This is a genomic window from Desulfobacula sp. (assembly GCF_021107415.1).
The window spans coordinates 1-54,854 of sequence record NZ_JAIOSW010000344.1; the positions used below are offsets into that span (position 1 = coordinate 1).

General features: G+C 41.7%; 43 protein-coding genes. 9 read left to right on the forward strand and 34 right to left on the reverse strand.

All coding sequences use genetic code 11. From position 1 onward, the window contains the following. On the reverse strand, window positions 1-1,063 hold a 1,063-nt coding region (locus tag K8S13_RS17260), incomplete at its 3' end, for an AI-2E family transporter (protein ID WP_291464433.1). Window positions 1,064-1,456: 393 nt separating this feature from the next. Next, window positions 1,457-2,743, reverse strand: a complete 1,287-nt coding sequence (locus tag K8S13_RS17265) for an acetyl-CoA C-acetyltransferase (RefSeq protein WP_291464434.1) — start codon at window positions 2,741-2,743, stop codon at window positions 1,457-1,459. Window positions 2,744-2,847: 104 nt separating this feature from the next. Here K8S13_RS17265 and K8S13_RS17270 point away from each other — a divergent pair, with 104 nt between their 5' ends. Next, entirely contained in the window at window positions 2,848-3,630 is a 783-nt protein-coding gene (locus K8S13_RS17270; RefSeq protein WP_291464436.1) for an NRDE family protein, read from the forward strand. 632 nt (window positions 3,631-4,262) lie between these two features. Here K8S13_RS17270 and K8S13_RS17275 read toward each other — a convergent pair. Further along, window positions 4,263-5,009 (reverse strand): hypothetical protein, encoded by a 747-nt coding sequence (locus tag K8S13_RS17275; protein WP_291464437.1) that lies wholly within the window; start codon window positions 5,007-5,009, stop codon window positions 4,263-4,265. 305 nt (window positions 5,010-5,314) lie between these two features. Here K8S13_RS17275 and raiA point away from each other — a divergent pair, with 305 nt between their 5' ends. The 3 genes from raiA (at window position 5,315) to K8S13_RS17290 (ending at window position 13,376) form a co-directional block, all read left to right on the forward strand. Continuing rightward, window positions 5,315-5,674 (forward strand): ribosome-associated translation inhibitor RaiA, encoded by a 360-nt coding sequence (gene raiA / locus K8S13_RS17280; protein ID WP_291464439.1) that lies wholly within the window; start codon window positions 5,315-5,317, stop codon window positions 5,672-5,674. Window positions 5,675-6,748: 1,074 nt separating this feature from the next. Next, window positions 6,749-11,347, forward strand: a complete 4,599-nt coding sequence (locus K8S13_RS17285; protein WP_291464441.1) for a tetratricopeptide repeat protein — start codon at window positions 6,749-6,751, stop codon at window positions 11,345-11,347. Then, window positions 11,328-13,376: a hypothetical protein gene (locus K8S13_RS17290; protein ID WP_291464442.1), complete on the forward strand. Its 2,049-nt coding sequence runs from the start codon at window positions 11,328-11,330 to the stop codon at window positions 13,374-13,376. The genes K8S13_RS17285 and K8S13_RS17290 overlap by 20 nt, the downstream gene beginning before the upstream one ends. A gap of 353 nt (window positions 13,377-13,729) precedes the next feature. On the opposite strand, the gene K8S13_RS17295 is transcribed toward K8S13_RS17290, so the two are convergent. Continuing rightward, window positions 13,730-14,464: an enoyl-CoA hydratase gene (locus tag K8S13_RS17295; RefSeq protein WP_291464444.1), complete on the reverse strand. Its 735-nt coding sequence runs from the start codon at window positions 14,462-14,464 to the stop codon at window positions 13,730-13,732. A gap of 191 nt (window positions 14,465-14,655) precedes the next feature. On the opposite strand from K8S13_RS17295, the gene K8S13_RS17300 reads away from it, so the two are divergent. The 3 genes from K8S13_RS17300 to K8S13_RS17310 are packed head-to-tail and all read left to right on the forward strand — an operon-like array spanning window position 14,656 to window position 16,846. Beyond that, entirely contained in the window at window positions 14,656-14,898 is a 243-nt protein-coding gene (locus tag K8S13_RS17300) for a DUF6364 family protein (RefSeq protein WP_291464446.1), read from the forward strand. Next, window positions 14,895-15,314 carry a PIN domain-containing protein gene (locus tag K8S13_RS17305; RefSeq protein WP_291464448.1) on the forward strand — a complete coding sequence of 140 codons (420 nt, stop codon included), beginning with the start codon at window positions 14,895-14,897 and terminating at the stop codon, window positions 15,312-15,314. The genes K8S13_RS17300 and K8S13_RS17305 overlap by 4 nt, the downstream gene beginning before the upstream one ends. 35 nt (window positions 15,315-15,349) lie before the next feature. Then, window positions 15,350-16,846, forward strand: coding sequence for a hypothetical protein (locus K8S13_RS17310; RefSeq protein WP_291464450.1), 1,497 nt, complete (start codon window positions 15,350-15,352; stop codon window positions 16,844-16,846). Between the two features lie 34 nt (window positions 16,847-16,880). Here K8S13_RS17310 and K8S13_RS17315 read toward each other — a convergent pair whose 3' ends face one another. From K8S13_RS17315 to K8S13_RS17325, 3 genes are read right to left on the reverse strand one after another with little or no spacing between them, the layout of a single operon-like run. After that, window positions 16,881-17,618 carry a Stp1/IreP family PP2C-type Ser/Thr phosphatase gene (locus K8S13_RS17315; RefSeq protein ID WP_291464452.1) on the reverse strand — a complete coding sequence of 246 codons (738 nt, stop codon included), beginning with the start codon at window positions 17,616-17,618 and terminating at the stop codon, window positions 16,881-16,883. A gap of 1 nt (window position 17,619) precedes the next feature. Further along, on the reverse strand, window positions 17,620-19,230 hold the full coding sequence (locus tag K8S13_RS17320) for a serine/threonine-protein kinase (protein WP_291464454.1): 1,611 nt from the start codon (window positions 19,228-19,230) through the stop codon (window positions 17,620-17,622). Window positions 19,231-19,264: 34 nt separating this feature from the next. Beyond that, entirely contained in the window at window positions 19,265-20,122 is an 858-nt protein-coding gene (locus K8S13_RS17325; RefSeq protein ID WP_291464456.1) for a hypothetical protein, read from the reverse strand. 276 nt (window positions 20,123-20,398) lie between these two features. Here K8S13_RS17325 and K8S13_RS17330 point away from each other — a divergent pair, with 276 nt between their 5' ends. Next, the gene (locus tag K8S13_RS17330; RefSeq protein WP_291464458.1) at window positions 20,399-21,400 is read left to right on the forward strand and encodes a polysaccharide deacetylase family protein; all 1,002 of its coding nucleotides are present in this window, start codon (window positions 20,399-20,401) and stop codon (window positions 21,398-21,400) included. A gap of 616 nt (window positions 21,401-22,016) precedes the next feature. On the opposite strand, the gene K8S13_RS25775 is transcribed toward K8S13_RS17330, so the two are convergent. Next, window positions 22,017-22,388 (reverse strand): hypothetical protein, encoded by a 372-nt coding sequence (locus tag K8S13_RS25775; protein ID WP_367172712.1) that lies wholly within the window; start codon window positions 22,386-22,388, stop codon window positions 22,017-22,019. Between the two features lie 468 nt (window positions 22,389-22,856). Between K8S13_RS25775 and K8S13_RS17340 the strand changes: the two genes are divergently transcribed. Next, window positions 22,857-23,741, forward strand: coding sequence for an FHA domain-containing protein (locus K8S13_RS17340; RefSeq protein WP_291464461.1), 885 nt, complete (start codon window positions 22,857-22,859; stop codon window positions 23,739-23,741). Between the two features lie 8 nt (window positions 23,742-23,749). Here K8S13_RS17340 and K8S13_RS17345 read toward each other — a convergent pair whose 3' ends face one another. From K8S13_RS17345 to K8S13_RS17470, 26 genes are all read right to left on the reverse strand, one after another. Then, the gene (locus tag K8S13_RS17345) at window positions 23,750-25,003 is read right to left on the reverse strand and encodes a TIGR02270 family protein (RefSeq protein ID WP_291464462.1); all 1,254 of its coding nucleotides are present in this window, start codon (window positions 25,001-25,003) and stop codon (window positions 23,750-23,752) included. Window positions 25,004-25,040: 37 nt separating this feature from the next. Next, window positions 25,041-25,676 carry a DUF4150 domain-containing protein gene (locus K8S13_RS17350; RefSeq protein ID WP_291464463.1) on the reverse strand — a complete coding sequence of 212 codons (636 nt, stop codon included), beginning with the start codon at window positions 25,674-25,676 and terminating at the stop codon, window positions 25,041-25,043. After that, a complete protein-coding gene (locus K8S13_RS17355) occupies window positions 25,676-26,710 on the reverse strand; it encodes a hypothetical protein (protein WP_291464464.1) in 1,035 nt (344 codons plus the stop codon). The genes K8S13_RS17350 and K8S13_RS17355 overlap by 1 nt, the downstream gene beginning before the upstream one ends. A 96-nt stretch (window positions 26,711-26,806) precedes the next feature. Next, complete coding sequence (locus K8S13_RS17360) at window positions 26,807-27,832, reverse strand: DUF2169 domain-containing protein (protein WP_291464465.1); 1,026 nt, start codon at window positions 27,830-27,832, stop codon at window positions 26,807-26,809. Window positions 27,833-27,878: 46 nt separating this feature from the next. After that, window positions 27,879-28,403 (reverse strand): DUF6484 domain-containing protein, encoded by a 525-nt coding sequence (locus tag K8S13_RS17365; RefSeq protein ID WP_291464466.1) that lies wholly within the window; start codon window positions 28,401-28,403, stop codon window positions 27,879-27,881. Between the two features lies 1 nt (window position 28,404). After that, window positions 28,405-30,570, reverse strand: coding sequence for a type VI secretion system Vgr family protein (locus K8S13_RS17370; RefSeq protein WP_291464468.1), 2,166 nt, complete (start codon window positions 30,568-30,570; stop codon window positions 28,405-28,407). Between the two features lie 89 nt (window positions 30,571-30,659). Beyond that, entirely contained in the window at window positions 30,660-31,445 is a 786-nt protein-coding gene (locus K8S13_RS17375; RefSeq protein ID WP_291464470.1) for a hypothetical protein, read from the reverse strand. A 73-nt stretch (window positions 31,446-31,518) separates the two neighbouring features. Beyond that, window positions 31,519-31,764 (reverse strand): putative adhesin, encoded by a 246-nt coding sequence (locus tag K8S13_RS17380; protein WP_291464472.1) that lies wholly within the window; start codon window positions 31,762-31,764, stop codon window positions 31,519-31,521. A 45-nt stretch (window positions 31,765-31,809) separates the two neighbouring features. After that, window positions 31,810-34,458, reverse strand: coding sequence for a type VI secretion system ATPase TssH (gene tssH, locus K8S13_RS17385; protein ID WP_291464473.1), 2,649 nt, complete (start codon window positions 34,456-34,458; stop codon window positions 31,810-31,812). Window positions 34,459-34,488: 30 nt separating this feature from the next. Continuing rightward, window positions 34,489-35,541: a type VI secretion system baseplate subunit TssG gene (gene tssG, locus K8S13_RS17390; protein WP_291464476.1), complete on the reverse strand. Its 1,053-nt coding sequence runs from the start codon at window positions 35,539-35,541 to the stop codon at window positions 34,489-34,491. Beyond that, on the reverse strand, window positions 35,505-37,307 hold the full coding sequence (gene tssF, locus K8S13_RS17395; protein WP_291464478.1) for a type VI secretion system baseplate subunit TssF: 1,803 nt from the start codon (window positions 37,305-37,307) through the stop codon (window positions 35,505-35,507). Before tssF ends, tssG begins: the two co-directional genes overlap by 37 nt. Window positions 37,308-37,330: 23 nt before the next feature. After that, window positions 37,331-37,804 (reverse strand): type VI secretion system baseplate subunit TssE, encoded by a 474-nt coding sequence (gene tssE, locus K8S13_RS17400; RefSeq protein ID WP_291464480.1) that lies wholly within the window; start codon window positions 37,802-37,804, stop codon window positions 37,331-37,333. Between the two features lie 33 nt (window positions 37,805-37,837). Beyond that, entirely contained in the window at window positions 37,838-38,326 is a 489-nt protein-coding gene (locus K8S13_RS17405; RefSeq protein ID WP_291464482.1) for a type VI secretion system tube protein Hcp, read from the reverse strand. Between the two features lie 50 nt (window positions 38,327-38,376). Next, window positions 38,377-39,873: a type VI secretion system contractile sheath large subunit gene (gene tssC / locus K8S13_RS17410; RefSeq protein ID WP_291464483.1), complete on the reverse strand. Its 1,497-nt coding sequence runs from the start codon at window positions 39,871-39,873 to the stop codon at window positions 38,377-38,379. Window positions 39,874-39,904: 31 nt separating this feature from the next. Continuing rightward, complete coding sequence (gene tssB / locus K8S13_RS17415; RefSeq protein WP_291464484.1) at window positions 39,905-40,411, reverse strand: type VI secretion system contractile sheath small subunit; 507 nt, start codon at window positions 40,409-40,411, stop codon at window positions 39,905-39,907. A 45-nt stretch (window positions 40,412-40,456) separates the two neighbouring features. Continuing rightward, complete coding sequence (tssA, locus tag K8S13_RS17420) at window positions 40,457-41,821, reverse strand: type VI secretion system protein TssA (protein WP_291464486.1); 1,365 nt, start codon at window positions 41,819-41,821, stop codon at window positions 40,457-40,459. Next, on the reverse strand, window positions 41,811-42,617 hold the full coding sequence (locus K8S13_RS17425; protein WP_291464488.1) for a TagF domain-containing protein: 807 nt from the start codon (window positions 42,615-42,617) through the stop codon (window positions 41,811-41,813). The genes tssA and K8S13_RS17425 overlap by 11 nt, the downstream gene beginning before the upstream one ends. Continuing rightward, entirely contained in the window at window positions 42,605-46,099 is a 3,495-nt protein-coding gene (locus tag K8S13_RS17430) for a type VI secretion protein IcmF/TssM N-terminal domain-containing protein (RefSeq protein ID WP_291464489.1), read from the reverse strand. Before K8S13_RS17430 ends, K8S13_RS17425 begins: the two co-directional genes overlap by 13 nt. Then, window positions 46,100-46,774 (reverse strand): DotU family type IV/VI secretion system protein, encoded by a 675-nt coding sequence (locus K8S13_RS17435; RefSeq protein WP_291464491.1) that lies wholly within the window; start codon window positions 46,772-46,774, stop codon window positions 46,100-46,102. 3 nt (window positions 46,775-46,777) lie between these two features. Then, complete coding sequence (gene tssK / locus K8S13_RS17440; RefSeq protein WP_291464493.1) at window positions 46,778-48,163, reverse strand: type VI secretion system baseplate subunit TssK; 1,386 nt, start codon at window positions 48,161-48,163, stop codon at window positions 46,778-46,780. Then, on the reverse strand, window positions 48,163-48,702 hold the full coding sequence (tssJ, locus tag K8S13_RS17445) for a type VI secretion system lipoprotein TssJ (RefSeq protein ID WP_291464495.1): 540 nt from the start codon (window positions 48,700-48,702) through the stop codon (window positions 48,163-48,165). Before tssJ ends, tssK begins: the two co-directional genes overlap by 1 nt. Before the next feature lie 12 nt (window positions 48,703-48,714). Then, the gene (locus K8S13_RS17450; RefSeq protein WP_291464497.1) at window positions 48,715-49,446 is read right to left on the reverse strand and encodes a type VI secretion system-associated FHA domain protein; all 732 of its coding nucleotides are present in this window, start codon (window positions 49,444-49,446) and stop codon (window positions 48,715-48,717) included. Between the two features lie 19 nt (window positions 49,447-49,465). Next, the gene (locus K8S13_RS17455) at window positions 49,466-51,421 is read right to left on the reverse strand and encodes a hypothetical protein (RefSeq protein ID WP_291464498.1); all 1,956 of its coding nucleotides are present in this window, start codon (window positions 51,419-51,421) and stop codon (window positions 49,466-49,468) included. A gap of 234 nt (window positions 51,422-51,655) precedes the next feature. Further along, the gene (locus K8S13_RS17460; protein ID WP_291464500.1) at window positions 51,656-52,372 is read right to left on the reverse strand and encodes an ABC transporter ATP-binding protein; all 717 of its coding nucleotides are present in this window, start codon (window positions 52,370-52,372) and stop codon (window positions 51,656-51,658) included. Further along, window positions 52,372-54,042, reverse strand: a complete 1,671-nt coding sequence (locus K8S13_RS17465; RefSeq protein WP_291464502.1) for an iron ABC transporter permease — start codon at window positions 54,040-54,042, stop codon at window positions 52,372-52,374. Before K8S13_RS17465 ends, K8S13_RS17460 begins: the two co-directional genes overlap by 1 nt. Then, window positions 54,018-54,854: thiamine ABC transporter substrate-binding protein (locus K8S13_RS17470; protein ID WP_291464504.1), on the reverse strand; the 837-nt coding region annotated here is incomplete at its 5' end. The genes K8S13_RS17470 and K8S13_RS17465, both read right to left, overlap by 25 nt.

A 54,854-nucleotide genomic window follows, 5' to 3' on the forward strand; every position in this document is an offset into this window, starting at 1 on the left:
CCATAAACTGAAAACTTGAAAAATATATATCTGCAAGGGTTAAAAACAAGGTGGCAATCAACGGCCCATAAATAATACCCAGCAAACCATAGGTTTTAAGGCCGCCGATGATTGCAAAAAATACGATTAACGGATGCATTCTTACCCTGTTGCCAACCACTTTGGGTTTAAAAATATACTCGATTCCCCAGGAAAGCACGGCATAAAAGACAAGGACAAAAACACCGGCTGCAAGCCTGGATTTCAGCATTAAAATTGCAGCAGTCGGAACCATGACAATCCCGATTCCCACGATGGGTAAAAAGGCCAGAAAGCCCATGATAACACCCCATAGAAATGGAGAATTCCATCCTAAAAATAAAAAAAGTGTTCCACCTGCAATCCCCTGAATCAGACCGCCAAGGCCATTTCCAATAAGAACCGCACCTGCCATATCCATAAATTTTTCAAAAAGCTTTTCATCGTGCTCATCTGGTAAAGGTGACAGATCATTCATATATTTTATAAATTTATCCCCATCAATGAGCATATAAAACACCACGATCAGCATTAAACAAAAATACAGTACAATATTAAACACATTGGATGTGATAAACCTGGCCTGTTCAAACAATGAAAATCCCACAAACTTTCCAAACTCTGAGATGGGGCTTATCAACTCATCCCAGGTCACCACCATTTCAACGCCTGCCTTTACCAGCAACTCATTGAACCGTTCGAGAACCTGTGTGGTTTCAAGCAGATTCTTTAACTGGTTTGAAAAAACAGCATCCCTGGCCATGGCATAAAGATTAAACGCCTCCTTGGAAAGCACCCCGACAAAAAAGACAACCGGGATGAATACGACAAAAAAAATCAAAATACAGGTAAGAACAGAGGCAGCTTTCGGTCTCATCTTTTTTGAAAAAAGCTTAAAAACAGGATTAAAAACCCCTGTGGATACGATCCCTAAGATGATAACGGCAAAAAAAGGGGCCAGCAGATTGCCGGCAAGCAAAATTGCAATGCAGAACAGAGCAATAAAAAAGACAAACACTGCTCTTTGAGAAATATTTTGCTCCAAAGTTTCACCAAATTTGTTAGATTTTAAAAAAAAGAAACGCGTAAAAAACCATATAAAGCCGCAACATGCAAAATGATTTGCACAACTGCGGCTTTACATAAATCAAAGAATCATCTTGTTCTATTTTCTTTTGGTTTTAACTGCTGATAATACCAAGAGCCGCCAAAACTAGAAGTATCTCAAATATAATGACGTGAACATAACTTCCAAAAAAATGGTATACAATACCGCCACCTATAATTGCCGGCACTACCGTATAAATTAATATACTCAATTTCCTAGGAATATCCATAATAAAAACACCCCTTTATGTCTTTCATTTCAAACAGTTAATACCCCATTAAAAACCTAACGTTTTTTACCATTTTAATGAGTCCAAGTAAAGGGAAAAACTTATCTTTCTATTATCATTGCCATACCCATACCTCCACCGATACACATGGAGACCAGACCCGTGGAATAGGATTTTCGTTTCATCTGGTTAATGGCGGTAACCATCTGTCTTGCCCCTGTACATCCAATGGGATGACCGAGTGAAACTCCTGATCCCAGCTCATTGGGTCTCTCCACATCAAGATTAAGTTCTCTCATGCATCCGATGGCCTGGGCTGCAAATGCTTCGTTCAGCTCAATCAAGTCAATGTCATCCATGCTCATACCGGTTTGTTTCAACACTTTTCTAATCGCCGGTACAGGGCCCAGACCCATGTATGCAGGATCAAGTCCGCCAGCGGAAAAACCTTTAATTTTTGCCAGTTTTTCAAGGCCAAGTTCATCTGCCTTTTCTTCGGTCATCAAAAGAACCGCAGCTGCTGCATCATTAATTCCAGATGCATTCCCTGCGGTCACACTTCCATCCTTTTTAAATGCCGGACGAAGTTTTGCCATTTTTTCCATACTGGTTTCCATGGGGCGCTCATCTTTATCAACAATGGTATCACCCCGGCGGGATTTGATTACCACAGGCACGATTTCCTGGGCAAATGTGCCGTCATTCACAGCGCCCAACGCCCTGTTATGGCTCAATAGGGCCAGTTGATCCTGTTCTTCCCTTGTAATGCCGTATTTTTCTACAATATTTTCAGCAGTGAGCCCCATATGGTATCCATAAAAAATCTCATATAATCCGTCAAATACCATCAAATCATGGACAGGTCCGATACCGGTCAATTCCATTCGATGTCCCCATCTGGCCTTGTTCAGTGCCATGGGAGCATTACTCATGCTTTCCTGACCACCGGCCAGGATCACTTCTGCCTGGCCGGTCATAATGGCCTGGGCACCAAGGGCAATAGCTTTGAGGCCTGAACCGCAAATTTTATTGATTGTAACGGCAGGACTCTGCCTTGGGATGCCTGCTGCGATCATGGCCTGGCGGGCTGTATTCTGGCCTTGCCCTGCCTGGAGCACATTGCCCATGATAACTTCATCAATAAATACAGGAGTTGAGGAATCATCATAATCATATCCCTTTTTTTCAAGATCGATCATACCCTGATCTTTTAAGGTATCCGGAGAAAATTCATCCTGGGATGCATCCACAACAGGTTTTAACCCGACTCTTTTGAGAACATCTTTCATTACATATGTACCTAGATCAACAACGGGTACGCTTTTCAAAGAACCACCAAAGGAGCCTACCGGCGTTCTGACACCACTGACAATAACAACATCTTTCATTATAAAACCTCCATCAATATTGATTTTTTAATCATTAACTATTACATTCTAGCTACATTATAAGATCAATAACAAAGAGACAACTAAAAAACAAGGAATTATACATGTGTTTAATTCTCTTTGGATATAAAATTTCAAGTAAATATCCTTTAATTCTTGCTGCCAACAGGGATGAATTCTATCAGAGGCCCACTGCCCACATGCATTTCTGGGAAGACAAACCTTCCATTCTTGCCGGAAAAGACCTTCAACAGGGAGGAACATGGTTTGGGGTGAATCAAAAAGGAATATTTGCAGGTTTAACAAATTACCGGAACCCTGCCGCCATCAAACAAAATGCTCCCTCACGGGGTGAAATCATTATTGATTTTCTTGAATCCGGAAAATCCATTGAAACCCATTTTAAACCGTTCAAAAAAAAGGCAGCTTCATACAATGGGTTTAATCTGATTTTCGGAAATAAAGATAATCTCTTCTGGTTCTCTAACCTGAAAAACACGATCAAGAAAATTACCCCGGGCATCCACGGGCTTTCCAACCGCTTTCTGAACACACCCTGGCCCAAGGTGGAATCCGGCAAAAAAGCATTACAAAAAATTATCAGTGAAACCATCACATCTGAATCCCTTTTCTCCATTCTGACGGATCAATCTGTCCCTGATGACAGCCTGCTTCCTCACACCGGCATGGGACTTGAATGGGAAAGAATCCTGTCGCCTTTATTTATTCAAAGCGACATTTACGGCACAAGGTCCTCCATTGTGATGCTGATGAATCAAAATGGAAACATCAAAATTACTGAACGAAGCTATCATCCTGAAAATAAGCTGCTATACAAAGATCAAAAATTTTTCTTTACCCCCCCCCTAAAATTTAAAAATCGGTGAGAAACAGGGCGATTGCGAATATACCGACGGGGGCAAAGGCAATACTTTGAGCGTTTATTATCTGAAAATGGAGCCTATATTTTCAGATAATTTTTTAATGCGCAGAGACCAGACAAAGAAACTCAACTTGAAAAAAAGCTGATTTACTTTTTTAATGGGCCTTTTTAGATATTCATCATTCCCACAGAACGTAACAATACAGACTTGACCTTTTACACTTGGCGGAAATAAGCAAGGTCCATGCTTATTTCTCAGAAACGGACAGTCCGCCGAGTATAAAAACAGGTGAGATTCAAGCCTTTTTTTTATTTCGTCGTGCATCTGAGGTAAAATATTTAAGATGAAAATAAAGTCCCACAAGCTGAAAATAGAATCAATATAAATGTTCTTACAGCACATCCCTTTGCAGATGCCCATGCATTTGGACATGCTTTTTTCTGCAGCCAGGAGTAGTTCCTTCTGGGCATTTTGAATATTTTTGCAGGCATTACCTATTATAATTTTATCATCCTGGTTGAACTTTTGTGAAATCTTTACAGCTTTTTTAAAAGAATATAGGGTGCCCATTTTAAAAATACTTATTCTAAATTACTGCCGATAAAAGACGTTGAATACGGTTAAATATTTTAGACCTAAACCATGTCTTCTATTTTCTTTAATCGTTTTTCTAAATCCTTGGATTTTTCCATATTATTTTGTTCTTCAAATTGTTCCATTATCGAATCAAACATCTTTCTGAGCGATGGTAAAACCTCATTTTTAAAGGTTTCTTTTTGCTCTGCTGAAAATTGTGAAATTTGATTAACGAGTTCATCTATTTTTTTATGGAATGCTTCAGTGTTAAAAGTATCTATATATTTTTCAAGTTGACTCACAAGCTCATTATTTTGTTTTTTAATACTATCCATTACCTTTTTTAACTCTTCCCCGGCGGTGGCAATTTTGTATTCTAAAAAAGTAATTCCTTCCACTGAAGATCCTGATTTCAAAGGTGTTTTATCTGATGCTTCTAAAGAAGAAATAGCAACAATGTATGCATCTGAATGCTTTGAAAATATATTGCTCATCAAAACAAATGGTGTGGTCTCATATATCTTTTCTTTATATTTTTTATCAATAATGATTTCAACTTTTGACATTTGAGACTCAACCAAAGATACTTTCCTTACCTCCCCTGCTAAGATTTTTTGGCCTTTCAGGTCATCTGCTAAATATACTTCACTGCCTTGAATAAGATTTTTATGATTCTTATAGAGTACATCAATCACCAAATCTCTTTGAAACAATGACATGATGTTTGACAACGGATTTGCTAAACAAAGGTTATTAAAACCTAAAACGATAATAACGAATAATATCACTGTTGAATAATTTTTCATTATAAACTCCTTAGATTTGATTGACTGTTTCAAAACTAAAATATGATCAGTGATATTTCACATCAGTTGGATTCTGATACCTGGACTTTCCCAAAAAAACTGCAAAAGAAATTTAGTCATATTTTTCATATTATGCCATTCCTGCTCACATTGAGCAAGTATTTTCAGCTATTGGATTTAGTGCTTCGGCACCCAAATTCGATACTCAATAACACTTGCATAACTTAAATGAACTGCCATCATTGATATGAATTTCAGGATATGCTACATTAAAATCCAGATATTCACCTTATTCAGGAGGTTTCATGCACATATCCATCACATTCAAAAATATCAACTCGTCAGATGCTCTAAAATCCCACATTCATGAAAAATTTAATAGGTTAGACAAGCTGCTTGATAGCCCGGCCGATGCACGTATTGTCCTGTCGGTTGAAAAAATTCGAAATATCATTGATATAAACCTGACCTGCGACAAAATAAAAATTCATGCGAAAGAAGAAGCTGAAAATAACATGTATTCAGCCATTGATGCCCTTTCAGATAATGTTAAACTGCAAATTAGAAAATACAAAGATAAACAGAGACGGCATCTTTCCGGTGATAAACAGACCATTAAAACCAATGGAATGGAGATAGAATCTTCTGAGGATGTTGATGCCTGAATCTGATGCTTGAAATAAGTTTTGTGAAAAACATCGTCCATACATCCCTGATGTAAGGCGTTTCAGCTTTGATTAAGACAAATGCCTGACTCAAAAATCCATGGCGTATAAACGCAAGATTTTTCCCTGTATCAGGCTTATTTCCGACCAAGTACCAAAGCCGCTGGTATCAATCTGTAAAAGGGTCAAAGTGCTGCCGTGTTTTTTATATATCGTTGATTATCTATGTGATCAATAAAGTTTCCATCAACCACAAAATATGGTGGCGGGCTATAATTCAAAAACCCCGGGACTGTTAATAATAGTGTTCTCCCTTAAATCCAATATTGGGAAGAACTTATCTTTTACATAGTCCACAGTGAAAGGATGAAAGATACCAGTACAAATCGAAACGGTTTAGCGCAAAAAATTTTAATCCAAAGTATTCAAGAGTTTTAACCCTACATTGACTAAATGTACCTTTTAAAATTATCCTTTATAGATTTGTTAAAAGTTTATCTTATCTTTTTTTTATAGAAAATTACAAAAGGAAAATGTCTTTTTTTATTTATGTTTGTTTTGCAGAGTATTTGATCTGGATGACGGAGTTTTAAAGAATTGCTCTGTAAATTCATCTATAAAGATAGATATTCTCTTTAATTCCTTTACACTATTTTTGAATACTGTTATGAAATTCATCAGATATCAATAAGATAGGCTCAATTTATCCCCTTCATTTCCATATGGGATACTGAGCAACTATCATAACAGGAGTCGTTCAAAGCTATGGCAGGCATTTTACGTATATAAAGTACTTGAAATGTCAGTGTTAATAATACAATTTCGGGAGGAATATAAGCCCTGAGCAGACTGCATCAAATATCTGGATGTGATAACGTTGAACGCAAAGCTGATATAGTTTTTATTCACGGATTAGGTGGTGATGCCTTTAGTACATGGCGCCATGGCAAAGATAGTTTAACATCATGGCCGCATTGGCTCGGTGATGAATTTCCCGATATAGGAGTGTGGTCACTCAACTACCCCGCCAGCCCGACAAAATGGACCCGAGCCCTTGGGTGGCTAATAAAAGGAATGCGCGACAGCGGTTACAGCGCTGCTCTTCCTCAGCGGGCGTTGCAAGTGCTTGACCTGATGGTACAAAACGGGATCGGTCAACGTCCTCTTTTTTTTATTAGCCACAGCCTTGGTGGTTTAGTTATGAAACACATACTGCGCAAGGCCAGCGATTCGATCAATGAGGTAAAAAAGAATCAAGTGGCTAAGAATACAAAGGCAGTCTTATTTCTTGCTACACCTCACTGGGGCGCTGAATTAGCGTCGTTAGCTAACAAATTTAAGGCCATTTTCAACACAACAATTAGCGTAAGTGAACTTAGTGCCCATGATGCATACCTTGAGGATATAGGCCTCTGGTATAAGAACCATAGTGATGATTTAGGCATACAGACAGTCACTTACTACGAATTAAAACCCTTTAAGGGTTTGCTTATTGTCAACTCTACTTCTGCAAATCCAGGGGTTGGAAAGGACCCGGTAGGGCTTGATGAAGACCATATATCCATTGCAAAGCCTAACAGCAAAAAAGATCAGGTTTGCAATGCGGCACGTGACTTGCTCTGTGACCATGTTTTATGTGTTACACCTGCAGTTGAAACAACATCAACAAGTAGTCAAGGCGAAGACACTATTCATCAAGAAACAAAAGCTTTCGGTAGATCTGTCGCGGTTCAGAATAGCCCCGGTACTCAGGTTAGAATTTCAGTATCTAACAATGAGACCTCCAATCATTCAGAACAGATCGACAAACTTATTGATATCACCCAAAAGCAAACAAATGTGATTACCAAAATCGTCTCGCAACAAAATGGACCGCAAAATGTGACATACCAATCTCCAAAACCGTATGAAGGTGACATAGTATACGAACAGGTCGACGAACAGACTTTGGTAGATAAATATCCAGTAACACAGATACCTCGGCAAGAGATCGGAAGTGTTTCCAGTGATATCCTTACTATGTCACGGAAACGAGTAACTGTCACGGATATTGCAGAGGTGATCCAAAAATTGGAGACTGTGGAAGACACAGTAGCAGAAATTCGGAACCAGATCTCTGTATGGAATAATGATACTGCACTTCTACTATCAGAACGACTCGATGATCAATTGAAGGGCATTGAAGATGATGCCTGTCCACGCTTACTGGAGTACCTTTTCTTGATTGCCCGCGTTCATATAATTTATGCTGAAAATAAAGATACAGAGTCTACTGAACACATTGATAAGGCAAAAGATATTCTCACCCGAATCGACTCACACTTTGCCAGTTCTCCGCGACCCACGATAGCGGCCGATGTAAGAGCTTTGAAGGGCTCGATAAAGAACCTCGAGAATGGAACAAATTCAGCCCTCAAATTCCTTTTAGGTCACGATGATCCATACTCGATTCGGATACGTCTTGCGATGTATATAAGAAAACAGGACCTGGATAAAGCAATCACACTAATTGAAGGCAGGCCTCCACATCTTCGATGGTGCGACATAGCAATCACAGTCTATGTAATCGCAGGTCGTCGAGGTGATGCTTTGGAACTGGTAAAATGGGTCGATAAGCAGAAAGACCGGATTAAGTACCCTCAATGCGTGGTAAGGCTCGCGGACGCATCTCTTGTTAAGGCTATATCCGAATTGGAACCGGGAAAAAACATCCTCCCACAAGACCTTTCCGAGACCGAAAGATTATCAGTGCAAGAGGTCCTAAACGATCTGAGCCCAATTCTGGAACCAATAATAAAGAGTGGCTCCGTCGATTCAGAGCTGGCAACTGCAGCAGTCAAAATCGCCTGGCAGGCTCATCATCTGCTGGGCCATCGTGATGACGTAGGATCCCTTGCTCGGATTATGTCTACTCACAATCCAGTGCCAACCGATGTGGCTCGAAGCGTTATGAGCGGCTATATGGCTCCTCCGCCAGATCTTCCCAGCCGCATGAGAGAGGATCATCCCGATGATCTTGATGCTAATATACTTGCTACTGTTGTCGAATCCCACATGGGGCAACATATAACTGCGTTCAATGAAGCGAAGAAATTGCTATCCCTTGCTGACACTAATGAGAAGAAGGAAGAACTCTTCAAGCTGTTTCAAGAAATATGGCAGAACTTAGATGATGATACTGCAATGGAATGCGAAAGCATAGCCCGTCCTCTGGTTGGCCATAACCCCGAGCTACAGGCTACGTTTGATGCTATGCGAGCCCTTCGTTCCGGAAATGGAGATAAGGCACTTGAAGCCCTAGACAAATATAAAGCAGAAGATGATGTATTCTGGCTACAACTCCGAGGTAATGCTTTGATGCAAATGGGAAGTCTTGCCGACGCGGTCGACATGTTTCAGATAGCTGCCAAAAGAACGGGTGCGCCCATGCTGCTTCACAAAACTGCGGATTTAGCCTTTCAAGCTGAGAAGGTGGCTATAGCCGTGGATTGTTATGAGCAACTTATCACTGCGCAACCAGACAACCTAATTGCCCGTAACAATTTGGCTTCGCTATATACATTTCATCTGAAGGATTTGAACAAAGCTGAGATACAGTTCCGAGAGCTACATGAAGCCGAACCCGGCAACCCAGATCACACAGTTAATTTAGCTTTTTGCCTCATCCAACTTTATCGTCCGGAAGAGAGCTTGGCTTTATATAATAAAGCTTGTAAAACTAAGAACCCAGATTTGCGCGCGGTGCTGGGTCGTGCTGAACTCCAAGTTAGTATAGGTAACCCTGATGAGGCGTATACTTGCCTTCAACAGTTTCGGAATACATTCTGGGATTCACCAGATTTTCTTCTTGCATGTATGAATACTTCATATGCAGCCGGAGAAGACGACTTCGCACATGAAGCTTTTTGCAAACTTAATAAACTTCGTTCAGAAGGATTAGTGAATGATAACGTCTTTCAAATGGTTCATAACGATGAGGCCCTTACAATAATTAAAGAGCATTTCAAGGCGGCTGAAGAAAGAAAACGGAATGTCCATGAGGAGATAATTAGAGGTAGGATGCCATGGACTTGGGCAGCACAGTTCTCTTCAGATGCTTTTTATTGGGCTTGGCGTCTAAGAACCCAAGGGCTGGACTGGATTGGTGACGACCCCGTAAACCGTGCTATGCATACAGTTTACTCGACGAACGGATTTCACGCTGGAAAAATGGATAGTGCCAGATCTATGTTGCTAAGGCTGGAGTGCCCCCCACCAGGTACAAAGGTGGTAGCCGATATTTCAACACTTATTACATTACACAGATTAGACCTTCTGGACAAAGCTGTGGACTACTTCAGTGAGATCCTAATTCCTCAAGAGTACTTGGCAACTGTATTGGAAGATGGAAGGAAAATGGTCATACATCAGCGATCCCGTAAAAGGACAGCTGAAGAGATCAATAACAATGTAGCTATCGGTTCTATAACATTGGTTTCTCAGCAAGATTGTATGGAAAAGTCATTGCCTGTCGCGGATGAGTACCATGACTCAAATGCCAATCGGTACCATTTGATCGACGTGATCAAACCCGTACATGAGGCTGGGCTAATGGATGATGCGACGTTTGAAAGAGTACGTAAGGCATGCGTAAAAGCTTCCAGCATAAACAGCGAGCATCCCCCGCTCATGCAATTGCAGAACCTCAATATAGAACTTTCGACTTTGGAAACGTTGTCTGTCTTTGGGTTTTTGGATACGATTATAAAATTCTATCATGTACATATTATAGATCAAGCTCCCATCGAACTGGCCCAAAGGCTTGAAGTTCTAAAATTTCAAGAGGAAACGAGAGAATGGCATTTCGATCTATGGGACCGGATTTGTGCCGATACCAGATTTAAATTTATTCGAGCCTTCATCCCGCAAGAGATGAAAGGTAAGGATAGCGAAGAAAAGGATTACCTTGCATTTCTGGCAAGCTTTGTGGCTCAGCATGAAGGAATCCCTTTGCTGGCTGATGATCGAGTTTGTCAGGTGATGACGCTAAATATAAGACATGGGAGCTCTCATGTAGCCTTAGCCTTTGGTTCTGATGCCGTTGTGTTAGCCCTATTATCATCTGACAGGTTGGAGGCCTCTGGTGCTGCAAAAGCGATGCAGGCTCTGATTCGGTGGCGCTACCGATTCGTTCTTCCATCTGCCGAGATTCTTAAAACTTATGCCAAGCAATATTGTACAAATCCACCAGGGCTACCTTTACAGGAGATAGCTGAATATGTCCATGATTGCATGCGTGACACAGGCTTGTTTGGTGGCCCCGAGGCCACAGATGCCAAAGAATCAATGGCAATGCGACTTTATACGTCCTGGATAAACCTTCTTGCAGAATGGCTGGTGGAACTTTGGAATGATAGAGATTTTTCAAATGATATTGCTATGCAGTTGACCGAATGGTGTGTTAAAGAGCTCCTCCCTTCACAGCCGCGCGTTTGGCATGGTAGCATCAAGGTGAGATTCAGCTCACTAACCCCAAGACTCCTTATTACACACATGTTGCTGAGTGCAAATTCTGTAGCCAATGATGAACGCGGATCTGCTGCAATGAAGGCTATCCAAAAGGTTTTAGAAATGTCTGATGATGACTATTTAAGAATAATAATGGAAATCCTAAATGACACCCGAAAATTATAAACCAAACCCTGAAGAGATGCAAAAGGCAATGCGGACAATGCAAATCCGTATCCGAAATATTGCCTTACGCCATATTGATAGTATAGATCTCCGGAGCCTTCGAATCCTTCAGGATCTTGATCTTTTCAAAGACGAAACCCCATCTATTGGGGATGATTTAGATCTGGCTGTTCTACGAGATCCTCACCATCCTAAACGATATAATCTATCGAGCGGTCCTTTGGTGCTTTATGAGACAGAAGGAGAGAAGCCAAAGCGAATGCTCATAGAACTCCCTGTATTGATCTTTTCCGAAATTAAAAATGTGCGGCAAGCAGCTCTGGAATGCATCGAGAGAATGGCCGTAAAAGATCCTCTTGCTCTTACTCCAAAAACAACATCCATATTAAAAGATTGCCGAGATGATTTGGTGTCGGAAGCGCCAGAAAAATGGAGACAGGCTGCTATCGCAGTATCCGACGCACTCTATGATGATATTTTCATCGCATTAAACGGAACACGCCAAAGCCTCGAAAGTAAGCCTGTGAATGAGGAGACTCTCAATTTCTACACAAAGAAGATTATCCATCCACCAGTGACTTCTCTCGATTCTATTAGCCTTCCTATAGGACATCCCGAACAGGATCATAAAGCACTAAACTTACTACTATCAGACAAAATTGGCCAGGCCTCCAATCTCGCAGAACTATGCGATTCTTATCTTAAATATCTCGGATTTCTTCCCCTCGGGCCACCCTATTGTCTGGCTACTGCTATAAGTAAGTGGCTTGACTCAAATCCCGATATTGATGCCTGGAAAGAAGTCTGGGGATGGGCCCATGCAAATCCATCCCCGCTATCTAATTATCACGCCTGCTCAGTCTTTGCTCTTTTTCCAGAACTGATTCCAGAAGGTAAGTTGCCTTATTTTTGGAACGAAGTCGTCGCGATTGTAAAGGGCGCAGAAAATAGCGGAACCGATCACTCTGAATATGAAATTTGGGAACTTCGTCGGGATCTTGCACGACATTACACATTTCACTTAGAGGCACATTTACCTGAAAATGATGGAGGGAGTATTGGGTATTTTGCATGGTGGTTTGCAGAACAAGTCGCAAATCTATTTCCGTCTGATGCAAGAGCGGCCAAATTCTACTGGGAAAACTGGGTTAAGCCTGCCTTAGATATATCTGGGCCAATCTGGATAGCAGCAAGCGCTCCTATTAAGTATTCCTTCTTGCGTTACATTACATTTCAGCAACAATCGCCATGGACAACATCACTTTTGATACTTATGGGTGAACAACTTGAGAATCTTGCACCCAATGAGCAAGACGAGGAAATCCAGGCAGAGTTTAATGATGCCATAGTTAGAAGCGCAATTTTTTCAATACCATTTCCAATCGAATCCCAAAGCGATCCTACATTTGTTCTGGAGTGCTCATTGGCTGATACTCTATCCAAATGGGCAAAATACCAAACTGAAAAGCATCAAAAGGATTTGCTGGAACTCATTTCAACGAGTCGAAAGCTCGGAAGCAATGATATACTATGCAATGCACTTAGAAAACTCGGAGAATCTACTTTTCCCGATCAAATTACTGTGTGTCTTGCTCTGAAAGCAAAGGTAGCTATTGACCCAACAGTTGCAGAAGACGTATGGGAGATTGTTTCTGATGCCAAATGGCGTAAAGAAGTACTTGGAAGGGCGGAAAAGAGGATTCTGGATCTACTTATAGAGTCTCTAAGTTGGCTCCTTGTTGACAATAAAGATAAATGGTTCTCCTACCTCCCACATTACATCGCGGAACTATGTGAAAAGGAAGAGGATGAAGAACGAAGACAGGCTTTATTCCTATATGTGATACATACAAGCCTTGCATCCGATACAGTGAGTGCAGTACGCCGACTTATCCGGGGAAACCAGAGAGCAAAATTTGTTGATTATGTTAAAGATTACCGGATGCGGATCGAGCATCTATTCTCAAACTACCCTCTTTGGGTGGCGGCTAAACTGCGTGGTCTACTATCGAGTATGCATGTTCATTGATACCCAAATTCTTTATTGCCACCCAAATATCTTGAATCAATCTTCTGACCTAAAAAAATGATACCAGATCAAATCTTGATGAACTTTATGGGCGAGGACTATTATCTATTTAGGCTTGATTTTTTAATTTGAAATTCTTCATAGACTATCCTCTGTTAGTCCACATTTTCATTCAAAAACAAGCAACCACAATATAGCGTCCTGTATTTTTTCGTCATCAGGTGCAACAGTCAATTTTATTGACTGTATTTTTCAAAACCCACATCAGATGATTTGAAAAAAATGATCTTATATTCAGCTTAATGCGGAAGAATGGCTCAGGATGCTATTTGGGGTGCAATATATGGCAACTTTCACACTGTATTTGCTTTGCTATGCTTTAAGAACTTTCCCACAAATTTCCTGAATCCTTTACGTTCGTGAGCCAAAGATTCTTGCCGTGTGACATGGTTTTTATACTTGATCAAATCTTTTACAACTCCCAGCATCTCCTGATTTACAGCGCAGATTTCTGTTGATATCTGTTTAGCGCGGGATATAAGTTCCCCATGAGGAACCACTTCGTTGACAAGACCGCATTGCATGGCCTTTTGGGCAGAAACAAATTGACAGGTAAAAGAGATCTGTTTGGCCATTCGCTGGCCCACTGCCTGCTGTAGAAGCTGGGTCATTCCCCATCCGGGATGAATCCCCACTTTTGCATGGGTATCAGCAAAACAAGCATGTTCCGAAGCAATAAGAAAATCACAGTTCAAGGCTATCTCAAAACCGCCTGTGATGGCATGGCCGTTGATAGCTCCGATTATGGGCTTTTTACAATCTTCAAAGACATCCGGCAAGTCTTTTCCATCTCCGCGAGGATCAAAAAGATTCTCTGTTTTAATCACAGACAGATCAAGCCCGGCACAAAATGATTTACCGTTTCCTGTGATGATAGCTACCCGAATCTTATCATTGCTTGAAACCTCATCAAGGCAATTATAAAAATGGATTAGAAATTCCCGGTTAATGGCATTACGCTTCTCCGGTCGATTCAAAGTAATCATCGCTATTCCTTCTTTGGTTTCGAACAATACCGGTTTTCCCATATTCCCTGTTTCCTTCTGTGTTTTAAATTTATATTTTCCGTATGACGATTATTATTCGACAGAATTGGTCAATATTACTTATATCAGGACAAATATCAAACTATAATGTTAAACTATAATTGACAGCCCCACCCTATTGCCGTATATTATTATTAAAAAAGCCCGGCGCTATAAAAATAGAAGAGGGAGACGTGAATACAAAACTCACATTAAGGCTTGATGAGCATCTTATTGCATCCGCTAAAGAATATTCTGCCAAAACGGGTAAATCTGTTTCAAAAATTGTCTCTGATTTTTTCGTAGTTATTAGAAATGAAAAATTAAAAAAGACCCGTTCACTTACCCCAACGGTTCAGTCCCTAAAAGGTATCATAAAAAATTCAAATTTTTCAAAAGATAACTACAAAAGCTATTTAGAAAATAAACATTTATGAAAGTGCTCTTTGACACAAATATCATATTAGATGTTCTTCTTGACCGAAGGCCTTTCTGTGAACATGCCTCCTATTTAATGTCAAAAGTCGAGCGTTCAGAACTCAATGGTTTTCTTTGCGCCACCACGGTAACGACAATTCATTACCTGTTATCAAAGTCTCTGCATAAAGAAAAAGCCGTTGAAAGCATTCATTCGATAATGGCGCTGTTTGAAATAGCCTCGGTTAACAGGGTGGTAATAGAGAATGCATTAAAATCAAAATTTACTGATTTTGAAAATTCGGTTCTTCATGAATCGGCACGGCACGCAGGAGCAGAGTACATTATAACCAGAAATATTAAAGATTTTAAAAAATCAAAAATACCAGCCTTTGCCCCGATTGAATTCTTAAGCATGCTGGAATCACTGGAATAGTACATATCAATAGTTGAAATGAGGATGCGGACGCTATGGAACGAAGAGTTGTTGTTGCGGGATGGGGCCAGATCACTCAGCCAAAAGAATTGAATGGTATACCACAAGATCCCATGGGTTTGATGGAACAGGCATCCAATAGAGCCGCAAAAATAATGGTTTCCAAAAAGGGTTTGACAACTCTTGACGGAATCATGGTTGTCAGGACCTTAAGCCATCATTACACTGCGCCGGCCCAACAGCTTGCCCAAAAATTAGGCGCCGCACCAAAATTTACCCATGTGTCAGGAATTGGGGGAAACTCTCCACAGACGATAATCAATATTGCTGCCGGTATGATTGCCCGAAATGAACTGGATTCTGTTCTCATTGTGGGTGCCGAAGCCTACGTCCAAAGAGGAAAAAAGCAAAAAAAGTTTGAAAGTGCTCTGTTCAGAGGCATACCAGAAGATTATTCCAAGGATGATCTTATCGGTTCCACTCCTTTGGAAAATTTATATGGGATTGAACATCCCCTGCAGGGGTTCCCGCTTTTTGAGACTGCACTATGGTCTGCATCCGGCCTGGATCTGCAAGCTTACCTGATGAAAATCGGGAAAATGTGGTCTGACTTCAGCAAGATCGCTGTGGATCATCCCTATGCCTGGACAAAATCCATGAAAACCCCGGAAGAAATCATCACACCCGGCCCGACCAACAGGCCCGTTGCCTTTCCCTATACCAAGTACATGAATTCATTTGTTACTGTGGATCAAGGGGCAGCTATCATATTAATGTCAGAAGAAACAGCAAAAAAATATTCACAAAAAGACCGGCAGACCGTCTATTTCCTTGGGGGCGGGTATGCTGAAGACCGGCAGCGCTTTATGATTGAAAAATCTGATTTCACCTCAAGCCCGCCACTTAAGGCCGCTGTTGAAAAAGCATTGAAAAGATCCTGTATGCCTTTGGAAAGCCTGGAGTGTTTTGATCTTTATTCATGTTTCCCCTGTGCGGTTTCCATTGCAAAAAAAATGATCGGGATAGCAGATGATGACACAAGGCCGCTTACTCTGACCGGAGGCCTTGGTTTTTTTGGGGGCCCTGGTAATAATTACAGTCTCCACGGGGCAGCCACTCTTGCTGAAAAAATTTCCATTGGTGAGAAATCAAATGGCCTTGTCACGGCCCTTGGCTGGTTTATGCATAAACATGCGGCCGGTGTCTATGGTTCAAAGCCTTTAAAGGGAGAATTCAAAGATCATGATATAGCAGATCAAAAGAATCGTTTTTCAGGAAATGATCCCGTAAAAATCAAAGATCAGGTCAACGGATCCGGAACCATTGAGACCTATACTATTATCTATGCAAATAATCATGAACCTTCCTATGCAGTGCTTTATGGAAAAACCCGGGACAATTTCCGATTTATCGCCAGAACACAAAACCATCCGGACATCTTTAAACAACTCACATCAAAAAATATGGTTGGACAAAAAATAAATATTGGGTTTAATCGTTCCCGAAGTATGAATATTGCCGATTTAACATAGCCGGAATATAAACAGAAATTTGATCAGGCACTAACTAAATGGATGGGGACAAAATTTCAGCCATTACAACAGAAATATTATCTTTCCCCCCATTGGCATTGGCTTCATGGATAAGGTTCTCAACTTTTTCTTCAATACCTGTCCTTGAATCCATGTGCTTTTTAATCAAAGAATCCTCTATCATATCTGTCAGACCGTCTGAACAGAGGAGAAAGAGATCTCCGGAAATAATATTTCCCCTTAAAATATCCAGGGATGGGTTTTTCTTAATTCCCACTGCCCTTAAAATTACATTCTTAAAAGAATGGTGGGTTGCTTCCGCCTTAGTGATCATGCCCTGATCCAGCTGCTCTTGCACTAGAGAATGATCAGTGGTCAGCTGTTTTAACTTCCCCCTGCGAAGGCGGTAGGCCCGGCTGTCACCCATGTGACCAAGAACAAAACGATTGGAACTAAATGCCAGCAATTCCGCTGTGCATCCCATGCCTTTGCGTGCTGAATTGTTTTCTGCATACCTTAATATACTGTCATTGGCAATTTGAAAGGTTTTTTGGACCAATTCAGATTCCATATTATCAGTGTCTTGTTTCCTGGAAAAAACTTCCTGGGCTGTCCTGGCAAATATTTGACTTGCTATATCTCCTTCTGCCGCCCCCCCGATTCCGTCTGCAACAAGGCAAAATCCTTTCTCTTCATTTACTAAAAAGGTATCTTCATTTTTCTTTCTGCGAAGACCTTTATCTGTTTTTCCAAACAAAAAAAATCCGGCCATCTTATTTAAACCTTTGAACCATGAATTCTACCAGGTTAGATTCATCATAGGCGATATTCAACCGTTTTCTGAGTTGTGCCAGGTCATCATTTATTTCTTTCCCTGACTTGTATCTTATGCCTTTATCTTTTTCCAGGCACTTCATAACAATATCATTAAGCTCGTCCGGGACATCAGGCCTTAATTGGATGATAGGCGTGATATTAATTTTGGGAATGGTGCTCAAGGCTTCCAATTCATTGCTGAAATGATACAGCCTTTTCCCGGAAAGTATTTCATGGAAGATTATACCAAGGGCGTATAAATCTGACTGGTGATCCGTCTCTTTTCCCAGAGCCTGCTCCGGGGAAAGGTATGACAATTTACCCTTGATCACACCCGCCTGGGTAAAACTTGGTTCGGATCTGGCCTTGGAAATTCCAAAATCACTTATTTTAACTTCACCTTTAAAGGATATCAGCATATTCTGGGGGCTGACATCCCTATGAATTATATTCAGAGGTTCGTTGGTTTCAGCACTTTTTTTCGTATGGGAAAAATAAAGCCCTGAACTGATCTTTTGAATCAAAAATATGGAAAGATCCACTGGCAGGCCTTTTTTTTCATGGGCCATGATCTCTGCAAGATTTTTTCCATCCACAAATTCCATTACAATAAAGCTTGAATTATGCAGTTTCATAAGATCAAAGATCTGTACAATATTTGGGTGTTGAAGCATAGCTGCAAGACGCGCTTCCCTTATGAACATATCCACGAAATCTTGATTCTGGGCAAGATGAGGCAATATTTTTTTTATGGCAACGGTTCTTTTAAAGCCATCTCCCCGAATGTAGTCAGCCAGGTACAATTCAGCCATTCCACCCTGGGCAATCTTTTTTTTAAGCAGATAGGGACCCAGTTTGTCTGTCTTTTCAAATTCTTCAAGCAGTCTTGCTCTTTTTTTTCTTAAATACCTGTCCGTAAAAAACAATGCACCGATAAAAATGATAATATTTATTATCCACAAACCAGCAAGCAGCTTATTGTATTTTTCAAGCGCCTTATCCAATTTTTGGGCATTAACTCCAAAAATAATTTTCCCTATTTTAATTTTGGAAAAAAAGATCTCCTTTGTGAAGCTTATTATTGCATTCCCCTTGTAGTTTATCCGACTTATTGAGATATCATCATCTGTTTTCAATATTTCGACACCATTTTCAGAAATATATTGATTGCCAATGGCATCAGGCTCGCTATGGGCAATGATTTTCCCATCATGATCAAGGATTGCAGTAAAAACCGGGTTATTCTTTTTCTCCAACTCTCCCACTGCAACATTCAACGTGAGAATATCGTTCTCCAACATAGGAGCACTGATTTTTTCACCCATATTGGTTACAGCCTGAAGCCCGGTGTCAATAAAGGTCTCCCTGTGTTCTTCCTGGTAATTTCGAATGGAAAGATGACCAGCCAACGAGATCAGGATAAAAAACAGGAAATAAATCACCAGGGGTTTTTTACTTCTGCTTATGAATTCATTCTTTAGTAATCTTCCTGCCAAACCTGCATACGTTCCGGTTGCCAGTTGTTTGGCCCATGTGATGGTTGTCGCCACTTTGTCACTGGCAGTCATAATTATTCTCCAAATTAACGATAAAACATTATTTTTATTCGACCGTAACTTTGTTAATAATACCGGTACACTGAACTATTATAAGTCGTCTAACCCGGCTTAATTCCTCAATCTTTGCCATATCTTCCAGCAGTACTGGTTTATTAGTTCCAGAATATAATTTAAAAACAGGAAATTTCTCAAGGTCAGGCATCTGGAAGCCGTTCATAGAAAAGTTCTCATGATTGCCGCAAAGGGGGCATGAAATTTCAGAATCGCCAAAATCCTTTAAAAAAGGTTTTGGAGAAAATTTTAATTTCGTATTCAAGGCGTTCCACCATGGAAGATAATCCTTATAATTAGCTATTCCAAATAGAAAAACGATTGCCAGCAGAATTAATACTGCAAAAAGAATAAATGAACGTTTTAACTGCCCGATATTTTCTGTGGCAAGTGTTATGAACACTTCTCCGACCCTGGTACCGGAAAAGGTAATTTCAGAAGAAAAATTCATCACCCTTTGGTGATTTGAATTGGATATTTTCCAGTAATGAACATCATCAAGTACAGCTGATCTCTGCTTGTTAAGGGTGAAAAACTGATCCTGGTCAGTATAGGCAATTATTTTATTTTTATGGTCAATAATTGATGCAAAAACCACTTCAGATTTTTCTGTTATTTTCTCTATGACCTGGCTTAAGTGTTTGATATCTCTTTCCAAAAGAGGCAATCCGGACTGGCTTGAGATATCTTTTGATATGGAAACACCAATCTTAATTAACTTTTGCTTGCGATTACCTTCCAAAGTTTGGATGAAGATATAAAAAATTGTACAGAGAACAAACCATGCAACCAGACACCATATCATTTTTTTCCCGGTTAGCTTAATGGTTCTTTTTGTTTTTGCGGTCATGTGAACTTCCATCCTCCCAGAAACGCTCAAACCATAACATCCATGCAAAAATGGTCATCATCATCAGGATGCAATGGAAAAAACTAATAAAAACAATCCATTATTTTGACCTATATAAAAAAAATGTTGCTGTCAAGACACTTATGCATTTTTACCCGTTTTTTCACATATAGAGCATTGATTATAAGAATTCATAAAATGAAAAAAGTATTGTAATATCATAGGAAAATGTTCATAATACAAAATCATAAAATTGAATCATATTATAGGTTAACAATGGGTAATGGTAAAGTAGCATTAATACTTACATGTTTGATTTTTGTTATTTTTTTTACATCCTGTGTTGCTAAGAATTCACCCGTACAACACGGGTCTTTGATATATAAATCCAATGATTATGCCCTATGCAAACTTGAAAAGGAGGGTTCATTTGCACAGCTTGCCACTATCCATCTTGGAGATAAAAAATGGGTTTGGAAAATTGAAGACGCCAATAATATAAACACTCTCAGGGAGGACTCTTTTGTGGCAATTCCCTTGAAAGAAAAAAATATGGGAGGACTTTTTGAAAACGGATATCAGAGCGTCCCAATTTTATGCTATCATAAATTCGGGACAGATAGAAGCTCCCCTCTTACCATACCGTCCCATGTTTTTAATCAACAGATGAAATATCTTAAGGATAACGGATACAGGGTTATCTCTCCGAAAAATCTACTGGATTTTTTGGAGTACCGTGGTCAGATACCGAAAAAATCTGTGCTCATTACCATGGATGACGGCTACAGGTCTGTATATGATGTTGCCTGGCCCATCTTAAAAAAATATGAATTCACGGCAACTATTTTTGTTTATACCAATTATGTTGGTATTTCTAAAAAAGCTATGTCCTGGGAGGATCTCAGGACGCTCAAAGCCCATGGGTTTACCATCGGCTCCCACACAGTATCCCACAGGGATCTGACGCAAAAACAGCCGGATGAAACCGCTGATACTTTTTACAATCATATAAAGGAAGAAGTCTTCCTGTCAAAAAAGATCATAGACAGAGAGCTAAGTCAGGACACCATTTGTCTATCCTTTCCATATGGGCGGTACAGTCCAGACTTGCTGAAAATAGCGGAATCTGTCGGATATAGAATGGCAGTTACAGTTGAAAGGGGCAGTAATCCTTTTTTTTCAAATCCCCTTGCTTTAAAAAGGGATATGATATTAAAAAAGGATATGAAATCTTTTATTTCAAGATTGAAAACATTTAATAACCTCTCTTTAAAGTGATATGAGCTATGAAAATTTATAAAATACTGACAACAATAGTACTATTTACAGTGTTGATTTCCGGATGTATCTCATCTTCTAAAAAACCCGATTCACATGAGCCCGAACTTATCCAGCAACACATTGCAAAGGGAGAATCCCTTGAAAGAGAGAGCCTTTTTTCCAGTGCCCTGGAACAGTATAAGCTTGCTCTTACCATTGATCCTGAAAATAGAGAAGCAGTCCGGCATAAAAAAGAGATTCTATCTAAGCTTTGGGAAAAAGCACAACTCCATTACAAAAAAGGAGTACGATTTGATGAACAAGGAAAATATGAATCCGCCAGGAAAGAGTACCTTAGTGCCCTTCAGAACTGGCCTGACTATAAAGAGGCAAAGGAACGGCTGACACCCGGCGGAGTTTTCGACGAAAGCAAGGATTATATCATCCATACACTCCTGTATGGAGAGAGTGTCTCACAACTTGCCATGATCTACTATGGAGATTTTAAAAAACACTCCATCATTGGCAGATTCAATATTTTAAAAGATGTTACAAAAGTTCGTGTTGGAGAAAAACTGAAAATACCTGTCATTGAAAGCGTCACTCTATTGAGCCTTCAACAGAAGCAGAAAAATTATCTCAATTCACAAAAAACCAAAATTTCTGTTACTGCCGTCAGTGAACCAGAGAAAGAGATAGAGACGGCAACAATAGAAACAAGCGCTGAACCTGAAACAATTTTACAACCTGCTGATGAAATCACGGAGCCCAGGCAAGATCCTGTAGAGGAAACTGTACAAGAGACAGTGGTATCTTCAGAGGAGACTGAACAGGAGACAATTACGCCTTCAGAAAAGACCGAACAGGAGACAATCCCACCTTCAGAAGAGACTGAACAGGAGACAATCCCACCTTCAGAAGAGACTGAACAGGAAACAATCCCACCTTCAGAAGAGACTGAACAGGAAACAATCCCACCTTCAGAAGAGACTGAACAGGAGGTAATTCCACCATCTTTAGAAAAAAAAGTTCCAGATCATTTTGTACAGGGAACCAAGCTGTTCAACCAAAAGAAATACCCGGAGGCAATCCCTCTGTTTTTAGCAGCAAAAGAAGTTGATCCAGACGATGAATCCCTCTCTGATTACCTTTCCAAATCTCATTTCCAGCATGCCTTAACATTGTATAATTCAGAGGACTATCTGTCGGCAAAAGATAATTTTGAATCTGCTTTCAAGTATGATAAAAACTGCGAGAAATGCCCGAATTACATTGAAAAATGCCTAACAACATATAAAGAAAAACATTATAATCTTGGTATCCACTATTTTGGCAAAGAGCAGTTGAATAGAGCAATTGAGGAATGGAAAATGGTTAAAAAAATCGATCCTGATTATAAGGACGTGACACCTAATCTAAAAAAGGCTGAAATGCTTTTTAAAAGACTTGAAAGTATAAAGCAGAGTACTTCAGAATGAAACAGCCTATTTCAATTATTGTCCAGCTTATACACATCCACGGCCCCCTGAAAGGAGAAATTCAGGAATTTTCCGGCAATGAGATAGCCATTGGCCGCGACACATCCTGTGATCTTCAATTCCCCCGGGATCTTGTTGTCATATCTCGAAAACACGCAAATATAACCAGGGAAGGGAACCAGTTTAAGATTGTTGACCACAGCACCAATGGAACCTTTGTCAATGGCGAGCGGGTAACCGAGGCCTATCTAAAAAACGGGGATGTGTTAATTTTCACCCAGGGCGGCCCCAAAGTCAGTTTTTTAACCCGGGTTGGTGAAACTATAGAAGAAGCACCTGATAACCGGATTCAACCATCCCGGAAGCCCCATAACAGCACTTATGAAATGCCGTCTGAACCTGTGCCTCAACCTGTGCCTCAACCTGTGCCTCAATCTCAACCTCCTCAACCCGGAATTCAAGTCGAAACAGTCAAAGCACCCCTGATTATTCAATACGGACCGGTTCTGCAATCATTCAATGAGCTTCCAATAACCATTGGAACCCATGCAGACTGTGATTTGACATTGGATCATCCATCATTGCTTGAACGACACATTCAAGTTTTTTTCACCCAGGGAAGTTACAGGGTTAAGGACCTTACCGGTCGTAATCAGGTACTGATAAATAATCAGCCGATTATTTCCCCTTCTGCCTTAACACCAGGAGACAAACTCTTTCTCACAACTAATGGACCCGCATTCCATTTTATGGAAGGGGGCCGTATGGCTGAAATAAACATACCACCGCAAGATGAAATAAAAGATATAGATCCCCGGAAAAACATTGAGAAACCTTTAAAAAAGAAAACAGGATCTGTATTTCAAAAATTCTTTGGTTAACTAAAAAATTACACCAAACCTTGAGATGACAATAGTTCTTTTTGAAGGTTGCCGGGTGCGCGCACTTCAAAAAGTACTCGGTCGGGTTGAAGCATTGCAAGTTCAATGGCAGCTGCTGCACGCTGTCGCTGGAAACCTGTTTTAAGTATATTTATAAAATTTTTTAATGACATTTGTTCGCCTTGCAAATAACGGGTATTGTTTTTAAATAATCCTTTGTTCTTATTCCACCATTCTGAAATTAAAGAGGGTTCCGGCCATGGGAGGTCTTCATCCTGGTCCAGATCAACATCTTTATCTTCCGGATTTTCTGTTGGGCCTGCTTCAAATCCTTCAGACCACTCGCCTTCAAGATCTTCATAGGCGATATCAACTCCGGTAATCATTGTAAATGATTCACCCGCAACCCGGGCTATTTCCGGGACTTCCATCATTTGGATCAGCCATGGAATCATCCCGGGATCACCGATCACGCCATAACCTGTGGTTGTGAGTCTGATAAATTCCGGTTTTTGCGCGAGCTCTCGCAGCCATGCATGAGCATCTGGAAGGTTCATATTTCTAACAGCCATGGCACAGGCTTTTTCTGAATATCTCCCCCCGTCCTCTGCAATATTGCGTAAAACCGAAACAGCAGATTTGCTTTTAAATAGCCCGGCAGACCAGGCAGCCGAAAATTTGCAGGTTTCATCTTTTTCATTAAAATGATCTGTAAGCATGGGCAAGAGATCTTTTCGCCCCAGTTCACCCACAGCTTGAAGCGCGCGGGTTCTCAACATAGGATCATCATCAGATAAAGCGGTTATTAATAATTGCCCTGGATCATGCCGATGCACAGCACATGCAGCAAGACCGATACGCCGAAAATCCGGGGAATCAACAGACAGAAGATTTTGAACATTGTTGTTTATCTTATCAAAGGATAACCAGCCAAGAGCAGAAATTAAACCGCATGAGAGTTCATATTCACTGCTGCCTGTTTCAAGAATACTTTGAATTCGATCTTCAATATCACTTTCAAAAGCAAGTATAGATGCCGTAAATACTTCACCTGCTTCTTCCCATGCAAGCTCATCCTTTACAATTTCCCATCCTTCATTTCCCGCAATACGCAATCCATCAATATGTGCCTCAACGCGATCATCAAGGAGTGTCAAATCAGAAAGAGAGTAGTGCGGCTCATGCACTGCATAGTTGCGCTGGAGCCAAAGAAAAGCTGCTTCCTCGGCATGTTGGGACATTATTTCAGGTATTATTGGCATTTTGATAATTTCTTTATTCCTTTTATTAAATTTTCCTTTAGTTGGACTCATTGAAATCATCGTTCGGTGGAGAGCTTAATATTCGGTTTAAAACGTCTTTACCGGCAATTTTACTATCTTTGTAATCAATGGGACCATTTGATAGTTTCTTTTTCTTTTTCTTTTTCTCTTTATCAAGCTCTTTTTTGCCAAGATCCTTTTTGCCTTTCGCTCCTTCAGGCTTTTCAATGTCTATAGCCATAGAATCAATATATGGCCAAGGCGGCGTATTCCCTGGCATCGACATATGATTATGTGTCGTCAAATCCAAATGGCGCACCACATTCATTCCCTCAAACTTCACATTTATGGACCAGCTGTTGAAGTATACTTTACCCATGTTTGTGCTGGTGAGAACACCCTTCTTTGCCGCACTGCCCGCCTCATCTCCAGTGCTCTTTTTAAAATATGACTTATTCTTCTGCATCACTTCTTTTCCTGAAATTTTGACCTTTTTAGTGCCGGAAGTCATATCTTTGGCCATTCCTGTATTTGGATAGGGAATCGGCACTCCCGGGGGTGTGGTCGGATTTTCAGGGGGCGTAAAAGCGACATCAGGAAAGGCACAGATAGACTTACCATCTGCCGCCTTGCAGGATATTTCCCTCCCATTGGCAAACACATCATTTCCCATTAGGCACCTCCACTATTGCAAAATCGTAAAAACATAACAGCCCGCTGCCCATCATCATTACCAAAATGGCAGAGAACGCCTTTTCCCGGCGCATAGCCATTTTTTGCCGCAGCATTGGCTACGCCCAGGGCAATAGGAACAATGGCTGCACCCACTTCAGCCACACAGTCAGATGGAAGCCGGATATCAAATTCTTCTTTTCGTTTTCTTAAAGTCCGGGTCATGGCAAGGGCTGCCTCTTTAAATCCGTATTGTTCACCACTCGCATCTGTGATACGGTAGTCCAGATCATCAATTGTCATACCGGAATTTTTTGACGCTTCCCTGATAGCCTGTACAAGACCTTCAGCACGGAAAGGTTCACCGGAATCAATAAAAGCATCCTCTTTACCAAAACCGATTCCTTTAATATCCATATGTTCATCAAATTTTTGATTTCCGGGACATAAAATAACAGCAGCACCGGCTTCTCCCGGAATAAAACCGTCTGAATTATTTCCGGTTAGAAGTCTGTCTTTTTTTTCAAAAGCGGTCAAAGTCCCTGCAACTAAAAAGGAGTCTGCACCGGCAACAATGCAATAGGGTAATTGTGATTGATAAAATAAATCCATGGCCATTTTGACCGCTTTTACCCCCCCCACACGTCCCTGGGAAATTACTGCTGACCTTTCATGAAAACGAGTTTTCAACTCATCCTGCACTTCATCAAGCAGGTGATCATCAAGCTCTTCTGCTCTTCCCGGACGGTCTTTTTCAGCGATACAAAGCAAAAGCGGTATTCTTTCAAAATCCTCATTTTTTAATGCATTCATACATTCACGAATTGCCGGAGCAAAAAGACTTACAAGCTTTGCTCCACCGCGCCAGGATGGATCAAGCGGAACAGAACTGCCAATGATCCTATCCCCGCTATTGTCCATGAAGCGTGTTTCCTGAAAGTTATCAATTCCACACCGGATAGCAGCACAGCTTGAAGGGGCTGTCAGCCCGACACCTGTCACCATACCGGAAGCACAGATTGAAATACTTTGCAATTAAACCTCCTCCGACAATTTATGATTCTTCACCTTCATCTTCACCTTTTTCTTTTTCAAATAAAGGAAATGATATCTCTTTTTGGAAAACAATTTTTACCGGTCCTCTTTACTTTCGGCAATGAGCGCAAGTTCTACCTCAAGCATATTTTTTTTCAAGAAAAGTGATGCCCGCCATGTTAAGGTAAAGAATCCATTATCCGGTTCGATCATTATAGTATCGAGCATTGCCGGGATATCTTTTTTTTTATTATTTTTTAAAAAAAACGTTACCACCATACTTTTAGCAGGCAGCCTGAAAATCGTACGTCCTTCAGGAGTAAGATTAAGAAGGCCTACAACTTCACCCCCTTTGGGATAAGGCATTTGCTGATCCTCCGGGGCTGCCTGAAAATAAGCTTCGTTGAAATCAGCAGGCAAAAACGGAAAAAAATTGTCGACCCAGTTTTGATCATAGGTTCCGGCCAATGGGTACCTTGGCTGCCACCCACGGCCGACAGGCCCAAAGGACAGAGGCTCATATTTCCCGTTTGGTTTTGATACGGATTTTCCCGGTCTTTCCGTATTGGGCAGGGATTTGCCTTTTATAAACTCGGATTTAAGAAAACTATGAAATCCAAGGCCAACAGGATTTTGCATACAGGCTTCATGTTTCTTGGGATTCGTATGGTTAGAATCCACTCCGCCAAATGCCGTATCATATGAAAACGGCATTACTTCAAACCGCTGAGGCCTACCGGCTTTAAAAGACAATAGTCCGTTTTTCCAGACTCTGTGACCCACGACATTGAATGATTTGGAAATTGGCCCTATTTGCAGTGAAACAGGCACTTTAACGGCTGGTTTTCCTTTAGGAGCGTAAGCACTGCCGTTAAGCAATACATCACAAAAAGGCTTGTGCGGCGCATAATCACTTTCATGAAGCGGTGCTGAAATTCCAGGCTCCCCTGAAAATTCATCTGCTTCAAAAAGCGGAATCTGTTCTTTGGCAAGCACGGGCTCACTTCCATTTTTGGGGATAGTAAAGGTGCCCTTAACACAAACCACCAGCAGTTCACGACCATCATGGTTCATTCCCATTGTATAGCCCGCTTCCATGCCTGTTATGTGTTCTAATTTCATAAATATTCGATTCTATTATAGATATCTATTCATGGATGGAAACAGATTAATTTATCTGAACAGACCCACCCTTAATCCTGTTCACACCGCTTGAACGATTCAAAAGATAGGCTCCCCGTATAATCACCTTTCCGACCTTTGTAAGCGTAATGCTGGACTTTCCGCACTTTAACACAATCTCTTCTTTTGCATCAAAAAAAAGTCGTTTTCCCTCTAGGGTAACATCTTTGGGTTCTTCCACATCTAGGGTAAAATCAGAAGATTTCTTTAAAGTATCAGTGTCGGAGATATTGTCGATTAATGATGAGAGCATATCAATAATAATAGGTAATTTGGGATTATTATTTTCAAAAACAAGCAATATCTGCCATGAATTTTTTTTGGCAAGCTTGAGTGATTCAATATCTACAGAGCGGGTAAAGCGGGCAGGGATTGAGCCTCTGGTATTTCCCGGATAATCCACAAGTATGTTTCCGTTTTCATCAATATCAACAATTTGCCCCACACGAACGCCTTCATTTTTTTGTAAAATTTCAAATTCCTTGATATTATCTGCCAAAGGCATCGTCATATTAATTCCCCAGAATTTTCTTACCTTTTAATTTAATATTACCTGAACCTTTCAAGTTTATTTTTTTCCCCTTAATTGTTATATCACCGCTCTTCTTAAAGCTTATCGAAGCTTTCCCAATCTTGATGATAAGTTCATCCTTGATCTCAATAACCCCTTTTTTATTTCCGGAAATAATAATATCATCACCGGCACTTAAAGATATTTTCTTTCCGGATTGAATAGCGATATCCTTTGCTGCGGATTCAGATATACTTTTTGCAACCTTTACTGATTTATTTGCACCAATAGTTTCACCATAGTCTGATCCGATAGTAACCGCTTTTGCAGCACCAACCTCTTCAATCCTTGCTGCTCCAATGGTTTCAGTCATGGCCGCGCCCACAGTAACCTGGTAATCGCTACCAATAGTTTCAACCGTATTAACGGCGACTGTTTCAGTCTTATTTTTGCCAACGTCCAGGGTCATGTTTGCGCCAATGGTTTCCGAATGATTGGCACCTACCTGGATTGTCTTATTGGACCCGATAGTCTCTTTCTGGTCCACTCCGACACCCTTTGTACGGTTATTCCCCACGCTCATGGTTTCATCGCGACCAATGGTTTGATTTTTATCGTTTTCAATGGCAATTGTCCAGTCTTTCTGGCCATGAAGAAATATTTCCTCACTCCCCTTTTTGTCTTCGAAGCGGAATTCATTAGACCCTCCACCTCCCAGAGTTGAGTCTGATTTGATAGTGCTTTTCGTTTTTTCTGCAGGAAGCCCGTATGGCGGTCTGTTACTTCCGTGATAGACACGACCGGTGATAATGGGTCTGTCAGGATCACCTTCCTCAAATTCTACGATCACCTCCTGGCCGATACGGGGAATATACATGGCACCCCATCCTGCACCTGCCCATACCTGGGATACCCTGATCCAGCAGGAACTGTTTTCATCATTCTGTCCTTCACGATCCCAGTGAAACTGAACCTTCACCCGACCATGTTCATCCGTGTATATTTCTTCTCCCGAAGGCCCCACCACGATGGCTGTCTGAACGCCTTCAATAATCGGTTTAGGTGTACTGCGCACCGGTCTGAACGGGTCTTCATAGGGGATGCATGTAAAATGGTTTGAATATGAAAGTTCGGATTGTGATCCTGTTGAAGCTGAACTTGAAAAAGTTTCAGTGAGGTTTGCCTCATGTTCTATATGGGTGAGGGTATACTCTTTTTCATTCATATCCTCCCTGTAATAGTCCTGTAGCTCAAAACGGAAACCCGTTGCAAATGACCGGCAAGAGCTCATGCCTGTCATGGTGGTGATCCTTGCTTCCTCTTCTTCCATCCTTATATTGACAATATGATCGCCATGGCGTCTTAGTGTGAATTCCCCCGGATAATCATAAATCTCCCGTTCTCCCGGGCCAAGTGTGACCCTTGAATCCGCACTTACATTAAGATCCGTGTTGGGGGACTTAAAGTTAAAATCATTGAGCGTATACTTACCTGCACGGATCTCTTTCATAACTGCCAGGCTTAAAATAGCATCTCCCTCATCATTTCCCCCGCCTGTCAACTGGCATCTTACAGACTCCTGATTCGGACAGGGATGATGTTCAACCGGGGAGTCCGTAATGACCATGGTATGCTTTCTATCCTCATGCTCAAAAAAGTAGTAGATCCCCTCTGCTTCAAAAAGCCTTGAAATAAAATTAAAATCTGTTTCTCTGTATTGCACTGCATATTCAAGGGGTGGGTAGCTCCCAAGCAGTCTGAAACTGAAATCTGAAAAACCATGCTCCCCAAATATCTGTTCAACAATATCTGGAACAGAAAGTTCCTGGAAAATTCTGGAGTCGGCTGTCTTGGTCAAAAGCCAGAGCCACGGTACCATTGTAGCGGTATAAGATGACAATTCAGCCTCTTGCTTGCCTGTACCCTGGCTGAAACGGGAAACAATACCGTTAAAATAACGTTTTTCCTCGTCTGAAAGAGTGATTGAAATAGTAATGTTCCGGCCGATGATCTCCTGAAAATCAATAGAATTGTTTTCAGAGAATAATTCCAGCTCAAAGCTGAACAGAGATGATAAATCTTCATCTCCTGTGAATCCTGCAAGTATAAGTTCATCCTCTCCCAGAGGTGTACCAACACTGATGAGTCTGTTCTCTTGTGTAAACATAGCAAGGGTCTCTTTTTTTAAATAAAGTTAAAAAAAATAGTCTGCAACCATATTTGAAAATTTATATTCATCTTTTCTTATTGTTGACCTCAAGGTAAAAGTTGTTCAACCGAATCCCAGGCAGTTCCAAGTATTGAACCCAATGGTGAGGATGGCGGAGGACTGTTGGAATATGGGTCATACCCTCGAAGTATCGCAAAAGAAAGTCTTGCTGCCATCTGTCTCTGGGCTGGGAATATGGCTGTTTTGTACCCCCCCCATATATCACTCGGTTGACCTCGTAAATATCCTATATATAGCCTTCTTGCACTTTGAGGGATTCCTGTCAGGCTGTTAACGGCAGCTTCATAAAAAGTTTTGGCAGCATTGATCTGTTCACGGTAAAAAATTTTCATAGCATCATCCACGTCATTGAAATCAGCATGATCCGGAACTCTTATTGCAGTTGTGCGCCACGCTTCTGCCAATATGATTGCATGGTCTTTTTCTCTAGTAGAAATAGAATCAAACCCATTTGAAACTTCCGGGGTTGGTGCTCTTGAGCCAAGACCGGACCCACCTATTCTCCGATCCATCTGACTTATTCGCCAGGAGGCGCCTAGAAAATCCCTTGTTCCAAAATGTGCATTGGCTCCAAGGCTTGCGCGTTGTGAAAAATTCCGGGAGGCCCTGTTGAGTTCACCCCAACTAGCCACACAGGCTGTTTGCAAAAAGGTTGTGACATATATTGGATGGGAACCTGCAACAAATGAATAGCCACGCCTTATCAGACGTTCGAAATCTTCTCGTGTAGAGGCTCTGGAATGTAAAGACAGGCTATTGGTTGCATTATAAAAACGGATACAATTATTTGCAAGCCGTATCTCAATAGTCATTTTAGATTCACCCCTCCTTTCCCGGCGATTGTCTTATCCTGATTAAAGTCACTCTCTTTAAATTCCATTCATGTCAATGCGGCATAATATCATGATAATAGGCATATTGTTTTACCCTGCAGAAAAGACAGATAATATTTATATATCTTAATCCTTTTTTCATCAGGGTGCTGCATACGGTGCTGAGCTTTGATTCCTTGCTGAACCAGCGGTTCCTGATGGTAAGCATATCAAATGCCGGATCTGCCTGATTAACATAGGTTATGATTTTATCATAGGTCTCTTCATATTCCAAGGTTGGATCAGTTATTTTCATCATTTTCCACTCTTTTTTACTATTGCCATTAAATATCCCCCCGTTATTTTATGTTAACTGATATTTAAATACCTGGTCCTCAAGCGTCACCTCCACTTTCTCTATCCGCTCGCCCTTTGCCATCATTGAAAGCATCTCCCTGCTCATTTGGGGAAGCAGGGTATTGGTCAGGATATGGTCCACGTTCCTGGCTCCACTGTCCACCTCTGTACAGCGCTCGGCAATAGAATCTATGATTGCCTCATCATAGACAAACACAATCTCTCTGTTATCCGCCATTCTTTTTACAATTCTGTCAAGCTTGAGCCTGATGATGAGTTTCATATTGTCATCTGTAATGGGAAAATAGGGAATCACCTTCATACGTCCGAGAAAGGCGGGTTTAAAATGGGTCTGCAGATCAGGCCTGAGCATCTCGGCAAGCGGACCCGGCTCGGGTATTGTCTCTTTTTCCAAACATAGCTTCATAATCAAATCCGTACCCAGATTTGATGTGAGAATAATCAAAGTATTTTTAAAATCTATAACACGTCCTTCACCATCTTCCATCATGCCCTTATCAAAGACCTGGTAGAACATCTCTGTCACATCGGGATGTGCTTTCTCAATCTCATCCAGTAAAACAACACTGTAAGGCCTTCTCCTGACGGCCTCTGTCAGCACCCCTCCTTCACCATACCCCACATACCCCGGGGGAGATCCTTTGAGACTGGAAACAGTATGGGCTTCCTGGTATTCCGACATGTTAATGGTGATCATGTTCTGTTCACCCCCGTAAAGAAGCTCTGAAAGGGCAAGGGCCGTTTCGGTTTTTCCCACTCCGCTGGGCCCCACCAGCATGAACACACCGGTAGGTTTGGACGGATCATCAATGCCGGCATGGGCCGTCTGGATCACTTGCTCAATGGCTTCAAGCCCGTGATCCTGACCGATAATTCTCTTTTTGAGCCGATCACTTAAAGACAGCACCATATCTATCTCATCCGAGAGCATGCTGCCGGTAGGGATTCCTGTCCATCCTGAAACCACCGCAGAGATTGTATCCGAATCCACTGTAATATGGATAAGGGGTTCATCTTTCTGCCTTTTAACAAGCTCTGCTTCAAGGTCGATTAGTTTCGCCTGCCTGGGTTCAAGTTCTTCTATTGCTTCATCTCCCTTTGCATGAAGTTCCTGAATCTCATGGTACAGATCCCGGATTTCTCCGGCCACCTCCATTTCTTTTTCCCACTGCCCGGTCAATTTGGAAAAAAGTTCCTGGACAACTTCTCTTTCTTCTATAATGGCAGTGATTCTATCCCCATGTTCTTTCCCAAGGGCTGTTTCCTTTTCCAGAATGACAAGCTCACGGTTCAACTGATCAATTTGCCGGGATGCATCCTCAACGGCAGGAGGATTTGTGGTCAGTCCAATAGCAATCCTTGCACAGGCCGTATCAAGTACGCTCACCGCCTTATCAGGAAGCTGCCTGCCGGAAATATACCTGGAGGATAAGTGAACCGTCTCTTTCAGCGCTTCATCCGTTATCATCACATTATGGTGTTTTTCAAGAAAAGGAGCAATGGCACGCATCATTACCAAAGCCTTTGCCTCATCAGGTTCCTCAATTTTCACCACTTGGAACCTTCTTGCCATTGCTGCATCCTTTTCAAAATATTTTTTATATTCTGCCCAGGTGGTCGCTGCAATGGTCCGAAGCTCTCCCCTTGCAAGAGCTGGTTTCAAAAGATTTGCAGCATCTCCTGATCCGGCGGCTCCCCCTGCCCCGATAAGGGTATGGGCCTCATCAATAAAAAGGACGATCGGAACAGGAGACGCTTTCACCTCATTGATTACCGATTTTAACCTGTCTTCAAATTCACCTTTAATCCCTGCCCCTGCCTGGAGAAGTCCTAAATCAAGGGTATGAATGGCAACGTTCCTCAGCACAGGCGGAACATCTTCCTGTACTATTCTCAAAGCAAAGCCCTCAACGACTGCTGTTTTCCCAACCCCTGCCTCACCGGTAAGAATGGGATTGTTCTGCCGGCGCCGGATCAAAATGTCCACCATCTGGCGTATCTCAAAATCCCGTCCCAAAACAGGATCTATCTCACCATTTCTGGCCTTTTCCGTGAGATTGATCGTATACTGGGCAAGGGACGGACCTGCTGCAGAGGCCTTTTGCATGTCTTTCGCCTCTTCAGGAGAACTGCTCAGTTGAGAGGCCTCTTCCTCCTCTTCAATGGAACCTGATGTTAAATCCATAAAAGAATCTTTTAAGGTTTCAACAGAAATTTTTTCAAAAAGAGAAGAACTGGAATAAAGCCCTCTTGCCGATTCCTGGCTGGATAAAAGAGCAAAAAGAATATGACCGGACCGAACAGCAGACACTGAAAAATCAATGGATGCGGAAAGCCAGGCTTCCTTGATCATCTGGGGAATTCTGGGAGAAAGGGCAGGCGTTCGTGCATTCCCTGTTTTAAATTTTCCAATTGCATCTGTAAGATCGGAGATAAGATGGGATTCATTTATTTCAAAATAGCCTATTATTTTGTGGAAATCCGTATTCTGAATATCAAGGAGTTTTAAGAAAAAATGCTCCAATTCCACATCATAATGGGTGTTGGACAGACACAGACCGGCAGCTGACTCCAAACTCTTTCGGCAGGCAGTGTTCAATTTACCAATGAGAGATTTAAGGTTTGATATAGACATTTTGGCTCCTTTTAGAATTTAGGATTAAGGTTATTTCTGGGTTGATATTTTCAACTGCTGTAGATCAACCTCCTGAAAAGTAATATATTGATCCTCCTGAAAATTATATCCTGAAGTTGACATCCAGGTGGTCCATCCCAGGAAAGTCTTGCCCGGGCCTTCCTCACCGAGAACACACATGGGTACCTCCTTTTTTTTCAGGAATACTCTGATTTCAAACTCAAATTCTATTCCCACCATATACCTGATCAGGGAAAAAACCGGGAGGAGCAGATCTCCCACCGGCATGAGCCTCATATATTTCTGATAGCCCACAGGACCGAGGTTTACCCTGAATTTGGTCTGGCACTCCTTAACCGTGGTTCCGCAAATGGCATCACTTCCAAGGGTTGCATTGGCGGCACCAAGACTCGTAAAGTCATCTTCCTCCAGAAAAACATCACGCTGCACAAACTGGTCCACCGTGGTCTGTGATCCTGAAAAATACTCAATGGCCGCTTCTATACTTGCTGCCGATGCCATAGGCAGGGAAAGAAGGCCACTGTAAAAAGTAAGGGATTCCCTTGGAAGGCCCAGCATTCCTACCATTCCAGATGTTCCAAGTCCTGCCAGACTGATAACATATCTGGAAAGGCGGTCTCCGGCCCCTGGCCGATAATTCTCAGGAAACCTTGGTTTTTTCCAGGCAAGATAAAAAAGGGATATCAGTCTATGATGAAAAATATTGAGAAACTCAACAAATGTATGATCCTTTTTCTTTTCTCTTTCTATTGCAAGCTCATTGTACCAGTTGGGAAGAAGACCGGAAGGACCGATAAGCCCCATAAATGCCACTTCCATCTCTGCTTGCCCTTTGTCGGTGCTCTCCCTTAAGTCTGAAATGTCACTTGCCGGAAAGACAAATCCCGGTTTAACTGAAAAACGGACAGGCTCCTTTCCAGGCTCCAGGGTTTTACCCAGCCTTTTTTTGTCCGGGGCAAATTTTTCCAGAAGCTCCACAGCTTTAAAAAACGAAAATTCATAGAATGCATCATAGAGTTTCGTTTCTATACCAATATCTGATTGCCGCTTCTTGGGGGCCACCTCTTTAACTCCTCCTTTTTCTGAATGGTTTTCAAAACAAGCTGGGAAAATGAATTAACCGAAACATATTGGGCAAGAAATCTCTCTAAAACAGAGGCAAATAAATAAAGTCCGGACCCTACAAATTTATCCTCATCCAGGGTAATGGTAATCTCTACTCCCCGACAAAAAGATTCTTTGATTCGTTTTGTAACATGACGGGATTTCAATGAAACAATCCCGCTGATCTGTTGCTTTGTGGATGTTGAATTTTCAAAATCATAGAGTTTCAAAATTTCTTTTAAAGCGTCCTCTCCTCCTTCTACGATGGAGATATAATTAAGGGAGAGGTGGGAAATAAGCCGCCACTGAAGTGCGCCTCCAAGAAAGGGCCGCCGTGTTGAGGAGGGCTTGATCATACACAAAATTTTTTCTATCGGTGCCGCAAGCTCCATGGTAAAATCTCCTTTGGCAGCCCCAAAAGGCAGTCTGGCAGGAAGATCTCTGTTTGTACAGGTCAGGTGAATCGTCAGAATATCAGTCGCAGGGTCTGCAGGATTCATATTCAGATCTGAAAAAGAAAGATATATTTCCGTACCTTTGTCACCCTGTCTGCCTGAAGGCCGACGCTGAATATGCCAGAAAACTCTGTCCCCTTTTGAATCATCATCTGAAAGATGGTGGCGAATGGAGTAAAAAGGCCTGTACTCCTTAACGGTCTCCCCGGAAACCGATGCCGCCTTGACCTGATCAACCGTATAAACTTCAGTGGCATTTCTTCGTCTTAAATCAGGAATCACCCGGTATTCGGTTTTTTGTTGTCCCACTCTCACAGGTTCAGCGATTTTCTTATAAAGGTTTACTGCCGGAGCTGCATTGAGTTGAAATGTATCCTGATTGACAACAATATCCTCTTTTAAAGTTTTGTTAAGGTGTATTTTAATGGTAAGAGATGTACCGATTTTTCTAGATTTCAATTTCTCAAACCCGGTTAAATCAAAAAACAGAAATTTTTCAGGAAAGGTGAAATACTCAAAAAGGAGAAGATATCCTGGAAAAGATCTTTTTGAATAGGGAAGCATTTTCTCGTGGGGTTCAAATCCCACAGGACTGATGCAGCCAGGGTCAAGGCGGATTGCTTCCATATGTCCCTTTTGACTGGTAAAAAAAAATTCCACCTGGCAGACATTGTTGAAAATAAGTTCATACAGATTAAATACGTGCTGATGCGGACCATTGAGAAAAAAGCGCAGGTGTTTACAGGGGATTTTCTCAAAATCAATATCGTTGAACGTATCAAGTTCCATTACAATTGTCTGTACCGCTTCTTTAACCGTTGGGCTCGGGTGGTCAAGAAAGGCAGATTGAACCTTAACCGGCCAGATAAATACGGGCCGGCAAAGACTGAATCTGCAGGGTACACCCTTTACGGGTTTGGAAAAAAGGGGGATACCCTCCTCAATTTCAAATCCTTTTTCCGTGATGCTCTTTTCTATGGGATCAAACCGTAACATGGTCATTGAGGGGATGGGATTATTATAATGGGGATAGGTAATACTTAAAAGTGATTCCGTGATTTCAGGAAAATCATCATCAATTTTTTTATGTATTCTGCCACTGATAAAGGCAAATGCTTCTATCATCCTTTCTGTGTGCGGATCTTCACACTTATCCGGTTCCAGAAGAAGCCGCCCTGCAATTTTGGGATATTTTGCTGCAAACTCCGCACCCATCTCCCGGACAAAGGTTAGTTCACGCTCGTAATAATTTAATAATCTGTCATCCATGGCAACGATTCTTACATTCTTTTTTATTTTGAGATTATGTACCGCCCCCGGTTAAGGTCAAAAAAAGTATCAAAAGAGACCGGCTCAACCAGAGGCTCCACAACCAATACTCCTGAGATTCTGAAAAACAACTGTCGTTTTCTTTTGTTCTCAGTCTCAAGTCGAACAATTGCTTTTTTCAGGCGAGGTTCAAACATGGAAATGGCTTTCTCAATTTCCATACATAATTTTTGCCTTACCAGTATGCTTCCGGGATTTTCAACGGTGGAATCCCTGAGCCCGTATCTGATAAGAGATCCTTTAAGTCGGTTAAAGGTAACAGGCAGTGCGATGGGGCTGCACCGCGTATTGAGAAGATTCTCCACATCCCTGACAACACTTTCCAATATCTGTCGTTCCGATACAATACGATACCGGACAGGCTCGGAACTCAGTTTGGGTTCCGTATCTATAAGCCTGTCCAGTATCGATGCTGTCAGGTTAAACTGATCCTTCATATTATGCTTACATCAACCGATCATTAATAAGGATCAAAGAAATTTATTCGCTTCAAGGTCCCAGCCACCCTCGGTATTCCCGGCACCGGCACCCCCTTTTCGGGACTGCTTGGTATATGTCTGATTGATCTTGCCATAATTTAATGTAATGGATTCATTGACATCTCCACCGCCACCGCCGCCAACGCTTACAGAACTTATGATGACATTTGATAATTTATACTCCATATATAGTAATTTTTCGCCGCCGGCCCTGCACAGCTCAAGTGTTACTTCGTCTATGTGGTCTCCTTTGGCGCAAGCCTTCATCAGAAGCGGAGAAGCACTGTCCATTATTTTTACAAAACTCAAGTCCTGGAAATCCGCTCTCTGGGAACCACCTCCTCCGGAAGATGATGCTGTTGCAGACGCCTGCTGGGACACTCCCCAGTTAAATGACAATACCTCGATCCAATCCTTGTGTTTGTCATCTGTACTCTCGCCTTTAATTCCATCAAATTTTAAAAAATTGTCTGCTGCCATTTTTCCCTCCTAATTTAAATAGTTGCTTCATTGTTTGTACGACACAAAATTTATCCCTGTGCCGGTGGTGGAAGTTCTGCCACCAGGCGCAAAGACACGGACAGCTCATCCAGTTGAAAATGGGGCTTTAAAAAGCTTACCGCCCTGTAAGCACCCGGCTTTCCCGGTATCTCGCTGACATCAATGCGGGCCTCTCTCAGCGGATACTTGGCCTTGGTATCCTGGCTGGCATTGTCATCCAGGAGAACATAGTTGCTGATCCATCGATTAAGAAAATCTTCTGCATTTTTTCTTGTCATAAAACTGCCGATTTTATCCCGCATAATTGATTTCAGGTAGTGGGCAAACCTGGATACCGCCATAATATACTGAAGCTGGGAAGACAGTTTTGCATTGGCATTTGCCGCATCCGTGTCGTAAAGTTTTGGCTTGTTCCCGGTCTGGGTGCTGAAAAATGCAGCATAGTCTGTACCTTTGCAATGTACCAGGGGTACAAACCCCAGATCTGCAAGTTCTTTCTCCCTTCTGTCGGTGATGGCAATTTCAGTGGGACATTTCAAGGCAACATCACCCTCATCTGTCTTAAAAGTGTGAACGGGAAGATCTTCTACAAGGCCCCCGCCTTCAACCCCCCTTATTGCAGCACACCAGGAATGCTTGGCAAACGCATCTGTCAGCCTTGTTCCCAATGCATAGGCAGCATTACCCCAAAGGTATTGATTATGATCTGTACCATCTACTTTTTCCTCAAAATCAAACGCCTCAACAGGCACATTATCCCTGCCATAGGGCAGACGCATGAGAATATGGGGCATGGCAAGCGCCACGTAGCGGGAATCCTCTGACTCCCTGAATGATTTCCATTTAGCATATTCAACACTCTGGAATATTTTTGCCATATCCCTTGGTTCACCCAGCTCGGTAAAACTGTCAAAATTAAAAAGTTCCGGGCCTGCGGCAGAGAGGAAAGGTGCATGGGCTGCTGCTGAGACCTCGGATATCTTACTTAACAGTGCCATATCCTGGGGATGATTGGTAAATTCGTAATCCCCGATTATAGCGCCATAGGATGCCCCTCCAAACATACCGAACTCTTCTTCATAAATTTTCTTAAACATTGCGGATTGATCAAATTCCGCGGCTTTTTCCATATCCTTTAAAAGATCTTTTTTGGATACATTCATAACCCGGAGCTTCATCCGTTCTCCGGTTTCTGTCTTGTCCACCAGATAGGCAAGTCCTCTCCAGGATCCTTCAAGTTTCTGGAATTCCTCTGTGTGCATCACTACATTGAGCTGATCAGAGATCAGTTTGTCAATCTGGCTGATCCTGGCATTTATCATGGCTTCCGTATCCTTGGAAACCGTAATTTCCCCCTCCATGATCTGTGATACAAATTCACCGAGAAGATCTTTAGCCCAATTTTTTTGACTATCGTCCCTTGCCAGCCGTCCATCTGCGATTATCTGATCAAGAAGGCCCGCCTCTTCCGTAGTTTCTGCTACCGCTGCAGCATCGGGCTGGACCTTTTGTTCATTTTCAGCCATATGGTCCCTCCTTTAATTGTTTCTTTAAAATTTAATCTTTTTTTACGCCGGTTTCTCTGCCAAGTTTTTCAAGGGAATCTGTACTGGAAATCACATCCTGAAGCAATTCATCCAATTTATCATTTCCATCAAGTTTGTTCAACAGTCCTGACAATTTTTCCCTTGCCTCCACAAGTTTTCGCAGAGGGTCAATCTGTTTTGCCACTTGCTCGGGATGAAAGTCTTCCAAGGATTTAAACTTAAGTTCCACTGCAATGGAAGAATCATCATCTGAAAGCTTGTTATCAACTCGATAGGCAAGCCGTGGCTTCATTCCTTCAAGAACCTTGCTGAAGTTATCCCGGTCAATTTCAACAAGTTTTCTCTCCTTAAGCTTGGGCAAAGCTTCTTCAGGTTTTCCTGACAGATCCGCAAGAACCCCGACAACAAAAGGGATTTCCTTCATTTCAATGGCATCACCCTTTTCTACATCATAGGTGATCTGAACCCTGGGGGATCTCACCCTGTCCAAGGTATGCTGCAGACTTTCCTTCGCCATCACTACCTCCTTTTATTATTAATAATTAATTCCAATTTGCTATCATTAATCGGTTCCACGGTTTGAGTACTCCATGGCTTTGGTAACATCCAGAGTACACAACCGTGTAAGAATTTCATTTGCCCTATCCTGGTCACCACCAGAGGCGCCTTCTGCTGTTAGACACTGGTACAATGTCCCCAGGGCTTCTGCAATCCATATGGGTGATTCCCACCTTTCCAGCGCAAGCTCATCAATAAGGGTGTTCAGCTCCTCCATAATGGGTCTTGCAAGATCCGGTCTGCCGGCTTTTAAGCAAAGCCTTGCCATGAGAAGACGAAAATTTGTTTTCTCCCTTATGGACTGTGCACTGCATGAAGCCCCCAAAAGCTGTTCAAGGGCCGGTTTTATGCCCTCTTTGCCTAATTTTTTCAATGCATCCTGCCATACCGCTTCTTCAATACCTGCACTTCCTAAAATCCGGTTGACATGATAAGTGCCCGCCTGAAATCCGCCCTGAACAGACACCGGCACCTGGGCCTGAACAAATGCAGGGTTTAAGCCAGAGCCTTCCCCTGCTGGTACCGCCCCTTCCGGTTCCTTTGATTCCTCCTGCAACTCTTCAGGTACCGGGTCAGGTTCTTCTTCTCTTTTTATCTTTACAAATTTTGTAACAAGATTAAGACAGTCCTCCAGGGATGTTTTGAATTCCGCAAGCCTTGGGGCTTCTTTGCCAAATTTTTCATCCACTGTATTGTCCAGAACATTGAACAGGTCACCACATTGAGAAAGGATTTCAAAAAGATCTTCATAATAGGCTCTGGAGGATCTCTTTACAGCTGCGTCAAACTCTTCTGCCGATAATTTTCCTTCGGCAATCTGTTCATCCCTTGCCTTTTTTTTATCGTCATCAACATCACCATACTGATTCAATGTATCTTTTTCAAGTCCTACTTTTCTGGATTCCTTCCATTTCATCCAGGAAAACCCTGGGGTACTGCCCGGATCAGTAATGGGAATCTCTTTGATTGGGAACCAGAGTTTATCATTTATAAACTCAAATGGACCTGCCCGATAATCAAGGTCATCCTCCTCAATTTCCGGATAAAGCGTTTCCCAGAACGTGTCAAAAAAATTATTTATTATGGTGAGCCCCAGACTTATACCCTCAAATCCTTTGGTATGGGTTAAGGCTTCCAAAAGCCAGGCAGCAATCTGCAGATCCTTAGTTTTTGTTTCCAGGGCATCCATGGAAAGGGAAAAAACGGCGTTCCAGTCAGATGTTTTGACCTCATGCTGCCAATCCCCCTGATCCAGAAGGTCATCAGCCTTTCTAGCTTCCTGAATCTCATCGTATATAGTTGTGTACCGCAAATTCTCGCCAGATGGATTATCCCCTGGAATCGGCATTAGAATCGCATCAAGATCCATCAGATTTATCTCCTTTATTGGCCGTATCGTCCATGGTGTTGCCGCTCCCATGGAATGCAGTAAAAAGATTACGAAAATCATCCGTCTTTAAAGGCCTGGTATAAATGGTCAGTACAGGATTCTCAGGCAGGCCTCCCAAAAAAACAGCACCGGGCAGTTGGGTCTTTCGTCCAAACAGCCCTCCCTCTTTCCTCTTCCGGGCAGTTGAAGCAAACAACCCCGAAAGTGTTGCAACAGGCAGAGAAAGCTCCCCTTTTTCCCGATCTTTATTAAACCAGGCCATCATCATTTCCGGCAGTCTGAATCTTTCATTCATCTCCCTATCCGATGTTTCCCCTTCCAGGACGGAATCATTGATCCATAAAGACTCTGGAAAACTTATCCTTGCCAGGGATGTTTCAAGCTCTCTGAAACTGTCATACCTTGAAGCGCTAATATCCTCAAACGCTCTGAAAACAGTACCAAAACTGCTAAAGATATAATTCCATTTTTTCTCCCAATTTTTTACAAACCCGACACCCGTTATGAGAAGAGGATAGGGCCGTCCCAAGTGGTCACTGCTGTCCCTGATGATACCCAGAGCAAGCTCTCCTTTTTTTATTCCCCTTACCCAGAAACGAAAAGAATGGATCTTTTTATTGTGATTTCCTTTACGCTTTGTGCCTTCTTCCACCCAGACTGACAATGCAGTGACCAATGGCGAATCTGTGTTCAAACTAAAATAATCGCTAAAAGCCGGGTGCTTTCCATAGGCAGACAATTCAAACCTGGTTTTTTTTCCTCTTATTCCCAGCATTTGACAATCTCCGTGGGAATCCTTCCAGGTGCACTTCTTAACAATTTAGCAACGGATTTATCTCCTGTGAATTTATACTTTGCTATAATAAACTTAACCCCCATTCGCTTCAGATCATCTTCATGATCAGGAAAATCAGATGGGATAAACTTACGCTGCCCATTAGGGAAAGCTTTGAAAAATTTTGGGAAACAAAGGGGTCCCTGAATTTTTTTCACCAGTGCAAGGCTGCCTATCTTGATGGTAAAGACCACTTCACATTCTGATTGGGGAGACCAGGTAAACACTTTTCTGACCGGATAATTAAGGTTTTCCAATGTTGTTGTGCTGCCGGTACACACAAGCTTGAGCAGCGTAGCGTGGGGCTGTACCTGAACGCCATCATTGGCGCTGGTCGGGTATCCGCTTATCTTTACACTATAGCTTTTCTTTGAAGGTCTGGAAGCGGATACACCCCGGGTAAGAAATTTAAAAAAATAAGTATTTAAATCCATATCCTTCCCATTGACCTTGGCTGAATAGAACCCCTTTTTCAGCCCTCTTTTTATAAAGGGTTTACCAGGGCCTTTTAAAAAGCGCGTCACAAACCCACTGGGACCAAGAAGAAGTGTGTTAACATTGCTCTTATCTGAAATATCCTTCATCTCCATTAACACATCCTCTTCCCATTTTTTCTGAAGCCGACATGAGGCCTCCTTCAGGGAGTATTCCTGATAAAACTCCAAAGGACCTTCTAAAATTTTCCAGATATATGAAGATTCTTTCCCTGAGTATACCATGGTTGCTTTGAGTTTGGTGAATGCCTGGTTGGCGGTAAAAAAGGGGGTCAGACTTGTGGCAGGGTCTTCTGTGTAAATAGAAGTTGCAAGCTCAAACGCGGCCCTTTGGGATGAAACAAGGGATGGAAGCTTGGAAAGGGCTTCCTGATAGGATAGAAAAATCTTGCCTGACTTCATCATTGCCTCGGCACTCAAATTATTATTAATGGTATTGGACAGCCTCCCTGACACACGTGATAGTTTTGATTTTACAGTTGACGCCGCCTTGCCCAGAACACCAGTTGTAGCTGATTTTCGGGCTTTAATTGCTGCGGCCTGTCCATACAGATTGTTGATATCCTGCACCAGATTTGTCCAGTCCGGCAGCTCCTGCTGACCCGAAAAGAGTTTCAGTTCATGGGGTATGGTTTGAAGCAAAGAGAAATAGGGCCCTTTTTGATGCCAGACACTATCGGAAATATTCTGCCATTGTTCCCGGGTTACCAGGGCTTTTTTCCCCTTGGTAAATTCAGCGGCAAAATTCAACCACGCTGTCAGATAAGCTGTTTTATACCATTTATAAAATTCACGCTTTTGACCGGCCAGCATAAGAGGATTTGTCAAAGCCTCTTCAATTTCATTGATAAACCCATCAATCTTCTCTTTACCTTTAAGGGTAAAGCTTGACGCTACCGTTTTAGATTCAGTCTCCTCGAGAGCCTGTTTTCCCCAAAAGTCCGCCAAAGTATACGGACTGAGTTCAGGGTCTGAATCTGTCCAGATAACAAGCCAGTTAAGATTGGAACCTTTAATGGAGAGGATGCGGGCCAGCCATTTTTGCAAATCATTCATTTTCCGGTTCATATTTTGAGTATCATTTTGCCAGACAAGATAATGGATATAAAGATCCTTAATTTTCAACCGGATATCTTCTGCAATATCCTTTTCCGCCCTAATTTCTACAGCGTTAAAAATCGGTCGTTTCATCTTCTCAAGAACTTCAACAGGCTCACCTAAAAGTTTTGCTTCAATAAGATTGATCCGTTTTACCAGATGCTCCACATGCTCAATGGAGATATCAACCGGTGTGGATAGGTCGAAATAAGCCATATTATCAGCCATTTTTTTATCAAACGGCTCAATAAACCGTTTTTCCATCAGAGTACAATATTTTTTCTTAAGTTCAAATTCAACATTGATACTCTCACTGAGACCCAGCCTTGGAATCCACCAGCTGGTATTACTCTTTTCAACATTATGTATGGTGGTTCGAAATTTCTCCAGTGTAAAAATATCTGAAACCAATTCTCCCTGGAGGATCTGCGGTCCTGCAAACTGAACCGAAGCTGTTTTTATCGTTTGAAGATTCTTAACAAAGGAAAAACTCAAGATCCCACAGACAGCAATAATAATGGCCGTCCAGGCTGCAAACCCTATATTTCTGGTCAATCTTTTCCACGCAGCACCTCTTTGAGTCACTTTGAAAAGCCCTCTGTCTGAAGGAAGAAGCCCTGAAAAAAAATCATGGAGAAATAGTCCTCTGCTGGTACCGGGCAGGACTTCCCGCTCACCAATAAGCCCCAGATCCTTTAAGAAATGAGAATACGGTGTTCCTTCCTGGCAGCCGCTGCTGAAATTTATTCCACGAAAAAATGGTGTCTCCTGATAGGGATTTTCCTGGAAAACTCCTTTGATGAACGCTTCAAAACCAGGTCTGATTTTTTCTAATTCACTGGGGAAAAGGATAAGCTCCGGACTGATTTCTTTTTTTTGAAGCTTTTGCATAGTCAGCAACCTGATATCTCGAATCCGGTCTCCCATGGTCTTAAAACAGTCAGATACAAGCCCCATTGGGTCCTTTTCAAGACCATGGTTAACTATCCCCATGGTCTGACCTAAAACATCATCACTAAAACAATCGGAGAAATGGGTCATTCCCTGGATGAGATCGCATTTGGTTACCATAATATAAACAGGAAACTTTGCCTCCAGGATACGCATCAATTCATCTAATCGTTTTCGTATATCCCTGCCGTAAGCTTCTAGTCCTTCTGCGCCCATGTCATTTAATGAATCTGCTGAAACCGTTACAATCAACCCGTTAAGCGGTTCTTTTTTTCTGTACTTTGCAAGAAGATTTAAGAATTTTTGCCATTCATCGCTGTCTTTGTCCTCATCCACTGGAACAGCATAACGCCCGGCTGTATCAATGAGAATAGCCTGTTCAAAAAACCACCAGTCACAGTTTCGTGTTCCTGAAATACCGGATATGCTGCTGACTTCAGCAAAGGAAGAAGAAAGCTTTGCACTCTTAATGGCAGTTGTTTTCCCGGTCCCGCTCTTTCCTATGATCATATACCAGGGAAGAACATATAGAGGATTGCCTTGACCTTTCAGGTGAGACTTTTTCAGAGATGCCATGGCATCTTTCCATTTTGCCTGCATCTCTTGAGAGACTTCCCTTTCTTTTTTGCCTGCAGACTTTAAGTAAGCATTGTCCTGCTCAATGATCTGGCTTACAAATTTCTGCTCTTTTCTTTTTAAAAAGAGTTTGCGGAAAAAAAGGATTCCCAGAAAAATTCCAATGATTCCCGCTACAACAAAAAAACAGACCCACAAAGGCCATTTGGCCCACACAACGCCTGCAAAAATTGCTATTCCAACAAAAACAAATAAAGCAATGATCAAAAAAATTTTAAATATAATGGCAAGCCAATTTTTCATTTAGGGTATCCTGCTGATTAAGGTATCTCCGATATTATTTAGAATAAATCTATAAATCAAAAACAATAGTCCATATAAACTGAGTGGGGCTAAAAAGGCGGCAATGGAAAATATGGAAAACCCCTTTTTGCCGCTTGTTTCAGAGTTGTCATGATCCATAACATAGGAGTCTGGGAAAAGTTTCAAATGATTTATGGAGGGCAGGTCCACTGAACTTCCTGTTAAGAGCTTCAAATTTGATGTTTTCAACTGATCAAGAAGCATATCATCTCCCTGGTTGCAGTACTGCCCTGTAAACCCCAGAGCCAGGCAGATATAATAGACCTCTCTCACATGATTTTGATGGGGGCCGATGGTGTTAAGTTTCTGGAAAAAAAGTTCTCCCGCGTCAGATGTCTGGAAATACCTGCGCTGGAGCTGTTCTCCCTGCCATTGGCCTCTGCCCTCCCAGGAGCCTCCCATGATGGTTTCATCAATCCAGGCAAAAACGGCAAACCGGGCCAAATCATAATCTTCCCTGGTGGATTCGCTTTTTTCAAAAAGGATTTCGCTCTCCCTCGTAAGTCTATCCATATCAGCACTTGCCTGATCAAATGACACTCGTTCCAACCCCTGATTTTTTTGGAGCAAAATCGTATAAGTGATGATATCGGTAAAATAGTCTGAAAGCCTCATTGTCTAGTTCCTCCTCACAATCATAAGTTCTACTTTCAGATCGTCAGGTGCCGTATCCCAATACAGCGCCATATTGTTCCCCCCTTCTACTTGATCCCACTGTTTCCCGTGGTGATTAATCTGGAAATAGGTTGAACCGGCCCGACGGGGTAGTTCCTGTGGTAATATTTCAAGATGGCTGAGCTTTATACCTGGAAGAGACTGTGCAATGAGAAGGGGTAAAGATTCTCTGGAGCTTAGTTTTGCAATATTCCTCATGGCTTCAATGATTGTATCGATATTTTCTTCAGATTCCATAACAAGAAAAAAACGGTTTCTTCCCTCAAATATCGAGGGTGATATTTCAGCAGTAAAATATGTACCGTCAAAATTGAGGGGAATGATGTACTCAGGCCCTGATGTTATTTCATCCAGGAGTCGTGTAATAAGTTTTTGTGCATCGGAAAAGCATTCCCACAATTTTTTATGATCATATTCCGCCAGGAGAGCTGTGCCATCCTCAAGTTCGCCATTGGCAGATATTTCCGCTGAAAAAGACGAAAGCTCTCCTACAATCTGTCGCATAACACCGAAAATAGCCCAGGGATGACTCTGACTTGTGGCAGTCAAATGCGTTAAAAGGGGTACATATCTGTTCAGAGAGCGTAATGCCAGCATATAGACCATATCTCTTGAGCCGAATTCAGAGGTGTGAACCCCTTTTGAACTTTTAACGGCTTCCAGCTGACGGGTCTTGGAAAAGAGTTGGTCCTTTATCTCCTTTACAATACCCGACAGAATATCTGATCCGGAAATTGCCAGGCAAGGGGGTATAAAATCATTGCAAATAACGATCTCTTCCAATTCTCTTTTCAGCCTGGCTATGGGGATAAGCTGGAAGTCACCCAGATGATCAATTTCAGTCTCCCAGAATATTTTAACGAGAAAACTCATCCGTTTAACTTCTGCTTTTGGTCCATCTCCGTGAAGGTCTGCCATCTCTTCAGGATCGGTGGAAGAGACAAAACGATTTGATACAGGAGAAAGATCATTAAAATCTGTTATTGCAGTAACATTTTCTCCGTTCTCATCCCATTTTTTCAACCCAAGATAAACTAAAAAAGACTTGCCTCCATCCTCCCAGGCTTTTTCAAATGATCTGGCTTGAATTACACCATTTTCCCCAATGATAACGTGGGAGTTATCAGGAAAAACAAACTCACCTGCCTGGATGGCAAAAATATAATTAGCCAGAGAGGATTCTTGAATTTCAAAACTGCCTACCCCCCAAAAATGAGGGGCCATGTAGTTGTACCAGGGTTCCATTATCGATCTATTGTAAAGATCATTTAATTGGAAATGGTGTGGTTGGAGAAAAAGCCCCTGATGCCAGAAAAGAGGTTTGACCATTATAATTGTCCTTCAAGTTTTTTTATCTGTTGAGGACCCAATAAAAGTTTTACATCAAGCAAGCCGGGTATCTGTTTTCTTTTTTTAGTAAAAAACCCTTTTACTTCTATAATTACAGGGACTTCTATCAGCCTTGTGATTCGTTCCTTTACAATACCATAGTAACCGGCCACCACTGCCAGGTACTTTGCATTTTCTGCACGATCCAGAACCCATTTGGTCTCCTCACCGGGATGAACTATCAGGCGTTTTGATGCAGCAACCCCCTGATCAAACAATTTACAGTCAAGAAGTTTGTAAAGCCCGCTCTGGTCGCTTGCAAGCTGATTAAATCCATTGGGGTCCTTTAACTGATAAATACAAACGTGGAGTGTATGAGCCTTTCCTTCATCAAGGTTCAACATGGGATCGGCAATAACCTGTAGTTTTATCGCATCCTTTTCATAAGTCCACTGGGGAGGAGGCAGAACTTTGCCTGAGCATGAAAATAAAAACAAGATAAAAAAAACGGGTACCAGCATATTAATGAATTTTTTCAATTTTTCCTCCTTTTAAAACGATATTTTTTGACAATTTCTTTCAAATTCCCTTAAAAAAGATTCCATGAATCGTCCTGATTCAAACCATTTCTCAAATTTCTTAAATTTTAATTCATATACTTCATAATACTTGGACTTACGCATAGGACTGAGCCTTGAAACACCAGCCTCTTTTTCAATTTTCTCCGGGGAAAGCTCTTCTAAGATTTGCATCACCTTGGCATGCGCTGCTTTTTTAGAAGCTTCCTGGGATGCAAAAAAGGCTTTGCCAATCTGACCGATATAGCTCTCCAAGGTTTTTGTCTGACTGCTCCCTTCAAGGTGATAACCAATTACCTGCCTTATGGTTTCATCTGAACCCTGTTTTCCTACCAGGGTTGTATTGATAACACTAATCAATTGATTCAATGATTCAAAGACTGTATTTATTGACTCTGCAAGGCTTTCTAAAAGTTCATTAGAATTGAAATCCACCTTGGTTATATCGCGACCCAGAAGAAGCTTTATCACTCTGGCCAGCACATGATCATCAATCGCAACGGCAGCGTATTTTTCATCTATGTGATTATCTGAGTCAAACTGGTCGATCAATTTGTCCAATACTTCCATTCTATCTGAGGAATCCAATGTCTTTAGCTCATTTTTAAGATAATCGTTTATTGGAAGATCAGCATTATCTGTTTGTTCCTGGAAAATCTTTATAATGCTATCTTCCATCTTTTCATATTGAATAGGTTCAGTCATTCCTCAAATCCATTAAGAACTATTTTTTGGGGTTTATCACAACAGTTTTATCAAGGTCATCATTTTCACCGAAAAATTCGGAATCCTGGTGCCTGTTTCCTGCTGGTGATATAATAATGGTTTCCTCCATATCGTTAAATCCACTCTCCTTGCTCAGTTCTGTTTCAGGCCCGGGTATAATCATGGTTTTCTCAATATTATCATCGAAATCCATATCATAGTCCATCTCCCGGGACGAGAGCACCACTGTTTCCAACACATCATCATCCAAATCAAGAGAATTTTCATCCTGAGCAGACCACTTTGTTTTTAACTTCTTAAGTATCAAGGAAATCGCCTGTTTTTCAAGTCGCAATTGCACCTGACCTGCATCTTGCTTTGATTTAACTTCCGTTGAACTTACAGCTACCTTTTGCCCTGCTGGTACAGTCTCCATCCCCTTTGAAAACAGTTCTTCTTTTACTTTCTGTTTCAGGTTCACAATTCTATCTATTAATTGATTCAAATCATCTTTCAGGCCCTGCTCTTTTCCTGCATTAAAAAAAGTGAGTCCTGTCAAAATAATCTTCAACCCAAATTCATGCCACTTTTGGGGTATTGACCCGGAACCATGATTCCAAAGAATATTTTCCATGGCCACAGATGGAAAATCCTTTGTCAATTTGTTGTAATCAGAAAAAAGAGAGTCGCCCAGGCCTTTTTCGGCTAATCTTCCAACAGTCTCGTACACCTTCTCCTGCCCCTGATTTTTATTCACAAAAAAAGTATAAAACCAGAGAGAGGCAAGAAAATGCAAACTATTGTTCTTTGTCAGGGTAGATTTAATGTAGTTTTTTGGAAAATTGGCGATCAGGTCAATAATACTCAACTTGAAATCCCAAAAAAAGGGAAGAATATTCCCCGGGGCCTTAGGTCTTATCCAGATGCTTTGGGCAGACAAATTAACCAGGGGATATATATTTTTTTCAACCCTCTGATAAAGGGAGCGGGTAAACTCTTCAAAAAAGGAAAGCTTTAAAAAGAGAACCTCCAGATAAAACCTCTCATCATCCTTAAAGAAAAAATGGGAGCCTTCTTGGGAAGCAAGGGTGTTTTCCCAGCTGGATCCAGAAACGGTGGAAGAAATCGCATCGACTTCTTCAAAGGACGCCCCGGAAATAAATGGGATAAAATCAATTGCTTTTATAGGCTCTGCATCAAAAAAAAGCATGTGAAAGGGATAAAAAGAAAAAAAACTTATATACGACGACGCCTTTTCTCCGGTTATGTAGCACTCGGCGTGTCCAGGGCAGTCAAGGCAGGGAAAACTACCCGAAGCTGTGCTTCTCAGCTTGTTGAAATCCTTGATAAGGTCAAACCTGTCTTTAATAAAAATAGGATCTTCGGCTGAATGTGAAAACTGGTAAAATTCATGACTGCCCTTGGAAGCATAGCAGCCGGGGCAAAAGAGATACCGTTTTAACGATGTAGAATACGGAGAAAGAGCTGCTCTTATCAATAGTTCATCATCTTTGCAAAGATCAAGTTCTGCTCCACATTCAGGGCAAGGCGGATGGAAAAATTTTTTCTCTTTTTTGCAAAAAAAAAGCGATCTGAATGGTATTGCTTTTCCATCCCGGCTTAATTGTTTTGGAAGAATAAAAACATTTTTATCTACAAGATATGACTGGATTGTTTCATGCCAGATCCTGTCGATACCGGCATTTGTAAAAGGAATCAAATCATCAGGATGAATAGGATAATGATCTCTCTGGGTAAGTAAAAAAAGGGATTTAAACGGGTCTGAATGCTTTACCTTTAATCCACCCTTCACTATAAGTGAAAAGTCCTGTCCTTTATCAACAATTTGGAAAGGATATGAATAACCTTGAGATCCGGTCCGGTCCTGATCAAGCACAGGAATGTCAAGAAGGAAACCATCCTTCTCCGATTCAATAAACGGAAGCAATGAAATTGTTTCGTCCATTTTTTTCACAAGACAGTCCAATCAATTAATATAATTTGGTATTAGACTTAATATAAAAGGATAGATCTCTTTTAAACTGGAATCCTCTTTTTTATTTTCTATCCCCACATAGCTTTTGGCTCCAATGACCGACCTTATACGGGCAGATTAGCTTCTAATCATAAGAAAATCAACCTTTTTAAACGCAATGACACAAAATCGTTAAATGATCAGCAAGCTGACGGGTCAACCAGTTCACTCAAGCTAAAGCCCCAAAAATTCTTTAATCCATTGATTTTCAGGGGTCTGGACAAGTTCGTCAGGTGTACCTTTCTGCTCAATTTTTCCCTGGTTCATGACCACAATCATATTCCCGACTGCAAAGGCTTCTTCATGGTCATGGGTAACAAAAACTATGGTGATGTTGAGCATTGAAATAATGTCTGCCAGTTCTTTTAAAAGGCGTTTTCTTAATATCCTGTCAAGGGAGCTTAAGGGTTCATCCAGCATTAGCAAACGTGGCTGAGGGGCAAGTGTTCTTGCCAGAGCCACTCTCTGGCGTTCCCCACCGGAGAGTTCATCAATACCCCGTGTCTGAAAGCCTTCCAGACCTGTCAACAAAAGCATCTCTTGGACACGTGATGCTGTTTTTGCTTTATCCATACCTTTCATCTTCAGACCAAAAGCAATGTTATTAAATACATTCAGATGGGGAAACAGGGCAAATTCCTGGAACATCATGCCAAAATTTCTTTTATGAACAGGGCAGTCATTCATTGGCTGTCCATTAAATACAATATTGCCTGAATCCGGAGTTTCCAGTCCGGCGATGAGTCTCAGCAGTGTGGTTTTCCCACTTCCGGAAGGGCCAAGGACAGACAGTTTTGTTCCCTGCTGCAACCTTAAATTAATGTCTTTTAAGATAAGACTTCCATCATCAAATTTTTTATTGATATGTTCAAGGATCAGCTCGCTTTCCATTAGAATCCTTCTGAATTTCCTATTCTGAAATTTTCGATCACAACAAAACCCATTGCCGTCACTATCATTAATAGGGTTGAGATGGCCATGGCCTGCCCATAATTCATGGCTCCGGGCTGACCCAAAAACCTGTAAATAGCAACAGGGATGGTTGGAGTTTCAGGTCTTGCCGTAAAAATGGTTGCTCCGAATTCCCCCAGACTGATGGTAAAGGCAAAGATTGCACCGGCCACAAGAGCCTTTGAAATAAGCGGCAGATCAACAGCCCTAAAAATTTTCAAGGGGGATGCCCCCAGCACGGATGCAGCATCAGAAAGCTGTTCGGGAATTGATCTTAAGGCCGGCAGGATTGATCTCAGGACAAAGGGGAACCCAACCAGGGCATGGGCAATGGGAATCAAAAAAATAGACGTTCTTAAATTCAATGGCGGTTTATCAAGGGTTATAATAATACCAAATCCTAGTGTCACAGCAGATGTTGATAAGGGAAGCATGAAAATGGGATCAAAAAATGATGTCAATCTATTGTTTATATTCCGGTCGCAAAATCGAATAAAAAAAGCGGCACACACACCTGTTATAATGGCGATTATCAAGGCGCCTCCTGCAAAAAGAAAAGAATATTTAATGGCATGGAACGGCGGGATGTAGAATATGGAGTCTGATCTGTTTTCAAAAAGTGCTGTATAAAAAATCAAAGAGATTTCGCCATTATAAGTTAACGACTTCATCACAAGAGCCAGTAACGGGACAACACACAACAAAATGATAAAGAGGACAACACCTGCAATGATCATTTTTTCCCACAAATGAACCGGTTTTCTAAGATTTGCCTGTTCAGCATCGGGAGAAAACCTGACTGCTCTTTTGGTAAAAGAAGTATAGAACCACATCAAGGCAAACGTAAACCCGATTTGAATTAAAGAAAGAAAGGAGGCCAACGGAAGGTTAAACAAATGGGCGGCCTGTCTGTATATTTCTGTTTCAATCGTAGAAAACGACGGTCCCCCGAGGATCAGAACAATGCCAAAGCTGGAAAAACAAAAAATAAACACCAGGATTGATGCTGCAAATATGGCGGGTTTCAGCAAGGGAAGGGTGATGGTCAAAAATACCTGCCAGGGGCCGGCTCCCAGCACCATGGCGGCCTCCCTGATTCGACCCTGGAGAGAAGACCAGAAACCGGTTATAATCCTTAACATGACTGAAAAATTATAAAAAATATGGGCTAAAAGGATCAACGCCAGCGGATGGTCAAGCCTGACTCCAAAAAAAACTCCATTTTTTCCAAAGCATGCCTGAAGTGAAGTTGCCACCACAATTGCGGGAAGAACAAATGGAATTGAAGCCAGAATTTTAATTATTTTTTTCCCTTTAAAGGCATAATGGGACAGGACAAAGGCACAGGGTAACGCGCAAACAAGGGTTAACAAGGTTGAAAGCCCTGCCTGCCAGAAGGTAAACCATATAATTTTTATCATCCTTGTTGAGGAAAATACCTGATCCAGAAAAAAGAGGTCTATTTTCCCTTTTGGAAAAAAACTCTTCATAAAAATCCCGGATAAGGGATAAAAATAAAAAAGCAGGAAAAAACAGGCCGGGACCAGCCCGGCCAGAGCATACGGATGGATATGTATTCTCTTTTTTATTGAAGTATTCTTTCCGTCCATTCCCTGATCCAGACATCCCTTTTGGTGTCAATTAATTGAGAGTCTAAAAGTGCCGGCTCCTTTGTTATACTGGCGTGTTTCTTAAACACCTCCGGCAGGTCGGCATTTTTATTGACCGGAAAAACAAACATCTGCAAAGGGATATCTTCCTGAAACTCTTTTGACAGGATAAAATCCATGGTCTTTTTTGCAAGTTCCATCTTGGAAGTCCCTTTTAAAATTCCTGCAAACTCAATCTGCCTGAATGCGGAGCCGTTTTCAATCACAACACCGGTGGGAGATTCATTTAACTTTGTTTCAGAAAAAAAGACTTCAGCAGCCGGGCTTGATGCATAACTGACAACAATGGGCTTATCCCCTTTAGATGCGGCAGTGAATTTTCCCCAATAGGCTTCTTTCCATCCATTGGTCACAAGAACCTCATTGGCTTTAAGTTTTTGCCAGTAATCAATATATCCGTCCTGACCAAACCGGCTGATGGTGGCCAGCAAAAATGCAAGTCCCGGAGAAGATGTTGCGGGATTCTCAACAACGATTAACCCTTTATATGCAGGCTTGATTAAATCTTCCAGCATGATAGGAGGCAGTTTTTCATTATCCTTAAACCACTTGATATCATAATTTAAACAGACATCACCAAAATCCACGGGCACAAGCCTGTTTTCAGGGTCCAGCCTCAATGCAGGATCAACCGCATCCAAATGTGACGGTGCATAAGGGACAAACATATCTGCTTCCAAGGCCCGGCTTAAAAACGTATTATCCACCCCGTAAAAAATATCGGCAAGGGGATTGTTTTTTGATAAAATCGC

Coding starts and splice junctions, on each gene's coding strand:
- K8S13_RS17265 (WP_291464434.1), bottom strand. CDS start 2,743: ATGAAAGATGTTGTTATTGTCAGTGGTGTCAGAACGCCGGTAGGCTCC.
- K8S13_RS17270 (WP_291464436.1), top strand. CDS start 2,848: ATGTGTTTAATTCTCTTTGGATATAAAATTTCAAGTAAATATCCTTTA.
- K8S13_RS17275 (WP_291464437.1), bottom strand. CDS start 5,009: ATGAAAAATTATTCAACAGTGATATTATTCGTTATTATCGTTTTAGGT.
- raiA (WP_291464439.1), top strand. CDS start 5,315: ATGCACATATCCATCACATTCAAAAATATCAACTCGTCAGATGCTCTA.
- K8S13_RS17285 (WP_291464441.1), top strand. CDS start 6,749: ATGCGCGACAGCGGTTACAGCGCTGCTCTTCCTCAGCGGGCGTTGCAA.
- K8S13_RS17290 (WP_291464442.1), top strand. CDS start 11,328: ATGACACCCGAAAATTATAAACCAAACCCTGAAGAGATGCAAAAGGCA.
- K8S13_RS17295 (WP_291464444.1), bottom strand. CDS start 14,464: ATGGGAAAACCGGTATTGTTCGAAACCAAAGAAGGAATAGCGATGATT.
- K8S13_RS17305 (WP_291464448.1), top strand. CDS start 14,895: ATGAAAGTGCTCTTTGACACAAATATCATATTAGATGTTCTTCTTGAC.
- K8S13_RS17310 (WP_291464450.1), top strand. CDS start 15,350: ATGGAACGAAGAGTTGTTGTTGCGGGATGGGGCCAGATCACTCAGCCA.
- K8S13_RS17315 (WP_291464452.1), bottom strand. CDS start 17,618: ATGGCCGGATTTTTTTTGTTTGGAAAAACAGATAAAGGTCTTCGCAGA.
- K8S13_RS17320 (WP_291464454.1), bottom strand. CDS start 19,230: ATGACTGCCAGTGACAAAGTGGCGACAACCATCACATGGGCCAAACAA.
- K8S13_RS17325 (WP_291464456.1), bottom strand. CDS start 20,122: ATGACCGCAAAAACAAAAAGAACCATTAAGCTAACCGGGAAAAAAATG.
- K8S13_RS17330 (WP_291464458.1), top strand. CDS start 20,399: ATGGGTAATGGTAAAGTAGCATTAATACTTACATGTTTGATTTTTGTT.
- K8S13_RS17340 (WP_291464461.1), top strand. CDS start 22,857: ATGAAACAGCCTATTTCAATTATTGTCCAGCTTATACACATCCACGGC.
- K8S13_RS17345 (WP_291464462.1), bottom strand. CDS start 25,003: ATGCCAATAATACCTGAAATAATGTCCCAACATGCCGAGGAAGCAGCT.
- K8S13_RS17350 (WP_291464463.1), bottom strand. CDS start 25,676: ATGGGAAATGATGTGTTTGCCAATGGGAGGGAAATATCCTGCAAGGCG.
- K8S13_RS17360 (WP_291464465.1), bottom strand. CDS start 27,832: ATGAAATTAGAACACATAACAGGCATGGAAGCGGGCTATACAATGGGA.
- K8S13_RS17365 (WP_291464466.1), bottom strand. CDS start 28,403: ATGACGATGCCTTTGGCAGATAATATCAAGGAATTTGAAATTTTACAA.
- K8S13_RS17370 (WP_291464468.1), bottom strand. CDS start 30,570: ATGTTTACACAAGAGAACAGACTCATCAGTGTTGGTACACCTCTGGGA.
- K8S13_RS17375 (WP_291464470.1), bottom strand. CDS start 31,445: ATGACTATTGAGATACGGCTTGCAAATAATTGTATCCGTTTTTATAAT.
- K8S13_RS17380 (WP_291464472.1), bottom strand. CDS start 31,764: ATGATGAAAATAACTGATCCAACCTTGGAATATGAAGAGACCTATGAT.
- tssH (WP_291464473.1), bottom strand. CDS start 34,458: ATGTCTATATCAAACCTTAAATCTCTCATTGGTAAATTGAACACTGCC.
- tssF (WP_291464478.1), bottom strand. CDS start 37,307: ATGGATGACAGATTATTAAATTATTACGAGCGTGAACTAACCTTTGTC.
- tssE (WP_291464480.1), bottom strand. CDS start 37,804: ATGAAGGATCAGTTTAACCTGACAGCATCGATACTGGACAGGCTTATA.
- K8S13_RS17405 (WP_291464482.1), bottom strand. CDS start 38,326: ATGGCAGCAGACAATTTTTTAAAATTTGATGGAATTAAAGGCGAGAGT.
- tssC (WP_291464483.1), bottom strand. CDS start 39,873: ATGGCTGAAAATGAACAAAAGGTCCAGCCCGATGCTGCAGCGGTAGCA.
- tssB (WP_291464484.1), bottom strand. CDS start 40,411: ATGGCGAAGGAAAGTCTGCAGCATACCTTGGACAGGGTGAGATCCCCC.
- tssA (WP_291464486.1), bottom strand. CDS start 41,821: ATGGATCTTGATGCGATTCTAATGCCGATTCCAGGGGATAATCCATCT.
- K8S13_RS17425 (WP_291464488.1), bottom strand. CDS start 42,617: ATGCTGGGAATAAGAGGAAAAAAAACCAGGTTTGAATTGTCTGCCTAT.
- K8S13_RS17430 (WP_291464489.1), bottom strand. CDS start 46,099: ATGAAAAATTGGCTTGCCATTATATTTAAAATTTTTTTGATCATTGCT.
- K8S13_RS17435 (WP_291464491.1), bottom strand. CDS start 46,774: ATGAGGCTTTCAGACTATTTTACCGATATCATCACTTATACGATTTTG.
- tssK (WP_291464493.1), bottom strand. CDS start 48,163: ATGGTCAAACCTCTTTTCTGGCATCAGGGGCTTTTTCTCCAACCACAC.
- K8S13_RS17450 (WP_291464497.1), bottom strand. CDS start 49,446: ATGACTGAACCTATTCAATATGAAAAGATGGAAGATAGCATTATAAAG.
- K8S13_RS17460 (WP_291464500.1), bottom strand. CDS start 52,372: ATGGAAAGCGAGCTGATCCTTGAACATATCAATAAAAAATTTGATGAT.
- K8S13_RS17465 (WP_291464502.1), bottom strand. CDS start 54,042: ATGGACGGAAAGAATACTTCAATAAAAAAGAGAATACATATCCATCCG.